Origin of the sequence: Citrobacter sp. wls710 (genome assembly GCF_005281115.1) — a bacterium.
Taxonomy (GTDB): Bacteria; Pseudomonadota; Gammaproteobacteria; order Enterobacterales; family Enterobacteriaceae; genus Citrobacter; species Citrobacter werkmanii.
Genome location: NZ_SZXD01000026.1, coordinates 1 through 57,442 on the forward strand (window position 1 = coordinate 1; position 57,442 = coordinate 57,442).

Below are 57,442 nucleotides of genomic sequence, written 5' to 3' on the forward strand. Positions count from 1 at the left end.
TACGGAAGGGTTCTGCCGGATAATTCATTTTATTTCTCCAGTAACAGTGGTTATGTACGTATTAATGTGAAGTAAAGCATATCTGGTTCATCAATAAAGTCTGATGAAATATAACTATTAGCCTCCTGGACTAGGGGGCGAAATAATGTGGAGGCACTATGCAAGATTTATTTGATTATGGAAATAGTCCGGTCAACATTAATCACTGGCAATAATTTAAAAAGCTGTAAATGTGAGTGATGCAAATCACACGTTGTTTTCTTACCCGTTCATATTCAACAAGTTTTTTTTTGCGTATTGATTTGCCGTTCGCGGTAGTGCGCCCGTGGAAGGGGAAAATACTGAAAACTTAACTTTCCAGGCTGTGCACATAATGTATTGCTGAATGAGTACACCCTATTTTGTTAGAGGTGGATCACTCCACGGCAATATATCAGTGATTCACATCACTAAAGGTGTAAAGAAAAGTGTACAAATCGGTGTTGTTTCAGGGGGAGCTATTTACTTCAGTGAGTTAAGTCACGATTTTTACCTGTTGTTGACAAATATTTTTTCTGGAAAATATTGGTTCTGACCAGCGTTGTTGCGCAAAGGTAATGGTGGATTCGCTGCGTGATGTCTCGTATGCGGCGGATTGGGTTCAAAAGGGCAATGATGCGTTGACCAGTTACCAGTCAGGGCTCCGTCTGGGAAACTCGTAAGTCCACTGGCACGGTAACTCTGGTTTTCCAGACCTCGTCCCTTATTTCGCCCGGACGATGCATGAATGCGACTCTGGCAAGGGCATTCAGGGCTTCTCATTTGTTCAGACCGGTCTGAACCCTACGGCGCAATGCAGGTTCATACTACCAGCAATGGTCAAAAAGCGTACGGTGCTGGCACTGCCAACAGTGGCTAGAAAGTATACGGTGAAAGTGATGGCAAAAAATGATGAGATTAGTCGCGCGTTGATTGCAGCAGCGGAGAAAAATATAGCGGATTTGGAAAATGTTTCTTAATTGCTATTCTTTATGGCTTTGTTGAATAAATCAGATTTGGGGTAAGCCTCCCCGCAGTTGGTTGTTGATGTCAGGCAATACGCACGCTTTCTGGCATTCCAGCCTTCGTCATCTTGTTCAGGGTACGCACCATGGCCAAAACCTCTGCTACCTGACTGTCGTAGTCACGTAGCGTCAGTGGGCCTCCGAACAGCTGTTTTACCCGGCACATGGCCGAGAGCGACGGTTATAATCTGTTGTCCATTTCCACCGTGCATTGCTCCCGCTCAGACGTTGATTCGCCACCGCACGATTGCGGTCTGCATACTCCCCGGGCCAGCAACCTGCACCTTTTCGGGGAGGGATGAGGGCACTGATTTTCTTATGCCGCAGTTCATCGTGACACAGACAGGGGTCGTAAGCGCCATCCGCTGCCGCTGACCTGATTTTTCGATGAGTCTGCCGGATTAGTCCCGGGAAGGCCTCTGAGTCCGTGACGTTGTTCAGCGACAGGTCCGCACAGATAACTTCATGCGTGTTCGCATCAACAGCCAGATACAGTTTTCGCCAGGTACGACGCCGTTCTTTGCGGTGTTTTTTGACTTTCCACTCACCGTCACCGAAGACTTTAAGACCGGTGGAATCAATGACCAGATGGGCGATTTCTCCCCGAGGGGCGTTTTAAAACTGACATTCACAGATAAGCGCCACATCAGCATGGGCGATGGGAGACGACGTTATTCGCTTTGGCGCGAGTTTTTTAAAGTACGAATGACGGTGTTGATGCCAATTTTCAGTGTTCTGGCGGTATCGCGAACGCCGAAACCGTTGAAAGCCTTTCGGTGATCTGCTCTTTAACTTCGGGTTTATGGGCTTCATAAGCGTAGGTGAGCTGAAACACGTCGTGGCAGTCACGGCAGCGAGCCTTTAGGGTTCTGACCATGGCGGTAAACCTGAGCAGACAGACAACGGGGGCAATGAACGCTAACGCTGGTCGTCCGCTGAATAAAAATAGTCTGATAAAAGGGCCGAATCACTATTTTCGGCCCTGGCGTGCATCATTTTTTATAATTCTTTGGTGCTGATAGCAGCATTTGTCGCATACGTTTCATGACGGTGTTTAAGTCCACCGCGCGTTTAATCATATTGCGTATTCTGTCTGAATCATTGATGCCCTTTTTGACATACCGGGCAATATATTGCAGAGCGTACTTATCCTCATCACTGTGGGTGCGTAATGACAGGTTCTCTACGGTCTGCAATATCTGACTCGCCAGCGACTGACGCTGCCTGGTTAACGTGTTGACGTAGCTGGCCTGTAAGCCATCGCGCCGGGCGTTAAAGATATTGTATTTTTCAATAGCATGATGTTTTTTGACGATATTCGTCCGGTTGGCTAACAGATACTGAGCCAGTATTTTGCTATAGCCTGTGAGCATTGCGGCATGAAATATTGTCAGCGGCATATCGCATATTCTGATTTCAATTGTGCCCAGAGCAGGCTGTGGCCTGACGTACCAGTAAATATCTTTGATACTTTTAATGATCCCGACATCGACCATCTCGTTATAAAATACGACGAACTCGTCCCAGTTATAGATGTTTTCAATCAGTTCACTGTTCAGAAAGGCGTTCTGCCCGGTAAAGCGGGAACTTGAAAAAGAGGTATCCACGCCATCCAGCCACGGCGAAGAGGCACTGAGTGCAACTAAATGGGGCAGGTAGGGAATAAGCGCATGACACAGATAAATGGCGTCATCGCCATCCTGAACGCCAATATGAATATGCTGCCCAAATACACAGGCCATTTTGGTGATGTAGCCATAGCGTACGGCCAGATTTTGATGACGTTGTAAATCGCTAATCACCTGTTCTCGCCAGTCGCCATCTAAATGGCGGCCGCCGCCGGTAACATCGCAGCCGTGTTTTCTGGCGACTTCCCTGACGTTACAGGCTAATAAAGATAATTCTTCATACAGTTTAAACACCGAAGAGTGTACAGAGCTGTTCAGTTCAATCATTGACTTGGTTAGCTCATGCTTTATTTGCTGAGTGTGCGCCATATCGGCCAGCACGATATCCGCTTTATCCACCAGCCTGGTATCGTTTCTGTCGATTAACTGGAGTTCCAGCTCGGTGCCCGTCGTAAACCGCAGTGAGCGGGTAAAAGGTAGAGATACCATAATGTCCTCTGCACTGAGTTGTTGTGGTTGGCCTGAAATTCTATTGTTAAAAAGTGTAGGTCAGACGGTCATGCCTGCCAGAGGTGAATCGCGGAACCCTGATTACGGTCATAAAACCATTTCATTAGTATGGTTAATTTTTTGCGATATGACGAGAGAGAGTATGCTGTAGCGTGAGGACTGCTCAGGTATTGCCGCAGCAGTGTGGCCTGTTTTTGTGGAACACTTTAACAGGAGTCATCTTATGAGCTTAGCTATCACTAAAGTTGATTATCCGGTCAGTCAGGTTCGCCGGTATTTAGAACCGGGCCCGGTTGTGTTGGTGTCATCCAAATGGAACGGGAAGACCAATATCATGACGCTGGGCTGGCATACCGTTCTGGAATTTTCTCCCTCGCTGGTCGGGCTGATGATTTCGGGCGGCAACCATAGTTTTGAGATGATCCGTCATAGCCGGGAATGCGTGATCAACGTTCCGCTGACGGATTTGGCCGAGACGGTCGTGCGAATCGGCAACACGTCCGGCGCTGACATCGATAAGTTTGCCGAATTTAATCTTACGGCACAGGAAGCTGATGAGGTTGATGCCCCGCTGATCCAGCAATGTTATGCGAATTTTGAGTGCTGTTTGTATGATGATGTGCTGGTGGAACGCTACAATTTTTTCATTTTCGAGGTCGTGAAGGCGCATGTGGCCACATCACCGGAACACCCTGAGACGATTCACTATACAGGGAAGGGGGAGTTCATAGTGTCGGGCAAGACAATGAATCTGAGCGCGCTGTTCAGGCCGGAAATGCTTATCTGAGCGTTTCCGGTGGCGCTCGTCACGGGTAAATGGCAGAAAGCCCGCTTTTTAGCGGGCTTTCTGCCAGGGATCGCCTTCGTCAGTATTTTATCGGGAAGTCCGTGAAATCAGGAACAGAAATACCGGAACCCCGAGCATCGCCGTCAGGATGCCGACGGGTAATTCACGGGGCGCAAACAGCGTTCGGGCAAGCGTATCAGCCAGAACGGTAAAAGTCGCGCCGCACAGCATGGATGCCGGCAGCAGCGAACGATGGCGATGACCAATGAATATGCGGGCGATATGAGGCACGGTCAGCCCAATAAAACCTATTGCTCCGCAACATGCCACAATGACCGCAGTCAATAAGGTCAATAAACAATACAGGGCGAGCCTGATTGCGCCAACGTCCACACCAAGCGACGCCGCCGTCACATTGCCGAACGTGAGCACATCCAGCTCTATTGCCCGCCACCAGCAGAGCAGAAATATCGGCAACAGCACCAGTGCGCAAAGCAGTACCTGACGCCAGGATGCCTGTGCAAAGCTTCCCAGTAGCCAGAACATCACCCCTCGCGTGGTGTCTGCATCCGTTTTCCAGAGCGTGGTTAATGATGTGGCTGCGGAGATAAGCTGTGTCACGGCGACGCCGGTCAGGATAAAACGGCTGGACTGGCCGGATAGCGATTTCCGCGCCATGAAAAGCACCAGTGCGAAAGCCAGCATCGCGCCACAGAACGCTCCGGCAGGTACAGCGGCCCAGCCCGCACTGAGACCAAGCGCAATGACCAGTACCGCGCCAAACCCTGCGCCGGATGAGATCCCCAACACCCAGGGGTCGGCAAGAGGATTACGTGTCAACGACTGGAGCACCGTTCCGGCCAGCGCTAATGCGGCACCCGCCAGCGCAGCAAGCAGGGTGCGCGGCATACGCAGAGACCATACGATCCGCTGATGAAGCGTTCCCGCTGTATCGCTATGCCAGTAGCCTGCCAGTATGGCATTTGCCACGTCCTTCATGGAAAAGGTCACCGGGCCATACATAATGGCAATGCAAAACGCCAGCATCAGGGCCGGAAACAGCATGGAAAGGCGAAAAACAGGAGAACGCAGCATGATTATTTCCAGCCAGCGATCACATAATCATCCAGGAATTGCCAGAGAGTACCCGTTTCGCTAAAACCCGCCTGGCGCAGAGCAGCGAGCTGGAATTCGACCGTGGTGGGCAGTGGTGTCGGGCGGTCTTTAAAGATAGCGGTGCGCGCGTCCATCAAATCAGCCAGCTCATGATGACGGGTGGCCGATGCAAACCAGCTATCCCAGTCCTGCACTCCCGCTGTCCAGGCTTTTTTCTGCGTATCTTCGTCATGAAGCTGGGCAATCCGTTTCTGGCATGGATTGCGATTATCAAATCGCTGATGATCGGCGTTCATGAATAAGCCATGTTCATCCAGCAGGTTAAAGATGTTGCGATAAAGCGCGACCTGCTGTTCCGGCAGCAGCCAGTGGATGGCCGTGCTGGAAACAACGGCCTGCGGTTTGTCGGTAATAGCGGCAAAGCAATCCGCTGTTGCAATATCGCCGCTGAAGAACTGAATACGGTCACTGTATTCAGATAAGGCTTCTTTGGCCAGCGTAAGCAGAAGCGGGTCGAGGTCAATAGCCGTTACTCTTATCGCCGGAAAGCGATTCAGAAGACGCATGCTGAATGAGCCTGGACCACAGGCCAGATCCACCACATGGAATTCTTCGCCATATAGCATTGCCAGAACATCCAGCGCGGCGTTATAGCGTTCTTCACGGTGAGCGATGTAGGCGCTTTGTTGTTCGTCCCAGTTTTTCAGTAATTCGCGGGCTGGAAAGGTCATGTTGTTCCTTAGCGTGTATTTGTGTGACTAGTCGGTGAAGGGCCAGAACTGAGCGCGCAGATGCGTCCATGTCATAGCCAGGTAAAATGATGTAACGTTTTTCTTTAACTGCCTTCATGCCTGCGGTGAGGGGATTACGTTCAAGAAAATCGATTTTGCTCCGGGCGCTATCGCCATCTCCCCCCCTTTGCAGATCGCCCAGGATCAGGTAGTCAGGGTCCCGTTCGGCAATGACCTCCCAGCTCATGGCAGGCCACAGTTCAGCACTGTCATCAAAGATATTTTTACTGCCGATGGTTTTGGTTAACAGCTCAGAAGCGCCATAACCACCCGCCACATAAGGTGTTGCCGTACCGGAATACCACCACATGAGCGTTCTGCGTGGCAGTTTTATGCGGCTGTCAGCAGCGACCTGTTGCTTCAGTTCATTGATAAGCGCCTCTGCACGCGGCTCCACGCCATATATGCGCGCAATATTACGCAACTCGTCATAGATGCTGTCGAAGGTTACAGGCGCAGGGGGCCCACTTTGTAGGCCATTGCACATCCCTTCAATGAGCCAGCTTCCAATACCCCATTCAGCCATCCTTTCACGACCGGCGGTCTCCGGGCTGTTAAACCAGTAATAGCTGCCGGAATAGATAAAATCTGGCCGGGAACTCAGCAAGGCCTCTCCCGACCAGGGCGAACTGTCGAGACGTGCTTTTAGCGGTTTATACCAGGGGGAGGGCGCGGTATCTTCATCTGGCCGATAACCGACAGCACTGATCACGGAATCTCCCAGACGTAATGCGAGCATGTTTTCCATTGCGGTCGGCATATAGACGATTGCCCGCTGTGGTACATGCTCAAACGTCCAGGATCTTCCGCAATTCTGCAACGTAACGGGATGCGCAAAGCTGGCGAAGGTTGCCAGCAATGCGAGGGAGGCCAGGCGTTTCATCAGAAGCGCATGTTGACATAGGCTTCGTAAGTTCGACCTGGCGCAATCATTTCTTGCCCTGTATAAGTACGCTGCCAGGTGTAGAAGCGATCCGTCAGGTTACGCACGCGGGTGCCTACGGTAACGTCCTTAATCACTTCATAATCGGCGTTCAGGTCGACAGTCGTGTAATCGCCCATTTTGTTTTTGTTGGCATCATCGTTATAGCTACTGCCAACATAGTGGAGCTGCGCGCCCAGCCCCAGTTTGCTAATCGGCATATAACGGCCAGAAAGGTTAGCCGTCCACTCCGGGATATAGCGCGGCTGATTACCGGAAAAGTCCTGCGTACCTTGTTTGAAATTGTCAAAGCGCGCATGGGTATAAGCCACATTACCCGCCAGTGCGACGTTATCCAGCGGTTTAATCAATCCGCTGAACTCGATGCCGCGCGAAGTCTGCTTGCCAACCGCATTCCATACACCGGCCTGGACAGCCGATTGCTGATAAAGATTTTTTTTCTGGAGATCGTAAACGGCCAGCTTCATTTCGCCGTGGTCGAATGTCCCTTTTACACCGGCTTCATATTGCTGAACTTCTGTAAGTGGCAGGGACGTTTGTTCAGGGCTGATAAAGAAGATATCGCTGCCGGGCTCTTTACCTGTGGAATAGTTGGCATATACCGTCCAGTTTTCGTTAATGGCCCAGCTCGGCCCAATACCAACGCTCATAAAGCTATAGCTATGATTGATGGTTTTATTGTCCTGCTGGTAATTCCAGTGCATGTCCAGGTTGGTATAGCGCAACTGGCTTAACAGGGCGACAGCATCAGTGATATTCAGATTGTCTTCCAGCAGCAAGGCATACTGGTTCTGAGTGATGTGACGAACAGGTGAGCGCATCTTGCCACCCGCACCGGTGCGAAAGTCATTGGAGGCGGGGTTGGTCAACAGAACATCTTCGCCCCCCGGGAAGCCGTTAGAATAGTACTGGAATTCGCGTTTTGAAAAATCGACACCCGCAGTCACGCGGTTGGCGAATGATGCAATCGGGTGATCCCAGGTGACCATTGTACGGTTGCCAGTCAGCTTGTCATCATGAGCAAGATCGCCATAAGAATCACGGGTAACATAGCCCGCTTTGTTTGACGGGTAATAGCGTTCAACGTTCTGCCATTCGCGGAATCCTTTGTAATAATAGAACTGGTTATCAAAGGTTACATCAGGCGTTGCATACCAGGACTGGGTTGACTGGAATGAGGTTGCCTGGCTGCGGATATGCGCATCCTGAATGTTGTTGTAGTTTACATGGCGCAAGTCGCGATCAACGTTGCCGTTGATGACAGGCGTCCCGAAATAGGGATTGCGCATATCCGTTAAGCTACGATCGATGTCAAAAGTGACCTGTGTGTTATCGGTCGGCGTCAGCAGGAGCTGTGCGCTGATGCGCTTCGGGCGACTGCGCTCTTTATCAACCTGAGTGCCGGTATTTGATGCGCTCACATCCACGCGGCCAGCAGCTATACCCTCAACAAGCGTACCGCCCGCGCCGATGTGGGCGCGATGGCTGTTATAGCTTGACCAGCTATAGTCAGCTTCCACTGGCTGTCGACCAAAGGTTGCTTTACGTGATATCAGGTTGACGCTGCCACCGGCAGAACTCAGACCATTTAAAACGGAGCCTGTGCCATACAGGATGTCCACGTTTTCATAATGAACCGGGTCGGCGATTTGAATGGTGCTACCGGGTACGGCCACGCCGTTTAGCAGCCAGGAAACGCCGGAGAAGCCGCGCAGTGAAACGCTGTTTGAGAGCGTAGGTGAGCTGGTGCCGGACATGCCTGGGGCGGTTTCAACGACTTCGGTGAGCGTGCGTTTGCCCTTAGCCGTAATGGTTCTGGCGCTGATGGTTTCAGTATGGCGTGGCGTTTGCTTATCGGTCAGACCGAGACGTGAGGCTGAACCGGATGAAAGACGTGCCGAGTCGGATTCGGCGGAATAGTCGGATACGTCACTGCCGGTGACGACGATGGTTTCATCTGCTGCACAGGCCAGAGGTGAAGTATTTACTGCAACTGCGAGAGCTATCAAAGAAGGCTTAAGTTTCATAGGTTGGCATTACATCATAATGAATATGTTATAACATAACATATTTTATAAAGAAAAAAAGCAGACAAATGAAAACAAGTAAGGTGGTTCACCAGTGTCAGCTAAGTGGCTTTGTTGAGCTTCTGCGAGTAGCTGCATATGTGAAGCCATCAGTAGCAGATGGAGTAACGGTGTTGTTGAAGGGCATGTAAACCGGCTGAAGATGCTGAAACACCAGATGTATGGTCGGGCCGGGGTCGGGCTACTGAGGCGACGGATTACGAGTCCTCTGGTATGAAAATTTCCCCCCCCCAGGTTGCGGAGGAACCACTTTTTACTCGTCGTTGACATGGGCACAATGATGCCAGAAATCTGTGAGGCGTCACACTAGTCCCTTGTTCCTCTCTGTGCTCTGCATTCAACAGGGGGATGCGTTCATCTCATTCTCTGTAGTGGAAATATTAGAGTGTAGCGCTAGCTCACCCATGTGGCACTGACCACGGTGCTAGCCCGCGGTAAATATCCCACGTAGGTCAGCGCTTCTCTTACGGGAAGTCATACTGTCTTATGGTACTGTTGATGGTGGTTCAAAAGTGACCACTGTTGGCACTGCCAACAGTGGTCAACAATTGAGCGAACTGGTACTGCCAGCTATGGTTAATATGTGTTCGATACCTACTGGTAAGGGATAAATCAAAATTTCATCGCCCGGCGATCTGGTTTTCAATTGTCCAGTCTCCTCTTGCTGCGGACTATCTCAATCCTGACTGAGATATCGCAACAGCAAGGGGCTATATATGGAAAAGGGTAAAAAGAACGCGGATGCGAAGGTCGGTAATGAAGCATCTTCACTGCGGGCAGGCGCACTACAGTCCGCGCTTTCGGTGGAACTTCATACTCACTATGCCATCAGATTATGGGAAGGGCGTAAGCAAAGCGACAGCGATTCCCGTAGTCATCATGAGAAAAAGCGGCCTGAAATTATCAGTATGCCTAAGGCCATTCAGCGTGCCGGGGTGGCTTCCCGGGATTCAGCCTCAGATAACCCTTATGCTGATATGGTACTGGTGAAGCTGGAAACCACGATTCACATGGCGTCCAATAAGATCAGTAAGATAGTGAATGAGCTGGATGTGATCCTGACAGCGGTTCCAAAAGGGATAACGCTTTCTGACATTGCGTCTGCGCATCCTCTGAATATCAGCGTTTACAGTCGTTCCCCCCTGGGGTACCGGTGCGTATGGCTGCTGGTCGGTTACGACCAACTGGCAATGAAAGCGTTTCAGGCTTTCCATTATGGGCTGATTTCACGCGCTCAGCGCGATCAGTATCTCAACAGAGGAGGACATGCTGTCAGACAGGTTTATGGGACTATTCAGCCTTATTACACCGTGGCGGTTAACCGAAGCGATATTATTAATCTGACCGGCCGTGGGAAAGAGGCCCTGGCGCGGTTGGGTGAACCCGATCCCGATATTTTCTCCGGTAAAAAGCGATCTTCTTTTTCATCGCCTCTGCGGGAACACTCTGTTCGCCAGAGCGAAAAGAGCTGAGAGGGGGTGAGACATGCAGCTTTATCTGTGTGAGAAACCGTCTCAGGCGAAAGATATTGCGCGGGTTCTCGGCATCAGTAAACGGGGACAGGGATTTATCAGCGGTGGCAATATCACCGTCACCTGGGCCATTGGCCATCTGCTGGAGCAGGCCAGCCCGGATGCTTATGGCGAACAGTTTGGTAAACCCTGGCGGGCCGATGTGCTCCCGGTTTTACCTGATAACTGGAAAATGGTGGTCAAACCCCAGACCCGGGATCAGTTTACGGTTATCAGTAAGTTGCTGAAGCAGGCCGGAGAGGTGATTATTGCCACCGATGCTGACCGGGAAGGTGAGGTTATTGCCCGTGAGCTGCTGGCGTATTGTGGATATCGTGGCAAAGTACGTCGGCTATGGTTATCCGCGCTGGACGAAGCCAGCGTCCGGGAGGCGCTGGCCGGTATTCTTCCCGGGGAAAATACGGCAAAACTGTATGATGCGGGGCTAGGGCGCAGCAGGGCGGACTGGCTTATCGGCATGAATCTGACCCGCCTTTATACTCTGATAGCTCGTGAATCCGGTGTTTCCGACGTGTTGTCTGTTGGGCGGGTTCAGACGCCGACGCTGGCCATTGTGGTTAACCGTGATAAAGAAATCGCTGATTTTGTCCCGGTCCCATGGTGGCAGGTGCAGGCTCTGCTTGAGAAAGATGGCGTGCGTTTCAGCGCGATCTGGCAGGCGGCGGCGCAGTACTGCGATGATGAAAAGCGCTGCGTGAATCAGCAGGCGGCGAAAGCCGTTGGACAACTCTGCCAGCAGCAGAAGGGCGCAACGGTACTTGAAGTGAGCCAGAAGCGCGATAAAACACCGGCCCCGCTTTGCTTCGATCTGGGAACGCTGCAGCAGGTCTGCTCCCGTAAATTCGGGATGGGGGCTAAAGAGACGCTGGCTGTCGCCCAGTCATTATATGAAACGCATAAAGCGACGACCTATCCGCGAACCGACTGTGGTTATCTTCCGACATCGATGCAGCAGGAAATTCCTGATGTACTGACCGCCGTCACCAAATCCGATCCGTCAGTTGCACCGGTGCTGACCCAACTGGACCGCGGGTTTGTCTCCCGGGTCTGGAATGATAAAAAAATCACGGCACACCATGCCATTATTCCCACACGCCAGGCATTTGATCTCTCGCGCCTCAGCGCGGATGAGCTGAAGGTTTATCAGCTTATTCGACAGCATTATTTTGCGCAGTTTTTGCCGTTGCAGGAGTCTGATGTGACCGACGCCTCTTTTAACATCGGCGGGCAGTTGTTCCGGGCCAGAGGGAAAGTCAATGTTGTCACGGGCTGGAAACTGTTATTTCAGAAGGACCATCAGAATGAGCAATCTGAAGATACCAGTGATAACGATGCCGACATGGCGCTGCCACCGTTAAACAAAGGTGACAACTGTATTGTCAATGGCGCAGCGGTGGAAGACAAAAAAACCAGTCCACCACCCCCGTTTACCGAGGGAACGTTGATTGCTGCGATGAAAAATGCTGCCAGTTTTGTCAGCGATCCGAAGCTGAAAAAAGTGCTGCGTGATAATGCGGGACTGGGAACCGAAGCGACCCGGGCCGGGGTACTGGAGACGCTTTTCTCCCGTCATTACCTGGAGAAAAAAGGCAAACATATCCACGCCACGTTGCTGGCCAGGGAACTGATAGCGGCGTTGCCCGAAACGCTGACCAGCCCCGGTATGACCGCGCTGTGGGAACAGGCGCTGGATGATATCGCTCAGGGGAAAATGCCGCTGGATACCTTTATGCAGAAACAGCTGCAGTGGACCCGCCATCTGGTTGACAAAGGGAGGAGTGATACAGTGAAGATTACCGCGCCTGTGACACCACCCTGCCCGGTTTGTAAGGGGCCGACCCGCAAGCGTAAGGGAAAGAATGGTGATTTCTGGGGATGTATTCGTTATCCGGAGTGTAGCGGTATTATTGCAGGGAAAAATGGCGGGAAGGGTCGGAAAACCGCGCGGGGCAAAAAACCGGCAGCAAAGACGAAAGCGGAATTCTCTGCACCGCAATAATGGTTTTGGGTACACCAGGGCAGTAAGTTCTGCTATTGTAAACTCGCTTTGATGCAAAGGTACCCCGCAGGCTACGGGGCTGTCACGGACTTTAACGGGGTCTGATGATAGCCTGGCCCGGCAGGCAGTGAATTGTACGTTCCGACTGGCCTGCAAGACGCATACACTCCGTGAAAACCGCGTCGGGATAATGTCCTTAATCCCCGGAGAATGATGAGACACCGCAGGTTCTGGTACTGGCCATAAGGGCGTCGGCAACGGCGCCTTTTTTTATTCTGCAACTCGCAGCAGCACCTCCTCTGGTTTCAGGTTGACATTCTCGCCGGGCAGTTTAATGATGGTCGTGCTTAATTGTCGTTTTTACGACCACCAATGTTTCAGCGGTCTGTGAGAAACGCCTTCGGGTGGCTGCAAAAGAATTCTCCCGTAGCCTGAAAGGGAGAGCATATTGAATGTGGTACATCTGCGCACCTTTGAAAGCAGATATCGCCAGTACATGCGCACTATGACGCGGCGATGAAGGTTTCTTAATGACTCACCAGACAGTCGGAATTTAGCTGATTCTGACTCCCCGACGGGAAAAACACTCCCGTCCGGGCAGATGTTTTCTCCGTCGTATCTTATTTTTACCTCCATGGAGAAAACATCATGTCTGCAAATAATCCTGCTTCCGGCAAAACGGAATATTTCAACCTGACCATTAAAGGTCTGGGATATCTCAGCAATATTCGCCAGGTCAATCTTCAGAACGGCTCTTTTCTCAGTTGTGTGATTAACGCGCTGAGTGGTCCGACGGATAACCCGGTATATGTTCGCTTTGATGTTTCCGTTGCCGGCAAAGAAGCGACCAGCCTGATTGGTCGCTGTCAGAAAGCCGTTGATGAGGATAAAAAAGTCCTTATCGGCTTCACCTTAAGTAATCCGTCCACGGATATCTTTACGCTTAACAAAGGCGATCATGCCGGCGAGCAGCGTGTCAGCCTGAAAGCCCGCTTAATAAAAGTGGACTGGATAAAAATAGGCCAGGATATGGTTTATAAGACTGAAAAACCGGACTCCATGCCGCCTCAGAACGGTACTGCTCAGCCCGAATACGCTGAAAATTCTTTCTGAGTTATTTTTACCCTCACCTCCCTGAATAACGGACCTTCCTTCAGGGAGGTCTGTTTTCTTTATTAAGGAAACACATCATGAATAATTCAACAGGAATTCTGGCAGCAGAGTTCGGTTTTACTTTACCTTTGCAGGTGCTCAAAAGCGGTCGCGGTTATTATATCGGTACGGCAAATCATGAGGGACCTGTTTCCCGTGAGTCTGAAGAATACTTCAGTACCCATAAAAAAGCGGTTCAGGCGTTCACCACTGGTGCCTGGACTCAACGTGAGTGGGCATAAGGAGAGAGCATCATGGCTTCACGTGGAATTAACAAAGTCATTCTGGTTGGAAATTTAGGCCAGGATCCTGAAGTGCGCTATATGCCCAACAGTAACGCAGTGACCACGCTGTCGATCGCGACTTCAGAGAGCTGGCGCGATAAGCAAACCGGCGAAATGAAAGAGCAGACCGAATGGCACCGTGTTGTGCTGTTCGGCAAACTGGCGGAAGTGGCCAGTGAATATCTGCGTAAAGGCTCACAAGTGTATATTGAAGGCCAGTTACGTACCCGTAAATGGCAGGATCAGCATGGCCAGGATCGTTATTCTACCGAAGTGGTGGTCAACGTGAACGGTAGCATGCAGATGCTGGGTAGTCGTCAGCACTCGGGCAGCTCCTCCTCTCAACACCAGGGCTCTCAACAGCAGGGATGGGGGCAACCTCAGCAGCTTGTATCAGGTGGTCAGCCGTCCCAGGTTGGGCCGTCGTCAACCGGAAGCTCTGCTGCCGGCATGCCGATGGATTTTGACGACGACATCCCCTTTATCGGGTGTGGCTATGGCGTTAATCGCGTGACCATACACGCAATCTGACAGGGAGAATATTGTGCCTACAGTATTAAGGATCGGCGCTTATCGATTCTACTTTTACAGCCATGAACCTAATGAACCGGCGCATGTCCATATTGATAAAGGCAATGCAACCGCTAAAATATGGTTACATGATATCAGTGTCGCGCGTAGTGTGGGATTTGCTTCGCACGAGCTTCGTGAATTACAACGTCTGGTTAAAGAATATCAGATAACACTCCGGGAGGCCTGGGATGCTTACTTTACAAAGTGAGAATGATATTCGCGTAATGAATGTCTGTATTGATGATGATCGCCTGACGGTTGATCTCATGGATGGACGCAGTATCTCTGTGCCCGTTGCCTGGTTCCCGCGTCTTGCTGCTGGTACAACTGAGCAGCGACAAAACTGGGAGCTGTGTGGTGCTGGTTATGGTATCCACTGGCCTGAACTGGATGAGGACCTGAGTACCGAAGGGCTGCTTCGTGGCGCTAAAGGTGCGATTCCACGACATTAACCGGTGTAATTTGACAAACAGAACGCTGACCTTACGGTCGGCGTTTTTTTTCATCTGTGGAAAATCAGTTGTTAATTGAGTGAATGCGGGGGGATTTCGCACAGTGAGGCCTGTTAATCACTGTAAAGGAAACCCCGGATGAAATTTCAACCCCGTTATAAGACCCTGTCTGTTGTTCTGCCGCTGCTGTTGCTGGCTGGCTGTTCCTCTTCACCTCAGAAACTACTGCTGCGTGATGCCGCTGTGCCCACGCCTTCCGTGGCTGTCACCCGCAATGTTCAGACCGTCGCGCCTGATGAATATGCCAGAACCCCGGAGGTGGTGCGTTATGACCGTTATCTGCTGGTCAGCACGGATCCGATGGCTGCCCAGCGCGATCCGCTGTCGCAGATTATTGATATACGTATCCCGTCATCCCTGCGCCCTATAGTGGCGGATGCCCTGCGCTATATCCTGAAGCAGTCCGGCTATTCGCTTTGCGCCACGGGACCGGCAAACGGCGTACTGTACCGCCAGCCACTGCCGGCCGTGCAGTATCAACTGGGGCCCATGCGCCTGCGCACCGCCCTGCAGGTGATGGCTGGCCCGGCCTGGCAACTGGAGGTTGATGATGTTCAGCGCGTGGTCTGTCACAGTCTGCGTGACGGGTATCAGTTACCGGCCAGCCAGTTACCACCTGTCCTGACTTCCCAGAAGGCACCCGCCCCGGTTAAGGGAGGGTTTCTGAAAAAATGAGCGAAAAGAATATCACTGAGTCTGTACCCGCCGGGAAAAAGAGGCGTCTGCGTTCATGGTGGTCTGCTGCCGGCGTCTGTCTTTGTCTGATGATGGCGGCAGCCGGTTTTGTGTTGTATGTACTGGTCAGCGGCGTGACTGACCTGGATATGCGCCTTTCACGTCTGGAAGCGCAGGACAATACCGCTACAACCAGCACGATGTTATCCACCCTTCAGTCGCAGATCTCAACGCTGCAGGCCGGGCTGGCCGATAACCAGCAGCGTGTGGCCACACTGCAGAAAGAGACCGAAGCCCGGACCGGGCCCTCGCAGGAACTGGCCACTCTGCAGGCATCTGCCGCACGGCTACAACAGGCGCAGCAGGAGATGGCGGCCAGGCTGAGCCGGCTGAGTGCGCTTACTGAGCAGCTGAATGTCCTGAAAAGGGTACCGGCTGCTGCGATCCCGGCTCAGGAAAAAACACCGACAGACGTCAAAAAACCTCTACCCGTAAAACCCCGTTCGACGGCTCTTGTTGCGCACTATGCACCGTTTGTGCTGACCGGCGTGGAAAGGCGAGGCGCGGAGTCGTGGGCGGCGGTAGCCCCCCGCGGTTACCACAGCCTGTCGCAGATAGCGCTTATCGGTGAAGGGGAAACCGTCTCCGGCTGGACGCTGGTGCGTGCCGGTTACAGCGAAGCGACTTTCCGTGTCAACGGGCACCTGACCGCCCTTAAGGTGGAGTAAACCATCATGCAACTGAAACTGACTTTTCTGGCGCTGGTCATGCTGAGTTCGCAGGCTCTGGCGGCCACGGATACCTCCGTAGTTGAAAACTCGCAAACTACTCAGAGCCAGACGCAGTCCCTGCAGCAAAAAGCCGGCGAATGGGGGCTAAGCCCGGAGGATTTCCAGCGGTATCAGCAACTGATGAATGGCCCCAGGGGGATTCAGTCCCCGGGGCTGGACCCACTCTCGGCGCTGGGGATTGAGGCCCGCACGCCGGCAGAGCGCCGTCAGTATGCGGAAAAATGGGTTAAAGAGGAATTTGCCCGTACGCAAAAAGAACTGGATTTCCAGCGGGAAATCAATACGGCATGGCAACGGCTTTATCCGGACAGACTGCCGGTGAATCTGGGGAATGCTGCCGGTGTTGCCCGGGATACCGGGGGGCGTCTGGCGTTGTTCGTTAAGTCGAAGAACTGTCCGACCTGCGATGCGCGGCTGTCTGCGGTGCTCAGTGACAATCGTCCGGTTGATATTTACCTGGTCGACAGCGAGGGAAGTGACGATAAGTTACGCCAGTGGGCCCGTGCTCACCGTATCCCGGCGGAAAAAGTCCGTTCTCGCCAGATTACGCTGAACCATGACGGTGGCCGCTGGCTGCGCTTTGGCGACGGAATGATGCCGGTGTTGCTGCAACAGGGAGAAAAAGGATGGCATATCGCCGCATTCTGATCGCCCTGATGCTGGCTGTAAGTGGCAGTGCAACGGCAGCAGGCGAGATTGTACCGGAAGGGTATATCCGGGTGGCCGTTGCGCATGGAGTACCGCCGGAAGCGCTCTATTCTGTCTCGCTAACGGAAACCGCTATGGCACCACGATCAATTGCTGCGGTGGTCAGGCAGAAGACAAATCTGCCTGCGGTGAGTCGTCCCTGGCCGTGGACGATTAATGTGGCGGGTAAGGGATACCGCTACGCCAGCCGTCTGGTGGCCTGGCGGGCACTGCAGGTTTTTATGTCACGCTATTCCCTTAAACGTATTGATGTCGGTCTGGCTCAGGTAAACCTGGGCTGGAACGGGCATCACTTTGTGTCGACCTGGGCAGCGTTTGACCCGTACACCAACCTCAATGCTGCAGCCAGCATTCTGCGCGAGTGCTGGGAGCGTAAACCGGGTAGCTGGCTGGATGCGGCCGGTTGTTATCACCATCCGGCGGGTGGGCAAGCTGCAGCACGATACAAAACTATCGTGAAACGTCATCTTGTCCGTCTCAGCGGCACGCCCCGCCAGTCCTCTTTGTTGCCGCCTTCTTTATTACCGCAGACAGTGGCAGCCATTGCCCCTGAACCTGGTTTTATCTGGACTGAGCCCGGGAGTGAACCCTGATGAAAAAACTGTTTTTAATGATGTGTCTTTTTCTGCCCCTGACGGGCCATGCCGGACTGAACGTCCTCGCTGACCTCGGCGGGGAGGATGCCACGCCTTATTTTGACGGCATTAATAAACAACCCGGCCTGCCGGAGGCGTCACCGGCAACCCCGCCAGTTTCTGCGATGGCAGCGATGTTTCCGATCAGCACGCCGGAGATGATGCCGGGGACGGTGGAGGATCGTCCGCTGCAGTTGCCGGGCATTGGTGCGCTTTTCCTTATCGGTGATGACGAACAGTCACGGTACTGGCTGGCGGAGAATGCGCAGGCGCTAATTGCCCGACATGCGGCAGGCATGATTGTCAGTGTTGACAGTGCTTCGGCTGTTGAGTCATTGCGGGATCTGGCTCCCGGTGTTCCGATGGCGCCGGCATCCGGCTCTGAGCTGGCCCGCCGTTTGCAGTTACGGCATTACCCAGTGCTGATCACCGATACCGGATTGTCCCGACAGGTACGGCCGTGATGAGCGCACTGCAACTGAGTGCTGCGCTATTGGTCAACCCATTGCCGGCCCTGCTTCTGGCGGCGCTGTTTATCGTGGTGATGCTGCGTCTGAGCTTTCGCCAGCGGGAGAAAGCCAGCGTTCGTCGCCACCGTCGCTATCAGGCTGCGGCGGCACGGGTGCTGGAAAAACTGGGCACTTTGCCGGGGGACGGCCAGCGTATGCGGTACCTGCGCAAAATTAACCCTTATGTATTTGAGGAATTGCTGTTGCTGGCGCTGGAACGACAGGGGCTGACGGTCGTTCGTAATGCGTCTTACAGCGGGGATGGCGGCACTGACGGACAGGTCATTATTGATGACGAATGCTGGTTGATCCAGGCCAAACGCTACAGCCGGGCGATTACACCTGCCCATATTCGCGACTTTGACCAGCTTCTTGAACAGCGTACCTGCTGCGGTTTTTTCATTCACACCGGGCGGACCGGACACATGAGTCGGGCGGTCTGCTCCACCTCTCCGCGTCTTTTTATCATCAGCGGCCAGCGCTTGCTGGATCTGCTTGCCGGCCGACATGGCTGGCTGTCAGGTTGTTCATATTTTCAGAGGACATCTGTATGACATTTTCTTTACAGCGTTTACTGCGGACCGGCTGTCTCAGCCTCGCCCGTTTACTTTTTTTGTGGCCGGCGTTACTGACCGGAGGTGTGATGCTGGTAATGGCCTTCTTGTCGCATCAGGGGGGCGTCGCATCGCGGCTGGATTATTACACGTATGAGGCTGCCCGCTGGCGCAACGCGCCGGAGGGGAGCCTTATGGTGCGGCGCTGTATCGATGCCGCTACGGACAATGCCGTATTCCCTGTTGCACCGCTGAGCGGGGATGAGTGGCATGTGATGGCAGCAAGGGAAACTGACTGCCCGACAGTGGCGGAACCGTTTGAACAGGCAGCAGAAAACGATATCCGTGCATTACACCTGCTGATGAAAATTGTTCTGGTGATCAGCGTTTGTCTGGAACTGTTTATGACGGTTCGTGCTCGTAGGGGAAGGGGGCACAGTGGCGCGGTGGCGCATGTTCGCATGGCAAAGGGCGGCGTCCGTATCGTCAGGGAGGAAGATAATGAGTAACCGCTACGTGATTGAAGCCCTGTTGCGTCCGGCGGTTGAGCTGAATACTGCTGTCGTGGCCGGTATGGCGGCATATGTTTGTGTACAGGCTCCCTGGGCTGTGGCGCTGGCACCTTCAGTCAGTTATGTGACCGCGTCTGGCTTTGCGGTGTTATCCGTTGTGCGTGCCCGGCAAGGGATGAAGATTCTTCGTTATCGCCGCAATCTGACCCGGCTCCCCCGCTACGTCATGAGCGCCGGACAGATACCGGTCAGCCGTCAGCGCCTGTTTCTCGGGCGCGGGTTTCGCTGGACGCAAAAACACACCCAGCGACTGCAGGATACGCTACGTCCGGAAGTGGCGAAGTACCTGCAGCCGGGCTGGTTGTATCAGATCGCTCGCTGGCTGGAAATGAGGACGGAGCACTCAGCTCCGGGGCTGGGAAAACTGCTGCGTACGGATTCGCCCCTGAACCCGGTTCGCCCATTGCCGCCGGTTGGTGGTAATCCGGTGTTGCATGGCATTGAGCCGAATGAGCAGGATGTCTGGCTGACGCTGCTGGAGCGTGTGGGGCACACCATCGTCTATGGCACCACCCGTGTGGGGAAAACACGCCTGGCAGAGCTGCTGGTTACCCAGGATATTCGTCGCGGTGAAGTTACCATTGTTTTTGACCCGAAGGGCGATGCCGATCTGATGAAGCGCGTCTGGGCTGAAGCACACCGTGCCGGCCGGGGCGACGCGCTGTATATTTTCCACCTGGGCTGGCCCGAAATCTCTGCCCGCTATAACGCAGTAGGACGTTTTGGTCGTGTTTCCGAAGTGGCGTCCCGCGTGGCGGGGCAGTTGTCCGGCGAAGGGAACAGTGCGGCGTTTCGCGAGTTTGCCTGGCGGTTCGTCAACATCATCGCCCGGGCTCTGGTGGCACTGGGGGAACGTCCGGATTACACGCTGATTATGCGCTATGTGAATAATATTGCCGATCTGTATATCCGTTACGCTGAGAAGGTTATCCGTGAGCAGCTTCCCTCGTTACAGGCACAAATTCAGAATAACGAGCAGGTTCTGGGGGATGATGATGTTCCACGGAATATGCAGGGGCAGCCGGATGCGGTACGTATCTGGTCCATTGAGGTGGCACTCAGTTCAGAAGAAGGAAAGCAGCTTTATGATCCCATTCTGGATGGCCTGCGTAGCGCAGTACGCTATGACCGTACCTATTTTGATAAAATTGTGGCTTCCCTGCTGCCTTTGCTGGAGAAACTGACTACCGGGAAAACAGCGGAGTTGCTGGCACCGGACTATCTGGATATGAGCGATTCACGACCGATTTTTGACTGGGAGCAGATAATCCGCAAAAAGGCTGTGGTGTATATCGGCCTCGATGCGCTCAGCGACAGTGAAGTGGCCAGCGCCGTGGGAAACTCCATGTTTGCCGATCTGGTGAGCGTGGCGGGTCATATCTACAAGCACGGTATTCATGCCGGGCTACCGGGAGAGGGGGAGAGCAAGGTCCCGATTAACCTGCACTGTGATGAGTTCAATGAGCTGATGGGTGATGAATTTATCCCGCTTATTAACAAAGGGGGCGGCGCCGGCATGCAGGTGACGGCCTACACCCAGACCTCATCGGATATTGAGGCCCGGATCGGCAATGCGGCCAAAACGGCTCAGGTCCAGGGCAACTTCAACAATCTGATTATGTTACGTGTCAGGGAGAACCGTACCGCCGAACTCCTGACCACGCAACTGCCGCAGGTGGAGATTTACACCAAGACGCTGGTCTCTGGTCATCAGGATACCGATATCAGTGCGGGCCAGGATTTTACCTCCAGTACGCAGGATCGTGTCGGGACGGTCAAGGTGCCGTTGCTGGAGCCGGCTGATGTGGTAACACTACCGAAAGGGCAGGCATTCGCCCTGCTGGAAGGTGGGCAATTGTGGAAAATCCGCATGCCGCTGCCTGCCGGTGATGTGGATGATAAACTGATGCCGCAGAGTATTGCGAAAATTGCCGAGGAAATGCGCCGCAATTATCACAGTGGTGAAGCGTGGTGGAATGATGCGCCGGCCATTGTGCCAGCAGGAGGTGAACGTGGCTGAACCTCAGCGTAATAGTCCTCCTCCGCCCCGGCCGGAGAAGCCACATGGTTTGCTTTATAATGTGTTCTGGGGCTGGCCCTGGGCACTGATCGGCATGCTGCTGGGTTCGCTGATGTTGAGCCTGCTGATTGAGTACACCGGCATAGCGTTCTTCTGGCCGGAAGCGGGGGCAGCCCACAGTGAGGCGGTGATGAATACCGAACTGGGCTGGCTGTCGACAGAATTCACCCGTAGCCTGTTGCTGTCTGAGCCTTCTGTGACTGTTGTTAAATGGGTAACAGTAGCGTATCAGTGGCTGTTTGTTGACAGTGGGTTTACTGGCTGGATAAAGCAGCAGAATGTGTTGCAGACTGGCAGCGATAACGAGCTGACCCGTAATCTGAACAACTGGAGTGGGTGGCTCGCGGGCTATCTACATGAATATCTGATGGCGACCGTATGGATATGCGTGATTACCCTGGTACGGGTAACCATACTGGTTCTGTCAGTCCCGCTGTTTCTGATGGTGGTGCTGGTTTCGCTGGTCGAAGGGCTGGGACGCAGGGATCTTCGGCGCTATGGGGCGGGTTATGAAAGTTCATTTGTTTATCACCATGCTAAAAAGATGGTGAAACCAGCGATCGTAGTACCCATGATGCTGTATCTTTCCTGGCCGACGGCGGTATACCCCAACCTACTGCTGTTGCCTGCTGCCATATTGCTGGGTGTTGCTATCACGGTCACCACGGCTTCATTCAAGAAATATCTTTAGTTATCGGCGCTGGACGAAGGCGTACAAAACTTGTTTTTGTGCGTCTTCGTCAGCAGGCAAGCCCCCGCAATAGCCATTCGCTGGCGCGTCAGCCTTATTTTGCTGTCGTTCCTGCCAGCATCGGTATTATCGGTGCCGTTTTGTCCGAAGTGCTGTTACGTCACAGAGGTAAACCTAATTTGACCGGCATCTCTATGAAGCGGACGTTCTGAACATCAAGGGGTAGGTCATTGCTTTTAGGGCCCGCGGCTTAGATCCCGTGGCAAGCCGCGGCTCGTTAAGCTTGGTGCCCCTGTATATCTCAGGAGCCGTTCAGTATGTTAACGATCCAACGAGGCTCATCAATCATAAGAGATTTATCTATCTCGATAGCATTGATGCGTGTGTTGTATGTCCGAATAAGCCTTGCGAGACCTTCACGGATTTTATCGCCATCATAGATAGCAATTTCTTCAATGTTGTTGCCGATGAAGGTTTCAGCTGCCTGGACAGCAATCTGCTCGGACATGCCAACGTTATCGGCCATCTGACGTGCAGCAATAACCTTGCTTTCAAGGGTCAGTATAACGGGCCTGTAACCTGCACGCTTGTTTTCAACACAACGTGTAATCAACTTTTCCATAGGGGCGGTGGTTACGTGGAATGCAGTTGTACCTACCTGAAAATCCCCCTCCCGGTCAGTGTGAAGATCTGCCGCATTGGCCCTGTCATTGCCGATTTTAACGTCGGGAAAGCGTAACTGAAGTTTGGCACCAATAAGATGCTGCAGTACCGCCCCGGTGGGTTTGTCGGAACGCTCCGCTGCTGCCTTAAGAATATCGCTTACTACAGAGGAAACTGGCTTACTGTAATCTAGGTCGACCGTTATCCTCTGTTTGTCAAAATAGTCTAGGCGCACACATTGTGTGAAAAACGCTTCAAGCTGATTTGAAACCAATGCAGCGTCGACGGGCTCATTTTCATTAACCTGAGTGTTGTTCAGCACATCCCGAAATGCTGCAGCAAGGAAGATAGTTCCTCTGGATGTGCGTCCCCCTTCACGAGTGAAAACACGGGTTTCGCCATGTTGTTCCAGAATCTTCGATATGGTAGAACCGCTGAGCCCTCGAACCTGGCTTTTACCCTCACTGTACAGGCGTTCGTCAGTAATGGGCATACCATCAGCCATCATGCGTGAGACAATCAGTCCTGCATTCATAACGTTGGTATTTATTGAACCACTCTTGGCTCGCTCTCCTTCGTACCAGGCTTTTGCCGCTGCAAGGTATGCTTCGGTGTAACTCAACTTATCCATTCACTTTTATTCCCTGTGATTTTTTTGCCGCCTCCAGATGCGGAAGGATCATATGCCTGGCCACCCAGCCAACAACAGGAACCGCGACGGCGTCCCCGAAACCATATTGAATCTGAGAGTCACGCATATTTTCCAGTGTGTACCACCCAGCCCCCATCAGACGTGCATACTCAAGCCCGGTCATCCATCTGATTTTTAGCGTCCCCTGACCCATGATCACAACTGCCTGTTTGGAGGAGCCACCTCGCGCTGTGCGTAAGCACCCGGAAATATCTTCTGCTCTCATTTCCCATACAGGAATGCCACTACGTGTGCGGCGATAGGCTGTGCGGGCAGTTGTACTGTCCAGAGCGACAAAGTGTTCTAACCTTTCACGCTGGACTGTTGTCATCGACTCTTTAAAAAGTGTAACTTTGTCAGCATTCCACCACCGCGGATCGCTGTCAGCCAGAGTCTCAATCTCTTGAGTGAAGCCATGGCTCAATAGATCAGGTGCTTTGGGTAAAGGCATCATGAAAGTACGTACTTCAGGGTCTTTATGTAGCCAGGAAAGCCAGTCCGGCCTCAGGCACGAATCCTGTTCACCGCCATCAATTGGATTTTTTGCGCCTATAATGAATAGCCGAGGCCGGGACTGTGGCACAAAACGTCGGGCATCCAGGGTGATAGCATCAACTGCATAACCTAATGCGTTAAACTCTTTAACCGCAGCTCTCAAATCTTCTCTGTTATGGGATGAGGCAAGACCGGTGACATTTTCAAGAACGATCACTTCAGGTCTGCGCTCATTCATGCCAGCAAGCAGATCAGTAAAACCGAAGAAAGCGGATGATTCCCGGCCTCCCCTTAGGCCTACTCGCTTACCAGCCAGACTGAGGTCCGTACAGGGTGAGGAGGCCCAGGCAACATCTGCGATCGGCAGGTCTTCGCTTTTCAGGGTATGAATGTCTGCCAGCAAAAGTTTGTGAGATTTCCAATGGCCTTCGTACATCGATTTTTTGTTCAGGTCATAGTCATTAGACCAAACAGTTTTAATTCCCACTTGTTCCATTCCGGCTCTCGCTAGGCCGATACCCGCAAAGAATTCCAACGCGGTCCATTCGTAATCGCTCCGAATCGGTATTATGTTCACTCAATGTCTCCCGTTTCTATGGGTGTATCATCCCATAAAGTGATCAGACAGGCACTTACTCTCTGTAGAACGCCATTTTTTGATTTTATAGCGTAGCCATTATCCCTTCATGGTGTGTCCATGTTGACTTAGATGTTCAGCTGGCAAATATGTATCGCAGTGAACAATACCGAACAACTTCAGTCTCCGTATGATTGACATCATCGTCCTTCTCACTGTTGCCAGCATTGTTTATTTTTCTGCATAAATTTTCAAAAACGCAAATAGAGTTTATCGCTGACCAGCCCTGCCGGGCTGCGCATTCTGTACGCACCTGTTAATCCTCAAGGAGGTGCGTATGAACCATCCCCGTCCGGCCTGGCGATATATTGCCTGCATACCGGGCATCACCGGTCTGTTGCTGTTGGCCACATTGTCTACGACTGTACAGGCGGCAGAAAAAGACGAGCTTGCCTCAGCCCAGCGCCAGCTGGATCAGGTGCAGGCCTCGCTTGAACGTGCCCGTGTAGCGGCGGCCCAGGCCGATCCTGCTGAGCAGGGGCGTTTCTTTTTTGACTACCGTCAGGCCACATCCGATTTAAACACCATTCGTGCCGGTATTGACCGCTATCTGGAGCCATCCCGGTCCCAGCCCCGGGCTTCATCTGTCAGCGGCAATTATCGTCGGGAGCGTCCCTGATGGGAATGACCTCCGCACAATCCACCGCCTTTAAAGCGGCTTCCGGCAATGTCGAGGTCAGCATTCTGCACCTGGTCTGCATCGGTGTGTTGCTGGCCTTTCTGTTTTTGTGGGCCGCATGGGCACTGTCCGATGTGTGGACCGGCTGGAGTAACGAGAAAGTTCGGAATGCTGCGCTGGGTCGCTTTGCTATCCGGGCCGTGCTCCTGCTGGTTGTGAGTATCTGGATGTTTGCCAGCTGAATTAATTAATCAATTTCTGGAGAAAAATTTATGTATCACTTTGCGTCTGTTGCCACCCGCGTGCGTCGTGGTATTGACCGCGTTATTAACCGTACGTTCACGCTGGTGCTTCTGATCTGGCTGATCTGTAAACCCGCATTTGCTGACCTGCCCACTGTAGAAGCTCCTGAATCAGGAGGCGGCAGTGGCCTGATGGGGCAGATCAAAGGTTATCTGCAGGATGGTGTTGTTATTGGTGGGCTGGTAGTAGCCGCCATTGCGTTCATTAATGTGGCGATTGCAGCAGTTCATACTTTTTCTGAGGTCCGGAATGAGAAGGCCACCTGGACGAAGTTTGGCTCCATCATCGTGGTGGGTGTGGTGTTACTGGTTGCCGTTATCTGGCTGCTGGGCAAGTCCGCCGAAATTATTCTCTGAGGCGGGCCCATGCAGACCATTCGCTTTTTACCTGACCGTCTGAACAGTGAACCGGTGGTGTTTCGCGGATTCACTACACCGGAGATGGGGCTTGCCGCCCTGGCCGGTCTGGGCGTGGGTCTGCTCCTGTCTCTGCCATTTATTCCTCTTGTCGGCTGGGTCATTATCCCAACCTGCATGTTACTGGCACCGTTACTGGTTATCGGTTTCGGTGGCCGGTGGCTGAGCCGCATTAAACGCGGCAAGCCGGAAAACTATATCTGGCAGCGGCTGGAGGCGTTCAAACGTCGTCACAGCCTGGGCAACCCGACACTGATCGTTGATGCCCGGGGATGGTCTCTGAAACGAACCGGGAGAGAAAAATGAGCCGTTTTCGTCATGCGGTCAAAGACCGGGATCAGCATATTCTGACACTGCGTATTGCCTGCGGTGTACTGGCCTTTTTCCTGTTAATCACCTGCGCCGGCTGGATGCTGGCCCCAAACAAACTGACTGTCCATAACCCACCTGATTTACGTACCGGCAGTACCCGACCCTGGTGGGAAGTACCGGCGTCATCGGTTTATTCCTTTGCCTTCTATATTTTCCAGCAGCTCAACGCCTGGCCGAAAAATGGTGAAGTGGATTATCCGGCAAAAATTCATGCGTTGTCAGCCTATCTGACCCCGGGTTGCCAGGACTATCTGAATACCGAGGCCCGGAAAAGAAGCAACGCTGGCGAACTGACTGACCGTGTTCGTGTGGTGTATGAAATTCCCGGTCGGGGTTATCAGTCGAAGAGCGTCAGCGTTATCAGCAGAGATAACTGGGTGGTTCGTCTCGACCTGGTGGCGGATGAGTATTTTCATGCTGAACCGGTAAAACGCGCCCTGGTCCGTTATCCACTGAAAGTGGTGCGCTGGGAAGGGGATGCTGAACGCAATCCGTTTGGTCTGGCGCTGGACTGCTATGACGGTGTACCGCAGCGTCTGGAGGCGGCATTGCCGACGGAAATCCCCGCGAAATCAGGAGCATTTCAGTAATGAAGATCCGTAATGATACCCGCGCCGGGTTGATGGCGCTGTCACTGTCATTGTTGCTGTTGCCGCTGGTCTCTCTGAACAGCGAGCCGGCCAGGGCTGATGAATTTATGAAATGGGAGCGTATCCCTTTGCAAATCCCGCTGCAGGTGGGGCTGGAACGGGTGGTATTTGTGGATAAAAACGTCCGGGTGGGTTTTCCTCCGGCACTCAACGGTAAGCTGCGTGTGCAGAGCACCGGTGGAGCTGTCTACCTGAAGGCCGACAGCGCTTTTCCTCAGACGCGGGTGCAGTTGCAGGATGTGGAAAGTGGCGAGGTTATTCTTCTCGATGTCACCGCCGGTGAAAAAGGCCCTTTCGAGCCCGTTCGTCTGGTCTACAGCGGCGAGGTGAACACGGTAAGCAGTACGGTCGATACCCGTCGGCAGGCGGAAAACAGCAGCGGCAGCGTCCAGCCGGGAAGTGATGACGGTACGCAGGCGAAGCGTAAAAAGGTACAGTACAGCGCTCCCATCCCGGTATTGCTGACCCGTTATGCTGCACAAAGTCTGTACGCGCCGCTGCGTACGGTAGAAGCCGTGCCGGGCATCCGCCCGGTGAATCCGCATCTGCCTAAACGCCTGACAACACTGTATCCGTCTGAAGCCATAACGGCCACGCCGCTGGCCGCGTGGGGCGTGGCAAATCGCGCCGTCGTGGCAGTCCGTCTGCAAAACACCGCCAGTCGCAGGATTGTACTGGATCCCCGGGCCCTTCAGGGGCAGTTTGTGGCGGCGACGTTCCAGCACCGCTGGCTGGGGCCGGTGGGCACGCCGGAAGATACCACCACAGCCTATATCGTGACGGGCACGCGGCCGGAGAGCGCATTCATCGCTGAACCTTCCGTGGCACGTAAGGCTGTTCGTACCGCGAAGAAGGAGGTCAGCCATGCAGATTAAGTCCAATGCCATGGTGAAATTTATTGTTCCCGCAGTAGTGGTGGCGGGCCTGGCTGTGGGCCTGAAAAGCTGTAAAGGAGAGCGACCACCAGAGAATTCATCGGGTGATGTGACGACAGTACTGAAAAATCTCTCACAGGATGAGCTTAAGGCGCTCGGAGTGGAAGGTGATACGCCGGAAGACACTCTGCGCACACTGATAGGTCGGCTGAACGACGTTCGCGATCGCCAGAAAACACTGGATAAACAGAATGCCGATTTGCTGAAAGAGAATGAGCAACTGCGTAAGCGCGGCACTAATGTATCCGGGCAGGTTGACGAGGCTGTGCAGGGGTTGCGTAAAGAGTATGACAAACGCCAGCAGCAACTGCAGAACGAACAGACCAGCCTGCTGGCAAAAGTGCAGGCTCTGTCTGAACAGCTGAAAACTACCGGCAGTGGTTCCGCAGGCGTAAAACCGGCTTCTGACAGCGATATTCCACTGGGCCTCGGTCTGGATGGTCTGGGTGGCAGCACCTCTGGTACCGCCACCCGGGGTGATGATGGACTGATGTGGGTGACGCCTGGCGATCAAAAAGCTGTCGATCCACGCGATGCTGCCAGTGGTAAGGCTTCACCGCAGTTTCCCACCTCCTTTCTGGACAACAACCCTCTGACCCGGCAGAAAGCGGCCTATGAGCAGCAGGTTAAGGGCCACACGAACGAGAAGGGGGGGCAGGACAGCGCTGAACCCGTCTATACCCTGCCGGAAAACTCTACCCTGGTGGGGAGTCGGGCAATGACGGCGTTGTTAGGGCGCATTCCGATTAATGGCACTGTGACCGATCCGTACCCCTTCAAGGTGCTGATTGGTAAGGATAACCTCACGGCCAATGGTATTGAACTGCCGGATGTGGAGGGGGCGATTGTCTCCGGCAGCGCCAGTGGCGACTGGACACTCTCCTGCGTTCGTGGGCAGGTGAACAGCATCACCTTTGTTTTTGCTGACGGTACGGTCCGTACTGTGCCCCAGCCAGATGCCAGTGGGAAAAACACCGGTAATGGCAATACGCAGAATAAAACCGGTACAGACGGCGGTATCGGCTGGATTTCGGATAATGACGGTATTCCGTGTATCAGCGGTACCCGCAAGTCTAACGCGTCAACGTATCTGCCGACTCTTTTTGCGCTCTCCGCTGCCGGCACCGCCGGGGAAGCACTTAGTGAGGGGCAGTACACCACGCAGAACAATGTTAACGGGATTTCATCCACGCTGACCGGCAATGCTGGCGAAGCGGCGCTGGGGAAAGCCCTCTCAGGTGGCATGAGTGAGACCACTGACTGGGTTAAGCAGCGCTACGGGCAGACGTTTGATGCGATTTATGTACCACCGGGTGCGAAGCTGGCCGTACATATTACCCGCCAGCTTGCCATTGACTATGAAGATAACGGTCGCAGGGTTCGCTACGATTTCACCCTCCCAGGTGGGGTCAGTGACAACGGCGGTCTGGACTGATGGGGAAGAAGATGAATCAGAATGTCACACAGGGTTTTACCCTGACCTGGCTGTTTCGCGGACAGGGTGAATGGGGGATCCAGTTCACCAGCGGTCATTTTGACACCATGGAGGAAGCAAAACAGGTGATGAGTCTGGCACCGTTCGCTCAGTTGCTCTGGGTGGATGCGAGTCTGATGCTGGATCTGAGTGCCGGATACAAGATGATTCCGGTTGAGAACGACACGTTTATTGCCGGTCCACTGGTGAAAGAGTCTGATGGTATCCGGGAGTCACTGTTTCAGACAACAGACATTCTTTTCTGCCGCCCTGAATATGCCTCCTTTGAGCTGATTTCATGTAAGACGACCCGGCTGGGCCTGCAGGGCGATGTGGTCGTGTCCACCGTTGTGCCGGAGGAAAAGAACGCGGGCTTTTCTTTGATAAAGCCTCCGTACCGCGTTTTTCTGGTTTGCCTTTTTATTCTGACGGTTATTTTACTAACCGGCTGTTCAACGACAAAAGAGGAGATGCTGCCAACTGGCGAGCATACCATGCTTGAACTGTGGAACGGGGCGGACGGAGAGGGGGGAACAGCACGACAGTCTACTGCTGCAAGGGATGCACTGCGCCGCCCGTTAACCGACGATGAACACCGGAAAGGTACACAGGACGATCGCAGCTACAGCCGCACGCAGGAGAGTGAAATTTCACAACAATTCTCCCGTTTGCCCAACCCGGATATGGTGATGTACCTGTATCCCCATCTGGCTGGCGGCAACACGCCAGTGCCTGGCTACAGCACCGTATTTCCTTTCTACAGCCAGACACAGTATGCGATGCCTGGTGAACGTACGGAGGCGCTATAATGTTTTCTCTTTTCGGCCGTAAAAATGAAGTGAAACCCGATGATACGGCAGGGCAGCCAGAGGGGGAGGTTTCTCCTCTGGTTATTCATGGCCGGGAGCCACTGACGCGACCGGGCCGGATGACCCGGCAGGAAGAGTCAAAAGTGTATCACGCCAACCCGTCCATCATTGATTATCTGCCGTGGGTGGAATTCCTGGATGAAGAGCAGTGTCTTCTGCTTGAGGACGGTATCTCCGTCGGTGCGGTTTATGATGTGACGCCAGTGGCCACGGAAGGACGTACGGATGACAGGCTGGAGCAGATCCGCGATACGGTGGAAGATGCCCTGCAGGACAGCTTTGATGAATATGACGAGAACCCCTGGGTGGTGCAGTTCTTCTGCCAGGATGAAGATGATGCCGAAGCGTATCTGGACCACTTACGCGGTTACGTGAAACCGCATGCGCAGCGCACGGCATTTACGGAAGCCTGGCTGGGTGAAATGGCACGTCATATCCGCAGTATCTCGCGCCCGGAAGGGCTGTTTACCGATGCGTTGATCACCGGTCAGCCGTGGCGCGGCCAGCAGCGTCGCACCCGTATGGTGATTTATCGCTGGATCGGGACGTCCGCGTCCCGGGACCCGATGCCGCCGGTGGCGATGCTCAACCAGGCGTGTGAACGTGTGGTCAGTGCGCTTGGCGGGGCCGGTATTCGTTGTACCCGCCAGAACGGCCTGCAGGTTCACAGTTGGCTGCTGCGCCTGTTTAATCCGTCTCCGGACTGGGTGGAGAAATCCACACTGTATCATCAGGCGGCGTATGCCGATCCGCGCAACTTCCCGGCGGGCGTGGCACCGGTCAGCAATGATTTTGCTGAAACGCTGTGGTTTACGCCACCCGTTTCGGATCCGGAGAACGGCGTATGGTGGATAGATAATAAACCCCATTGTGCGCTGCCGGTTGAGAGACTGCGTACTCCACCAGAGCCGGGTACCATTACCGGTGAGCAGGCCCGCGGTGAGAAAAAAATCAACGCGCTGATGGACATGTTTCCGGAAGGGACACTGCTGTGCATGACGATTGTTGTGCAGCCGCAGGACCGACTGGAGGAACAATTTAACCGTCTGTCGAAAAATGCCGTCGGGGAGAATACCGAATCCGGCCGTGTCCGCCAGGATGTGAAAACGGTGAAAGAGTATCTGGGAAACCGGCATAAGCTGTATCGTGCCGGGATCACCTTCCTGCTGCGCGGCGATGATATGGATAATCTTAAGCGTAAACGTCTTGATCTGACCACCGTATTGCTTGGGGCCGGTCTGCAGCCGGTTCGACCGGAATTTGAGGTGGGGCCGCTGAATACCTGGCTGCGGGCGCTGCCAATGTGCTTTAACCCGGACAGCGATAAAAAACACTGGTACACCCGTCTGACCTGGGTACAACACTTGGCGGGGTTGCTGCCGGTTACCGGGCGGGAAACCGGTACCGGCAATCCGGGTTTTAGCTTTTTTAACCGTGGCGGAGATATTCTGACGTTTGATCCACTGAACAAGTATGATCGTACCCAGAATGCTCATCTGTTGTTGTTCGGACCGACGGGGGCAGGTAAGTCGGCCACGCTGTGTTATGCCTTTTCTCAACTGATGGCGGTTCACCGGCCACGTTTGTTTATCGCTGAAGCCGGTAACAGTTTTGGCCTGCAGGCTGATTATTTTGAAAGCCTTGGGCTTTCTGTCAACAAGATAAGCGTTAAACCGGGTAGTGGTGTCAGCCTGCCACCGTTTGCCGACGCGCACAAACTTGTCGAAGAAGGGCTGGCAGCACATGCCGTTGATGAAAGCGACCTCCCCGATATTGATGCTGACAGCGATGGAGAGGGTGAAGACGAGGATAAGCGGGATATTCTCGGTGAGATGGAGATTTCAGCCCGGATGATGATAACGGGCGGCGATCCGAAAGAAGAAGCCGAAATGAAGCGTGCCGACCGGGCAATGATCCGTGAAGCACTGCTGATGGCCGCGCATGCAACCTATAAAGAAGGGAGGCAGATGCTACCTTCTGACCTGCAGAAAGCATTATACAGCATTGCCGGTGATGACAGCGATGAGGGGCAGAATGTCCGTAATGCCCAGCGTAAGGCGAAAGCTGCAGAGATGGCGGAGGCGCTGGGGATGTTCACGCAGGAAGGCAGCTTTGAGGCAGAGCTGTTTAACCGCGAGGGTGAGCTGTGGCCGGAAGCGGATGTGACCCTGGTGGATCTCGGTCATCTGGCGCGTGAGGGTTATGAAGCGCAGATGGCACTGACCATGGTGTCAATGACCAACATGATTAACAATATTGCGGAGCGGGACCAGTATCTCGGCCGCGATATTGTCTTCGCGGTGGATGAGGCGCATATCGTGACGGTTAATCCACTGCTGTCGCCGTATATGACCAAAGTGGTCAAAATGTGGCGAAAGTTGGGGGCCTGGCTGTGGCTGGCCACGCAGAACCTGAAGGACTTTCCGGATATTGCGGAGAAAATGCTGAACATGGCGGAATGGTGGATTTGCCTCACCATGCCACCGGAAGAGGTGAAAGATATCAGCCGGTTCCGCGCACTCACACCTGAACAGGAAGCCGTGCTACTTTCCGCCCGCAAGCTGTCAGGTTGCTATACCGAAGGGGTAGTGCTGGCCAAACGTATTGAGGCGCTGTTCCGTGCTGTTCCCCCCAGTCTGTATCTCGCGCTGGGCATGACGGAGAAAGAGGAAAAGGCAGAACGCCGGGCGCTTATGCGTGAGCATCACTGTAGCGAACTGGACGCGGCGAAGCTGATTGCCCGTAAACTGGACCGGTTGCGCGGACTGACTGATGCACACGACGAGGAGAGCACAGCACCATGATGACGCTGAAGTATCCGATTCCCTGTGTCTGCGGTAACGACAATCCGGATAACACTGTTTTCACCCTGCCCCCGCAAGGGGAACCCAGGATGTCAGTGGTGACGCAGGCTAATCTGCAACGTCTGAGCGAACACATCCGAAATCGACTGAATGGCCCGGTGACCGTTACCTGTCACCCTCATCGGGTGGGCCTGAGCAGCTGTGTGGCGATTACGGTGGAGGGCCGACTCCGCAGAGCGGTTAATATTCTTATCACCGTTAGTGGGCAGGGAAGCTGGCCAGCAGAGGAGGAGTATGAACATCCCCGCTGGTATATTACCGTGACGGACGCGGCCGATATGCTCTATCTGGTGCTTTGGTTAGGTGATATATTAGACTAAATTTTAAATAACTTGATGGTTTGGCCATTCTCCACTGGCCTACTATCAGGCGACAATGGCGGCGGACTGGCGGAGAAATACCGGGTAGGTGATTAGGAACCAAGTCAGTCAATGGTAAGGAATTGGTATGGCTCTATTGGATGTAATAAAAGGCTGTTGGTCAGCAAAAAAAACTGGTGCTTCGATTAATGAACAACAGGGAGTCTATGATACCTTAACGCCGAAAATAATTACTGATAGCAGTGTTGAACCTTATTTTGATGCGCTGGATTTTGCTTTTTCCAAATCAGATGTGAAAAATATTGCTATTACTGGACCTTATGGTGCAGGTAAAAGCACAGTTATTCTTTCTTATCTTAAATCTCGCCTTAAAAAAGATTTTATCAATGTGTCACTTGCTGATTTTTCCTTATCAGGAAAGAGTGAAAAATCGGAATCAGAGAACGTAGAGATTGAATTAAGCATACTCCAGCAGATCCTGTACAAGGAAAATAAAGATAATCTTCCTGATTCACGTATTGATCGGATTCAGAATAGAAATAAAAAACACATTTTTTCTCTGTTCGCTACTGTATTAACAGTGGTTGGGCCGATATTATTGTTAGCTGTGGCACTGTTTCCTAAAAAAATCCTGTCATTATTTAGCGTAGATGAAGTTACGCTAAATACGATCATTGATGCTTATCCAGCACGGTTGGTATTTAGCGCTTTTATGGGAACAGTTGGTTTGTTTTTTATCGTTCGGGCTGCTTCCAAAGCTGGTATTTTTGATAAGAAAATCAAGCTTAGCAAGATAGCATTTCTTCAGGGTAGTGCCGATATGGCATCCCAGGATGCTTCTTCACTGCTTAATAACTGCCTGGATGAGATTGTCTATTTCTTTTCCCGTTCACAACATAAAATTGTGGTATTTGAGGATTTAGACAGGTTAGGTAACACCGAAGTATTTGTTAAGCTAAGAGAGATTAACCAGATAGTTAATAATAATATCCAGGGTGAGCCGGTTAGATTTGTCTATGCCTGCCGGGATGATATTTTCCTTGGTGCAGATATCCGGACTAAATTTTTTGATTTTATTTTACCTGTGATCCCGGTGATGGATTCCCGGAATGCCTACACTCATTTAAAAAACAAACTAAATGATTTTCCGGCCAATGAGCAGGCGCTTCTTAAGCAGATGTCATTGTATATAAGTGATATGCGCTCTTTGCAAAATATTGTCAATGAGTTCAATCTGTTCAAGAAGGTGGTTGATGACAATAGGAATCAGGCGAAGATTTTTTCACTTATCTTTTATAAGAACATCTACGCACAAGATTATAATTTAATAGATAAAAAATCGGGTGTTCTATATTCATTCATCCACGATTATCGGTTGCGTAAACTGCATGAAAGCTATTTCATTAGTTTGGATAAAAAATTAGAACAACTTAATAATAAGTTGGTGGAGATAAAAAAAGAATCTGCAAATACTGATAAGGAATTACGGAAGCAGCTTGTCAGTCGATTTATTGCTCCTGAATTATGGCCTATTGTGCATTTTAGCTCCGAACAATATTACAGTAATGGTCATTATATGACTCATGCTGAAAGTTTATGTGACAATGAAACAAATTTTATTGAGTTCTTTAGTAGGAAATCACAACTTTATGTGGGTTATGGTAATTATAATTCTAATAATTACCAACCTATTACCCATTCATCCATAATAGAAGAATATAACCTAAGAGCTAAGGTTATTGCCAAAGATAAAGCAGCAGAATATCAAAAGACCGTCAGTGAAATTGAGGAGGTTAGGGAAAGTATTCGTACTCGGAATTCCATCTCACTGGCCGAATTATTAAAATTGATTGGTTGGGAAAGATTTAAGGAGATTGCTGAAGTCTATATTGAAAAATGTGATGATCGCACAATTATTGACCTGGAACAGCTGGAAACTATCCGCAATGGATTCCGCTTTGGCGGTTTAGAGGCTCTTTATTACCTGTTGACCAATGGTCATATCATGCAAGATTTTATGATGTTCCGGTCTGTCTTTCATAAGGGAACCATCTCTGTTAATGATAATGACTATATCAAAGCCGTTGGTCGTCATATGGGTTGTGAAGAAGTAAACCAGAATTTTTTACTGGACAACCCCAAAGATGTGTTGGCGGAATTGATTGGCCAGCGTTATCAATATCGAGCTGGTGCTATCCACCATCAAATCGTAGCACTATTGCTTGATAGTCGTCATAGCGTTGACACAAAAAATTTGTCTGAGATGGTTGCGATGATATTCCAGAAAACCTCTACGGATATTCTGGCTATCTTTAATGTATTAGAATCCTGTTTTGTTGATGCCGATTATTTTACCCGGTTAGTGGTCTTTTCCTTGGGAGATAGCCGCTATCTGGATAAGATGATCGCGGTGATTGAGGAACAGGAACGCAGCAGTATCGTCACGTCAATTGTTACGAAGATGGTAGCTTTAATCTCACCTGAGGTATCAGCCAATCAGGAAAATTATCGACAATTTATTGTCGAGCAAGGGTTTAGTTTGATTTCTTTTGTAGAAGGTAGCAATCTTGAACCATTTCTTAATAATATCAAACTGCTGGGTGTTATTTATCAGGATATTTCTTTGCCGTTCACTCCCTCTGAAACTCAGGCATTAACCTTTATCGCCGAAAATCAGATGTATACTCTGGATAAGAAAAATTACAGAGTTATCGTTGCTGGATTATTACAACATGAAAATATACCTTGCGATCGGGTAGATGAGTTGCCATGGTCATTACTGGAGAAGTACCAATTATCCAGTGTAAAAGAGTACGTGAATGACAATATCGATATTTTTGTTCGGGAAATATTTATAGACTCTAAGGAAAGTAGTGAGACTATTGTATCGGTGCTTACTCACCCAAATTTAAGTGATGATCTTAAAATTGGTATGCTGAAAAAGATGCAATTCACTGTGGTGGATTTACATGATTTTCCAGAGCATATTGATGCTGATATGGATGAATTATCATACCATGATCTGTTCTACCGCTACGATCGCGTAGCGCCGGGATGGGATGCTTTATTAAATTATATTTGCGAAGGGTGCAACCTTGAGGTATTAACCCAGTATATTGAAGAGCATGCTCAGGTTTTGAGCCAAAAGGAAGTGAGCCTGGTTGATGGGGAACGCTATGATCTCCTTTATATGAAGGTTATTTGCAATGATAAACTTAGTGATAGTGCATATTTCTCAGTGTTAAAACCAGTTTATATTAATGTTCATCATTGGGATGAACGGTTGAGCCTGGACAACTTTCTGCGTCTGATAAAAAATAGCAAAGTAGAGTTGGATACAGAATCCTTTAAACAGGCAGTGCAATGTTTCATTTCGGATACTGCTAAGGGAAGTATTGAACCATTTGTACTGTGGTTTTCTCAATTTAAAGAAACCTTTTTCTCCGATACAGATTATTATCTTCGGGATGAGCATGACGATACTTTTCTTGAGGAAATGTTGGTTGCTATTCATAACTCCCAGAGCTTCACTTTTTCGGAAAAAGCCACGCTGCTGTTCAAATACCGTGAGCGTTACCATGAGTCCTTCCTTGATGAGCTAACTATCTCTAACGAAGGTTTACTCGCTATAATTGCGCTTTCTACTGATGATAATTTTTCCATGAATCTGATAGTCAGGCTGTTAAAAAATGGCTATCGCAGTCGAGTGGAGATCGCACGTCTGGTGGGCAGGCTTGAAGAAAAAGAATTCTCTAAGATATTTAATCAAAAAAGCGCAACACTGAATCTCAGTAATGGTCAACAAGCGGAGCTATTCCTGTCTGCTTTACAGCAAGCTGGTCTTATTAAGAAATGGTCACTTCGGGAAGCAGGCAAATATCACGTACACTGCTGTTATGAAGAGGATGAGAACTACATTGATTGAGAATAAGGGCAACTGCCTTCTCCCGTTTCTATGCGGACGGGAGAAAAGGAGCTGTTCTGCATCTGAATAGCGCTACAAAAATGTTGTCCTACGGCAGCTACATGCTCATGAATGGCAAGTATAGAGGTATCAGGAACGGCTATATTAGCAGATGTAATTAGCAGGACATGGCATTTACTGGTAAAAGGCAAGCTCAGCGTAACACCAGTAATTAATTTTTATTTTTGGGTTTTTAGTTTTTCGATGTTTTATTGAGCGTTGGGGAGCACGCTGTCAGACGATTCAGTCTGATGGAGTCTCCCTAATGAAATTACGCAATTTTCTCCTTCTGCCGTCATTGTTGCCGGTGTCCGTTCTGGCCAGCACGGTGGTATATACCGACAGCCAGCACTTGCCTGAAAATCTTTCCCCGGATGTCGTGGTTGTGTTGCTGGATGAACCTGAACGCCTGCAGGCGAAAGTGTTTGGCCAGCTTCCGGCTGACCCTGAGCTGGCAGCAATGCAGGCAAGGCAGGTGATGTCCTCCCCTCAGTGGCAACAAAAGCAGCAGCAACTGGTCACGGCATATCGCCAGGTAGTGCATGCCCGGGAACTTGGTATCCGCAAGTTGCCCGCTGTCGTTTTTGACGACCGGGAAGTGGTTTATGGCACAACTGATGTAGCGCGGGCTCAGGCACTACGGCTGCAGGCAGGAGGTGGTCAGTGAATCAGCCTCCTTCCCGACTCAGAAAAACGTTCTGCTCTGCCGCTGTCGCCACCGTTCTGGCCACAGCGTCAATACCTGCAGCGTTTGCTGCGCTGAATACGGCACAGATAGTGGCCAGTGCAGTGACGCAGGACTGCATTAGTTGGCGGGTAAGCGGTATCTGCTACTGGCTGTTCTGTACTGCATTCGGCTGCACCGTAAAAACCTCTGTAAAGGTCACCCATTTTATTCCGGAAGCGGTGGTTTCAACTTACGTTGCGCCCGGTGGAAATCCCTGGACAGAGATGGCTTTTGTCAGCCAGACGGCGGGCGGGCTGGAAAATGCCGTTACTGGTGCTTTGTCAGGGGTAACTGCCGGCGGTGCTAATCCGGCAGATATGAAGAACCCGGGGCAGCGTAAATCCAGTATTCGCTTCAAATACGCCGATGCCATTGGGCATCCGGCCACGTCTCTTATCGGTGGCAGTATCGCCGGGTATTCCTGCGACAGCGCCGCCACTCCCCTGATGCCGTATTTCCTCAGCACGCTGGACTCGATTGCCTGGCGAACGGGTGTACCGGAATCGCTTTATCCCGAGGCACTGATCCCCGGTCGACGGGAAATCGGTAGCCAGGCATCCGGCAACATGTGGGGTAACGTCTACCCGCGCTCCGGGTTTGTCAGCCAGACCGATGATGACAAAGCGTCGGCGGTGGTGGCACAGCGTGTGGCAGACATTATCACCCGGACAGGCCAGCCGCACGTTTATCAGGAGTTGAAGGGGACCCGCCGCGACGGGTACTGGCCACCGGGAGAAGTCACGGAAAACACCGGTACTAAGAACCATAAGTGGCAGCGTCTGGCGCCTCAGATGACTCAAAGCTGCGCGGTATTTCCGGACGGGAGCCACCGCGCGGCTACTGATAATAACGAGGCCTTTGCGCTGTGGCAGCCCTACAGCTGCTGCAAGCGTATGGGGCAGAGATTCCTGAGCAGCACTGATTTTTGACGAGGTAAAACATGAACATCGAAGCATTGAAATTGGCGACTGGCGCAGTGTTACTGCTTGCCGGAACTGTGGGTACCCTATTGCCTGCCTGGGCTGAAATTTCGCTACCACAGGTTAATGACAGCGCTTTTGGCTATGGCAAATCTGTGGACGGCGCGGTATCCGACAAGCTGTTTTATACCCTGGGCGGTGGATCGGTGATATCGCAGCCGGCGACGCGCAGCAATATGAAGAAAATGGGTCTGGATGTGGGGTGGAGCAGTGACCTGATGTGCGGCAACTTTGACCTCAAAACCACAATTGGCAACCAGTTAAACGGCGTAACCGATGGTTTTAAAAACCTGATGGGTGACGTTATTCAGGGGGCAACCGGCGCGGTGGCCAGCCTGCCGGCAATGCTTATTCAGCGGGCCAATCCGGGACTGTATGACATGCTGACCAACGGTGTACTGCAGGCGAATGTCTCGTTCGACAAAGCACAACTGAACTGCCAGAACATGGCGAAGAAAATGATGGATTTCAGTGATACCAGCAAGTGGAGCCAGGCAGCTATAGCTGAAGAATATAAATCGCTAGTCAATAGTGGGGAAACGGACGCAATACGTGCAGACCAAAAATATCAGGATGCAGATGGAACCGCTGGCAAAAAATGGATTGGTGGTCAGATAAGAGGAGGAAAAGGGCAGAAGGCGATCCGGCCGACCTATGATTTGGCATCTGCTGGTTACAACATGATGAACAGCCTCAACGTACTAAGTTCAGAAACCGTGAGTAGCACCAGTTGTAACGGTGGTGCCTGCAGTAAGTTCAGTAATGCTGAAGAAGCTGCACAAGCCGTGGTGAGAGTTCTTGGTGATCGCTCAATGCGCACCTGCAGCAATGCGTCGCAATGCACCAGTGGAGATACCGATGATCAGCCCGGTCTATCCGTTGCTGGTACAGGATTTGCCCCGATGCTGGAAGAAGCCACAAAGAACAATACAGAGCAACTGGTGAAACTGGTTAATGGTGCCGTAAAACCCACGGCTAATGAACTGGCGAAGCTGAAAACGGGTGGTTTGCCGGTAACGGCCAATGTCATTAAGGCACTGCAACGTGACCCGGATAATACTGCACTGACAGTTCGTCTCGCCAGTGAGCTTGCCATGTCTGATACGGTCGAAACCGCTCTGTTGATGCGCCGGATGCTGACAACAGGTATGAGTGAGCCAAATGCTCAGGATCAACCTATCGCGCTGGAAGATGGTGTTCGCCGGATTGATGCACTCGATCGCGAAATCATGGCGTTGAAGAATGAAATGGACCTTAAGCGAGAGCTGGCGAGGAACTCGGTACTGACCATCATCGAGCGGGACAACGAACGTGTCGGCACAAACCCGATGATTCAGAAGACGGACAATGCCGACAGTAGGTTCCAGAAGCTCGATACCCCGGATGCAGAATAAGGACGCTGTGAATATGAACATCAGTCATCGCGACCTGCTGCGTAAAACAGGAAAAGGGTTAAAAGTTGGGCTGCTATATCTGCTGCTCCTGGCGCTGATGATGACCGTGGGACTCTGGCTGGCCGATATCGGGATGCGTCATCCGGAGAGCGTGGCGTCTCTGAAACGATGGATGCATGCAACGCGCTACGGCTGGCTGGCATGGCGGCTGGTTCTTTACTGTGCAGTCGGGTGGGGGCTGTGGAAAATCTGGCATGCGCCGGGCTTTCGGCCGGAATATCGTCGGCCACTGCTGCGCATCGCCAGCGCCAGCACATTATTCTTCTTGGTCTGCGAGTACTCCGTTTTTTCCGGTATGGGAGGCTGATTCACTATGACAACGAACAGCTATCTGGAGTATTTCCTGACCCTGCTGGGCTGGCTGGTCAATAATGGCCTCTGGGACGTCCTTGTCAGTACCGGATTGTTTGCGCTGCCTTTGGCCTTTAAGGTAGTGGGGATCTGGCTGAAGGTTCGCGAAGAAGGAGAAGATGAAGGTAACAAGGGCATGCTGTCGTTACCTCGTATAGAGAATGCGCTTTATGGTGCGTTCTTCGTGATGATTGCCTGTTGCGTGCCGCTGATTCAGGTGAGCCTGACCACGCTGGAATTTGATAAAACCCGGGCGAAAACGTGTGGAACCTGGACGCCAAAAGCGCCTGATGAAAGTGGTTACAACAACATTATCTCCAGTATGGACGGTGAAAGTGCAGCTGCGCCGGTCTGGTGGGTGCTGGTCCATAAGTTATCCAAAGGTGTGACTCAGGCAGCTGTGGCCAGCATTCCCTGCCGGCCGGATCTGCGGCAACTGCGGTTTGAGGTGCAGCGGACGTTCATTGAGAACCGCGCGCTGGCTGATGAGTTGCAGGATTTTACCAACGACTGCTACTCACTTGCGCTTTACCAGTGGAAACGGCGTGACCAGGGGCAGACAACGGATAAAGCCGTTTTGTCAGATCTCAGTTGGATAGGCAGCAGTACCTTTCTGAAAGGGGACTACACCACCCTGCAGTCGAAATTGCCGCGCGGGATGTTCTCCTGGAGTGACGCCCGTGACAGCGGCCGGCCGAATACCGGTAATGGGGGATACCCCTACTGTTCTGAGTGGTGGTCGGCAGCAGACATTGGCCTTAAGGCCAGGGTGATGACGCAGGTTGATGACAGCTACTGGCTGCGGTTATCTGCGGCGATGAAAATGATTGGCAGCAGTCAGACTGATTATCAGGAGGAGGTTATACGTCGGCTCGTCAGCCCGGCGAACCTGACGGTATCGCATGGCGGTGAAGTGTATAACGGCTATGGTGGTAATGCGGATATGACGGCAATGAACGCTGTTTCCCGTATCACCGGTACGGCAGGCGCTTCGGTTGCCTCACTGGGTGCGTTCCCGGCTCTGGACGCGATGCGCCAGGCACTGCCGATGGTGCAGGCCGTTATGCTGATGGCCATTTATATTATGGTGCCGTTGATCCTGGCCTTTGCGGCCTATGAATTCAAAACGGTGATCACCCTGACGTTTGTTATTTTTGCCGTTAACTTCCTGACGTTCTGGTGGGAACTGGCGCGCTGGCTCGACAGTTGGTTGTTGACGGCGCTATACAGTTCTGATACCCACTCACGCTTTAATATGATGGGATTCCAGAATACGTCAGATGATCTGATTATGAATCTGGTTATGGGGACGATGTTTATCGTGTTGCCAACCGTATGGATTGGTGCATTGTCTTGGGCGGGTATAAATATTGGTGTGGCTATCAGTAATGCATCCAAAGAAGGGACTGGAAGTTCACATCAGGCTGCTCAGAATGGTGGAAACCTTGTGAAAGGAGGAATTAGCAGTTTCCAGGCGGGAATGAGTAAGGGCATGAACAAGTAACTACTGAAACACAGCGCTGGTATGATCGGCGCTGTTAGTTGTTATCGTTATGCCATTGCTCAAAATCTAAGTAAGGGCGTGTATCGAACAATGTCGGCGTTTCTTCCGCTTCATCGTTGAAATTCGTCAGTAAAGATCTGTTGTCAGCGTGATTGTCTGGCTTAGGGTCAGGCAGCACCGCGTTTAACAGCTTTTTCACGAAAATATTCATATCCCAGTTTTCTCCAGTTTGACCAAGCGCTGTTTTTTTGTTCGAATCATCATTGTATCATAAGGATTGTTGAAGAAATGTGCAACTTCAGCTGCGTTGGTAATAGGGGGGATTTTCTCGGTTTAATTGGGTTGTAAAAAATTATTATGGAGGAAAAGATGTTCAGGAAGAAAGTATTAGTTGTTTGTATTGTATCTATGTTGGTAACAGCTTGTTCTATGGATGAGTTATCTTCCGTCAATAAGAAAATTAGTGATTTTGGGGTATCAATAGCAGGAAAACAGTCATCACAGAATGAATCAGGTATGCCTAAGTTAGCACCTAAAGTTGAAGCCGATCAGGATTCCACGTCAAAAGATTTATCTGTTCCAGTTGATGTCGATACTGCTGCTGCTCGTTTGCGTCGTTATTATAAATTTATGACGACAGATGAGTTAAATAGTATTAAAAATAGAGAAAGTACTTCTGCCCGTTTGACTGCTGCTGCGATTGAGGAACAGAGGCCAGAATGGTCGGCATCGGCAGGGAGCTATTATAAAATGGGGCGAAACTGGGGAGAGGGAAAGAATCATATTACATTGGAGGTTGAAAAGAATGGTGCCGGAAGCCATGTTTATATTCAGTTCTTTTCTTCAAACCCTCAGCATTTAACAGAAGCCTATTTAGGTAATTTATTTGCACAGGTGAAAGGCGTTGCAGAGGGCAAGGTTCGATAATATATGTAAAATAAGAAGGATAGAATCCTTCTTATTTTATTTTCGAGCTTATAACTGGAGGTTGACATCATGAATAATAATAGAGTGGCTGCTTATATTTATTTTTAAAAGGGGAAGAAAATGAAATCTTTTCATGATAGGTTTTATTCATCATGTTATAACTCATTTAAAGTTAAAAGCAAGAGGCAAGTTATCTTAGTAGTAGAAAGTTGGCATAAATGTTCTGAGGGGGTGGTGGATAGAATAAAAAACGAAAAAAGTTTAAAATCGGTATGCCAAAAAGGATGCTCGCGTTGCTGTTCATTACATGTGTCATTACTCACACCTGACGTATTTTTTATAGCTGAAAATTTAACAAAGGATTTTAGTGACTCAAAGTTGTTTTTTATTAAAAAAAGATTGAAAATTCGAGCTGATAAGGTTGAGGAATACATCGATGATAGCTATAGAATGGAGTGTGTTTTTCTCGGAAAAACTTCTGGGCAGTGTATTATCTATAAATATCGTCCGGAGGCGTGCAGGCGTTTCTTTACTAATGATGAAAAAGATTGCATTGAAAGTAATGGTTCACCACTTCAGGATGGTGCTGTGTTTTATTCAACTGGGATTCTTTCTGCTTATATGGCTCTTGCAGCACATAACAATGACCTATTTATCGATAGTCATGAGATGAGTAAGTCTTTATATATGGCTCTGGATAGGCCTTTGCTTTTTAAAAAATGGCTGAGGGGCGAGCCTAATGTTTTTCCGGATGTTAAGTGGGAAGGGTATCATCAGGAAATTAAAAAAATGAATGCTGATATGAAGATCAAAATAAAGTAAAACATCCTGACATGAAAATATTGACGAAAGCCCGCCTCTATTGCTAGGCTTTAAGTGTTGTAAATGTCGTCAATGACGACCACCAATGCTCCTGTAGCCTGTGAGGAGCGCCTTCGGGTGGCTACTGTCGCGAAAGCGACCACCAATGTTCCGTGCAGTCTGTGAGGAACGCCTTCGGGTGACTGCAAAAGAATTCTCCCGCAGCCTGAAAGGGAGAGCATATTGAATGTGGTACATCTGCACACCTTTGGAAGCAGATATCGTCAATACAAGCGCACTATGACGCGGCGATGAGGGTTTCTTTCTCTTTGCTCAGTTGCACACCGGTTCGGGTGTTGCACAACGGGCTGGCAGCTTCCAGTCAGACGAACGTCGTCTGTGGAAGTCGCATCAACATTTCGTTTCTTCAGTGATACGTCCTGAGTTTCGTACGATTTTTGCATCGACCGGATAAGGCCATTTGGTACATTTGGCCGCTTACGGCGTTGCATTATGAGCACGAAACTGCGCGGCGTCACTTGTGTGTAAGCAAAGCGAACACCAAGTGACGCGCGCAGCGCATACCATTCAAACACACGCACAGCGTGGTTTTCATCGTTTTCGTACCATCTGACACACACGTAGTCCGTGTTATTCGGAGAGAAAACGTCTTCACATCAACGTTTGCACGACGGAATACCCGTCTGAACGTCTCAAACTTAATAAGGAGAAAATCGGCTCGATATCGATGGCGACACTACGCAGGTAGTGTTGGAGGCAGCTTGACGAACGTCAGCTCTGCATTAGCAGCAAACAGGTCAGAGACCTGCGGTGCCTCGCAAGAACTCAACATTTCGCCGCCCCGATGCACAGATATCAGCTGAGACGCAGGAAGCGCAAAAGTAACCGTGTCGTCGGGGATGAAATCATGGGGTACAGATCCGTCTGTTTTGTAGAAAGCAGAAGGTTGTGTATGCCACAGGGAGATATAAGAATGTCCAGATTCAGTAAGCAACTTGATAAACAGCTCGTCACGCTTGCGCGTCAGGGGCAGGGTAGTTTTAAAACTGTCGCAGACCGTTCAAGAATTGCCGAACGATTCTCTGAACGGCTGGCGAAGTTAAATATTCAGATCAGGGATGCAAAGCATATAAAGACTATCCATATTCAGAGATACATCCAGAGTCGACAGGCAGAAAAAATATCAAATCGGACATTGCAAAACGAAATGGCGGCTGTACGTTCTATCATGTCTGTTGCCGGAAGAAATAAACTGGCAAATCCTCAGCATGAATTATTGAGCAACAAAGCGTTGGGGATTTCTGGTGCAAGCCGGGATGGTACTAAAAAGGCAATATCTGACGACACGCTTCGTGAGGTTATTAATTATGCAATGAAAAAAGACGAAGGTGTGGCCCTCGCGGTTCAACTGGCTCGTTATATTGGACTTAGAACTGAAGAAACTGTTCAGTCAGCTAAATCATTAAAAACGTGGCAGCAGTCGCTTTTAAGTGGAAATGAACGTGTCCGGGTTGTATTCGGAACCAAAGGGGGGCGTCCGAGAGAGACAACAGTTTTTGACAGGGAAAAAGTTCTGACGCTTTTAAATAAAGCTATTACGTATTGTGACAATAATAACGGGAAGCTTATCAACAAGCCAACCTTGCATACTGCAATAGAACGCTATCGTAATATTCTTCGCGATGCCGGAATGACAGGGGAGAATGCGCCGCATTCTTTGCGCTATGCCTATGCAAAAGATGCTGTGAATTTTCATGTCAATAATGGCATGAGCCGGAATGAATCGGAGGCTTTAGTATCGATGGATTTAGGTCATGGAGATGGACGAGGACGTTATATAAAGCAAGTGTATTTTAAAGAGGGTTTGGATGAATGAATGTTTATAAGTTAGAGCATGAATATTCCCGCTCGCATAAGTTTTATGGTGTGCGTACAATGTTGACATTTCACGAACTGAATGTCCTGTGCGCATATCTGCAATTGTTACATTTTGAACTTCCCCGTATTGATGGCGCAGAAGATACCATCGCAGAGGATAATGGAGAGAAATTACTTAAAACCATCTTTAATGCTGAGCCTGTTTATGAAGAGGAAAAATATTCACAAACACTGGATTTTCATGATAACTGGAATGAATACTGTGGCGGCCGTTTGGGTGAATATATGCATGAGATTATTCAGGTTGCCAGACCAGATGCGTACAAAAAATTGCTGCAAAATATGATAGCTGAATGTCGGGATGCGATCAGTCGATATCACGAAGGAAAGTTCTGGCTGGAAAACCCTGACAAATGGAGCAGCGATGTTGAAAGTAATATTCATCGGCTCCATCACCTTGTTGAAGGGGACGCAGTAAAGCCTGAGTGGGTCTGGCAGACGATGGGTGGTGCTTCGTGTACAGGACGTGTTGATGTGCGTAATGATAATCAACCCGACGTACCGTCTCCGTATGATGACTGAAGACGTTTGTCACCGTCGCTCACGATAGGCGACGGTGACTTGAAATCACCTTACGGATGCGCTTATTATTTAAACGCTAACCTGTCGCTTAAGCGACCACCAATGTTTCAGCAGTCTGTGAGAAACGCCTTCGGGTGACTGCAAGAAAATCTCCCTCAGCCTGAAAGGGAGAGCATATCGAATGTGGTACATCTGCGCACCTTTGGAAGCAGATATCGTCAATACAAGCGCACTATGACGCGACGATGAAGGTTTCTTAAACTTACCAGACAGTCAGAATAATGCCGTTTCTGACTCCCCGACGGGAAATATCTTCCCGATCGGGCAGGTGTTTCCCGTTTTTTTTACAGGAGAAACACGATGTCCGAATCATCCGGTTTAGCACTTCCCCTCATTGTTCACTGGCCTTATCGCTTAAAAACGGTCATTCAGCGAATAATCCGGGGCAGACGGTCACCCCATGACAGTAAGTGGTTTACCAATGTGTCAGGTAATTTTGCCGTTCGCGCTCATGTCGCGTCGACAGAGAAGGGGCTGCGGGTATGGCTCACACTACGCAGAGGCTGGCACAGCGGTGAATATGTTTATTCTCGTTTAGCTGTCCCGGTTCCTGAAAATGCCAGATGGCGTAAAGCTTACCGGCTTGCGTGCCGGCAGGCCAAGCATCTTGCTCACTTTCGTTATCGCTTCCAGCCATAACAGCCATCCATTACCTCATATATCTGAGCAGTTGATGTCAGCTTAATAGTTGTAGTCTGTGACCCACCCTGACGGGGATTTATTTCCCATCCGGGGGATAAATCCCCTTTTTGTTAACTATTAAAGAGGATTTATCCATGACTGAACGTTTCTTACCAGCAGGCCACCCTGTTGTTTACACTATCGAGCAGCGGAGTACCGTTCCGGTCGAGACCTGGAACAAATTTACCTCAGCGATTATCGATATATACCACTGCCTGCCATGCTGCATGCGGCCGGTGAATCCGCGCCGGAACAATGAGCAAACCGGTGCTTTCTCACTTTTCCATCCCGACAGTAGTCCAAAAGCTGACGAGCTGGTCTTCAGCGGTAAAACGGGCGAAGGTTACAGGCATCGTATCATTACCATATCGCGTGAGCGTACCCGGGATGTCCTGAGCGTGGATGAGATTGAAACAGAGCATCAGATGTCGGCAGATTTGTTTACCCGCATGGTGATGCTGGCGCTTCATAATATCTGTGCTGCACATTTTATTGTTCATTCCACAGCAGGAGCCTGTTCATGGGCGCTGCCTCTGGCCATCCTGAACCGGGCCCGTGACGACCAGTTCTCAGCCTGGGAACTCCCTGATGCGGTGCAGTATGCCACATCGTTTTCGCAGGAAAATGCCCGGCTGACTGAACAGGCTATTGCCGGCAGTCTGACGCTGAGCCCGGGAATAAATCTCTCCCGCGAGCAGTGGGAGGATATTGCCGCTCTGGAGTTCAGATTGTATGAACCCCAGGCGTGTCTTTCAGCCGATCCGGAAGCCCCTTCGCTGGAACTCGTTTTAGGCTCCAGTACCGCTGATCTGGTGACGTTGAGTGGTTTAGACGCTCTGCTTTACTGGGCCAGCGTCAATATGCCGGACTATGCGGAACGCGTTCCGGATCAGGAACCGATATTTCTGTCCCGCAATCATCTCGCATTACTGCGCGATGACATCCGCAACGGCTGGTTCTCGTCGTACAACAACGATCCGACCTATGGAGAGATGTTCTGTACCGAGTTGCAGCTGATTGCCGTGTGGGCGGAATACTGCATCCGTACGCTGGATATGGAGCGGGAAAGCGTTTTCCTGTTTGCGATCTGGTAAGTGATGATTCGTCTTAACTCTTCAGCGGTGTTGTAACGCCGCCTGAATAACACCAACCCGGCAGGGAGACCTCCTGCCGGAGGGCCCTGTCTTTCAGGAGTGCGAATATGTTGCGTTTTCACGGAAAAGACCTGAAAGCTGTTCTGACCGAGTCCTTAAGTAACGACAGGCCAGTGGTACTCACCTGTGACGTAACCGTGTCTTTGTCCGTTCAGGATGGCGAACGTTTCCGTTCGGCCTCCGGGCGTGAAGACCAGTTACGTCACCAGACATTTGCAGATGGCTGTCATCCCGACAGGGATCAGGGATGGGCTACGCTGGCCCCTGTGCTGGTCGACAATGCTGTTTTCACTAAACCTCTCGTCCTGACGGAAGGGCGTATATGGGACATGCTGACGAAAAATCATCAGCTGACACTGAGGCTTTCAGAGAACGATATTGCGGTATACAGCGGTGAACGGCGTTATGTGCCGGTGGCCGGTTACCGGGATCTGACGGACCGGCTGCATGTGACGGCCACCGGGTATTTTGCTGCCTGCAGCAGTCGCAGCGAGCTGAAATACTGGCGTATGACTGCATTACGGTTGCTTGAGGATGTTCATTCCGTTGCGTGCCGTCATGCCAGACCTGCGGACCATAGCCGATTTCTGATGGCCGCGCATAATCTGCAACGCCGGACAGAATGTGTTTCACCTGACGGGGCGCTGTTGCTTCTGAGCGCCTGATTTTACTACCACCCGCCTGCGGCGTGTCTCACGCCTGCAGGGGAGGGGCACGCCAGTTTTAAGGAGTGCTCTATGGAAACTGATAACTGTAAAACCACAACCGCGGTCTGTAAAAAGCCGGCGGCACGCAAAACTTCCTCCGGTAAACGTCGCCGGGCAGGAACGGCCGCGACGCTCACCGGCTGCGGTGATATTTACCGTCTGGTCACTGACCGGATAATTGTTGCGCTGGAAAACGGTATCCCCCCCCTGGCGAGGTCCATGGCGAAATGCGCAGCAGGGGATAAACACCCTGATGCCGGTCAACGCGCTTACCGGCCGGGACTACAGCGGCGTGAATGTTCTGCTGCTGTGGCTGGCGGCTGAAGAGCGCGGTTTTACCAGTGACCGCTGGCTGACATACAACCAGGCGCAGGAGGCCGGAGGCCAGGTCCGCAAAGGCGAAACCGCCACGCTTGCGGTGATATACCGCGACTGGACAAAGCAGGCTGAAGACAGCAACGGCAATAAGTTGGTTGATGCTGACGGTAAGCCGCAGATGGAAACGGTGCCGATGTTGCGCCAGTTTCCTTTGTTCAATGTTGAACAGTGCGATGATCTTCCCGACCAGGTATGTGGCACTGCCACCGTCACCCGGCCGCAGGAGGATTTCGCTGGTGTCAGTCCGGCACAACTGCAGCAGGTCCTGTCGGTGGTGAATGCCACCGGCGTGCAGTTTTCACCCCGGCCGCAGAACCGGGCGTTTTACCGTGCCGCCACAGACCAGATAGTGCTGCCCCTGACATCGCAGTTTGATGCTGAGGGTGGCTACTGGTCAACGGTGCTTCACGAGCTGGTGCATGCCAGTGGCCATGCGAAGCGACTGAACCGTGAAGGGATAACGCGGGCGTCAAAGAAATTTGGCGACCCGGTGTATGCCTTCGAGGAGTTGATAGCCGAAATTGGCAGTGCCTTTCTGTGCGCACATCTCGGGATAACCGGTGATTTGCAGCATGAAAGTTATGTTGACGGATGGCTGTCAAAACTGAAATCCGACAAAAAGGCGCTGTTCAGTGCCTGCCGGCAGGCCCGGGAAGCGTCGGAATATTTGCTCGCGCCACTCAACCGTCAGGCTGAAACGGCGTAATTAATCTACCGGGTGACGGCAGTAATATAACCGTCACTCTCCCGTGAGGGCATTGTTCCTCACGGGACGATGCCCTCTTTTTTTATTGAAAAAAGGAGTATCAACTTATGTCTGAATGGTGCCAGAACCGTTTTGAAATTACCGGTAAATCTGTCTGTATCGATGTGTTGTTGCAGTGGATAAACGGTGCAGACACGCCGCGTTATCGCCACGCAATACTGCAGAGTATACAGCTGTTCCTGGCAGGGTGCGCGGGGATACTGAAACCAGTGCGAACCGTCTCGTATATCCCCTTTCAGGGGCTGGTTCGTCACGGTGTCGGGCAGTCGACGGCCGCTAACCTTGCGTTTGAGCAGTGGCTGGAAATGCTGCAGAAAGACGTGGCGCTGGATACGGAGACCATACGCCGGATTGACCGGCTGTATCACCAGTCCGGCCTGGGGGCGCTGAAGTGGGAAAATATCCCCCAGACGTCACAGAACATCATGGCGACGCTGATGAAAAGGCAGTATGCGGACTGGTTCGGTCTGGCCGGCCTGAACGATGAGCCTGATGCTGCGGTTTGCTGGGAATGTCTGCGGGAATACCCGGAACGGTCGCAGCCCTGCGATATGCTGATGGTTATTCCGACGCGGCTGGCCACAGAGCTTAATGGCTCCGGTGGGCTGCTGACGGGAATATCCACAACGTTGAGCTTCTACAGCCGCATTTACGGGATGGAGTGGCCGGCCGGGCATAATGTAAACCTGCACCGCCATGCCGCTAACGGGTTAACGTTGCGGCTGGATTCTCCATGGTATCCGCCGTCAGGTGAGGTGGTGGCCGGTATTTCCGCTCTCTTTGAGTGTGAAGTGCGACATACGTACAGCGAACCGCTCAGCGGCCTCAGTGGTTATGACTGTTATGATCTCGGGGCGCATGTGGATGGCCACCAGGGGTTGCCGGTGGACACTCTACAGTCCGCGCCGGCTCTGTATCTGGTCAGTAGTGAACAGCCGCATCCTGAACCGGAGACGGCTGGTTACAGCGAAGCCCGTGGATAACCGGTTTCTGACCATTTAACCGCGCTGCAGCCTTCACCGGCTGCGGCTTTTTTACCCTCAGGGGAACACTGTTCTCCTGCCGGGGATACGTGTTCCTCTTTTTTATGGAGAATGCGTATGGCCGGTTTTATTGACCATGAAAAAGCGTTTATCTCACTTTTTAATCAGACCGCACGATATCATCACCGCCATAAGGTATTCGAAGATTTTGTCAGCTGCAGCGTTATTGCACTGGAGAACCGTCTCTGTTTCAGCGAAAAGCGAGAAGCTAAATATCTTCGAATAATCGGTGGTTATGAAAAGCCGGATGTTGTCCGTATGGCGCAACTGCTGGCTCATGTGGTTAACGGGCTGCAGAATGGGTTCTGTGATTTTCTGGGTAACGTATTTATGCAGCTGGAACTGGGCGATAAGTATCGCGGCCAGTTCTTCACCCCCTGGGATGTGGCCAGAATGATGGCGCAGCTGCAACTGGGGGATGTGAAGGCTATGTTTGATGAAAAGCCTTTCATCACTCTCAGCGAGCCTGCCTGCGGTGCCGGTTGCATGGTACTGGCTTTTGCCGATGCTCTTAACCAGGCAGGCTATGCGTCACACCGCTATCTGTGGGTTTCCGCGACGGATATCGATCCGCTGGCCGCTGGCATGGCCTACATCCAGTTATCACTCTGCGGCGTGGCCGGCGAGGTCGTCATTGGCAACGCATTGTGTGATGAACGGCGGCGGGTACTGCTGACGCCGGGCCATTATCTCGGTAACTGGTCGCTCCGTCTGCATTCACTGCGAAAAAAAGTCGCATAATTACACCATAGCGCTCCCGCCCGGGAGCGTTTTTTATTTCTGAAAGTAGGTATCTGGTTTTTTGTCGCCGCAAGCTTCTCCGAGTGACAGTGTGGGGGCTTTAACTGTCTCTCCCGGAGAACCCAATGACCAGGAAAACCACACCAGAACAAAACGCCATCATCGAATGGCGGGGCAATCATCTTGTGGTCAACGCATTTGCCGGCACCGGTAAAACCACTACGCTGGTGCAATTCGCTCAGGCGAACCCGGACAGCAAAATGCTGTACCTTGCCTACAACAGAGCCATCCGCGACGAAGCCGAACAAAAGTTTCCCTTCAACGTTGAATGCAAAACCTCCCACCAACTGGCCTGGTCGCATTTCGGCCGACATTTCAGGCACCGGCTGACGGCAAATCTGCGTATTACCGATGTGGCCCGGAAACTGAATACCCGGCACTGGCCGCTGGCGCGTCTGGCGCTGACGGGGCTAAATACATTTCTCTGTAGTGCAGAGCCGGAACCCGGCATTATCCATCTGCCAGCAGAGGACGAACGTCATGGCCTCTCTGCAGATAAAATTCTGGGGACCGTACAGGTTCTCTGGTATGAGGTGAGTCGTACCGAATCTGATTTCCCGATCACGCATGATGTTTATCTGAAGCTTTTTCAGCTGTCCGGCCCCGGTCTCGCCAGTAAGTGGGACACCATTCTTTTTGACGAAGCCCAGGATGCCAATCCGGTCACCAGTGCCTTTGTCCTGAGTCAGCCCTGTCGGATTGTGCTGGTTGGCGATCGCTACCAGCAGATTTATCGCTTTCGTGGCGCAGATAATGCGCTCAGTTCTCCCCGGTTAGAACAGGCCGACCGGCTGTGGCTGACAACCAGTTTCCGGTTTGGCCCTGCGGTCGCAGAAATGGCGAACGTGCTGCTGGCCATGTCCGGAGAGGAGATGATAGTCACCGGCAGTGGTGAAGACGATGAAGTGGTTATGCATCTACCTGCTGAGATTCCTCATTACTCCGTTCTCAGCCGGACGGTATCCGGTGTCATTGGTGCCGCGCTCTCTGCCAGTCTACAGGAGAAAAAAGTCTTCTGGGTGGGGGGCATTGAAGGTTACAAGACGGAGGAACTGGAAGATCTTTACTGGTTCTCTGCCGATATGCCTGAACGGATGCAGTCCCCCCGTCTCCGTCAGGATTACCGGGACTTTGAGGAATATTGCTCCATTGCGAAGGCGACACAGGATGTGGAGATGAATCAGGCCATCCGGTTGCTTGATGAGTATTTTCCGCTGCCGCAAAAGTTGGCCATTATGCGCCGGCAGGTTGTGACGTATGAAAAAGATGCGCATGTCACCGTTTCCACAGCGCACCGCAGTAAGGGACTGGAGTGGGACGTTGTCGTACTGAATGAGGATTTTTGTGATATCACCGATCCGCTGCTCTCTGCCGAAGAGCGACAGGGCGAAACAAATCTGCTGTATGTGGCCGTGACCCGCGCCCGTAAGACCCTGGTGTTGAATGAGTTGATGCAGTGTCTGAAGGCTGGTGAAGGGCAGAAAGATGGCGTACAACCTGCAACGGATGATGTTGAGAACGATGGGGAGACGCGGTTATCCCATGCTGAATAAAATCAAAACGTTATTATCGCGTACGCCAGCTGTCACAGAGCCCTCCGGCAAACACCCTGTTTCGGCGCCGATGGGGTATTTCTCTCCGGTTAAGGCTGAAGAACTGACCATCAGCGCATTACGCCAGGATGCCCTGCAGAAAATCCGGGAAAATAACGCGCTATCGGGCGAAGTATATCAGCGACTTTATCTGGCTCCTGTGCACCTCCTGCTTGAACGGACCCAGAACGTGCCGGCGGTACATGATGGCCGGTGGGCATATGCAGGGGGATTCGGTGATTTAAGCCTGCGTTTTACCGCTTATGCCGTCAGGCTTGCCCGGGGGTATATGTTTCCGCCAGGCGCGGCACCGGAAGAACAGGCCGCGCAGGGTGTTATCTGGCAGGCCGTTATTTTCTGGGCTGCGTTGTGTTATCACCTGCCGTTACTGGCCAGTATTGAAGGCGAAACCACCGGCGGCGTTAACTGGCAACCTGGCATATCTGTGCCTGATACACCTTATCGCTTCCGGTTTCGTCATTCTTCTCCGAACGCGCATGATGCTTCTGCTCTGGCGGCGCTGGCCGCCGGTCAACTGATGCCCGCAGAAGCGATAAACTGGCTTTCAGGTAACCCCGGGGCGCTGCTAAGTCTTGCCTGTGCATTCCGCAATGGTTCTCCAGATATGCCTCTTATCAGGGCGTTGCTCGACCAGGCCGCAGAGAAGGTTGACTCACCGGTGCTCCGGAAGGAGACAGGTGGATCTTCTGTGGTAATTGCGCCGCCAGATTCGGTAACGTCACAGAAGGGGACGTTAGTCGTTCAGACGGACGATAACTTATCCTCTTCCGCAGTAGAGTTGGTAGCTTCGGAGCTGATGACGTCACTCAACGATACCGGTGGCGGGGACTGTCAGCCACAGCTGAACGGAGTGAGTAGAGTTGATCCGCCGGAAGAGCAGGCTAACGGCAACCCGGGCCAGGGGGATGCTGACATGCTGCTCAGTCTTTTTTCCGCAGTATCGGATGCTGAGGTCACGGATGACGCCGATGTTAATACGCCAGCCACTATAGTGCCGGATGAAACCGTGGTGCCCGTAGGGAATGACGTTCCTGATGAGTCTGCTGAGACGGAAGAAGTCTCCCGGCGTAACGATATCGATGCCGATTGTTTGTTACCTGGCACACAGGAAGAGCAGGGCCTTCCGGTTAATGTCGGTGTCGATGCCCGACGGTCGGGTGAGGTGTTTCTCGCCTGGCTGTCTGACGGCGTGGCATCCGGCAGGATCACCGTCAACCAGCATGATTCACGGGTGCATTCCGTTGCCGGCTTTATTTACATTCTGGTGCCGGATATTTTCTTTCTTTTTCTGAAAGATACCGGAAGTGACAGCCACAGGGAGGAGATTCAGACCTCGTTTGAGAAACTCCAGCTCCACCGTGTTCGCAGAGGGGAACGTTTTATCCGGGCGAAACTGTACTGCTCAGAAAATAAACAGGGGCGGTTCAGCAGGGTTAATGGTTATCTTATCAAGGCTGTCCGCCTGAAAGGGGTGAGACCTCCGGAGGACAGCAAACTCCTTTTCTTTCCATAGGGATGATACACACAGGGATCTCTACAGGGATCTGTTTTGGTTTTTTGGGAGAAGAATAAGATGCGTAATGAAATAACCTGGGATGGACTGCTTGAAGAATACTTTTTTGCTCACCGGCTGAGACCCGCTACCGAATGGAGCTACAACAAGGTTGTCAGAGGGTTCAGGCGTTATTCTGGTGATACCCTGCCAGCGCAAATTACGCACCGCCAGGTGCTGGAGTGGCGGCGTTATCTGCTTCAGGAGAAACAACAATCGGCTCAGACATGGAACAACAAAATTGCACATCTGCGGGCGCTGTATAATTACGGGATGGAACATGAAATCCTTCCCCCGGGGAAAAATCCGTTCAATAAAAGCAATGTTCAGCGGGATACCAGGAAGAAAAAAACGCTGACACGATCGCAGCTGATTCGTGTTTATCTTGTCATGCAGCAATTTGAAGAGGCTGAACGGGCAGGGCGCGGTATCAGGGGCGGACGTAATGCGCTCTGGCCGGCGTGGTACTGGCTAACTGTTCTGGATGCATTCAGATATACGGGAATGCGGTTAAATCAGCTGCTGCATATCCGCTTGGGTGACATAAATCTCAGCGAGGGATATCTGGATCTCTGTCTGGAGGGCAGTAAGACACACCGCGAATGGCGGGTTCCCATTGTCAGTGCGCTGAAGCCCCGGCTGCATCACCTGATAGAAAAATCAACGGAACTGGGGGCGGGAAATGGAGATTATGTATTTGATGTGAACAGAATTTACCTTAACCGTCATGTGGCATGGGATGCCGCTAAGGTTCATCAGAAGATCAGATCATTTTTCCGGCGCCTGTCGAAAGAGTGTGGTTTTACCGTGTCGCCACATCGTTTTCGCCATACGCTGGCAACGGAACTGATGAAATCACCGGAACGAAATCTTCAGCTGGTAAAGGACCTTTTGGGGCACCGGAGCGTCAGTACAACCATGGAATATGTGGAGCTGAAGATGGATATTGTCGGGAAAACACTCGAAGCTGAGCTGTCACTTCACACAGATGTTACAGGCGAAAGAAATTTACACCTGTTGACACAAGCGTAGTTGACTGGGATGATTAACGGTGATCGAGAAAGGGGAACCTGCGCCACAGGTTCCCCATCTTGAGGGACAAGTTCTGGATATATCAACCAGTGCAAACGCTCTTGAAAACACCGGAGGACATTCCGTATGACCGGACCCTGCATTTTCCGCACGTTAAGGATCTCATCTCTTAACCAGCGTGCTTTGATGCAAATAAGTGGTGCCCGGACTCGGAATCGAACCAAGGACACGGGGATTTTCAATCCCCTGCTCTACCGACTGAGCTATCCGGGCAACGAGGCGCATTAAACCTGATTCGCTTCGCTTCGTCAACGAAATTTCTTCAAATCAATGCAGACTGCACAATCTATCATCACATTGCTGCTATTGCACGCATTCTCAGGCAAAAAACGCCGTCCACGCGGCGGAAAGCGGCATTGCCAGCAGAAGGGCAGGAAGCATATTCACAACCGCAAACATTTTGATTCCACAAATACGTAAACCGGTTGCCAACAACAGCAGTCCACCTACGGCGCTGAAATCGGCCATCATAGCTGGCGTCGTCAGGGGTAAAATCAGTGCCGCACAGGTGGCAAGCGTTAACTGAATTGCCAGCATCGGCACGCAAATGGCAGATACCGCAATCCCCAGCGAACAGGCGAAGATGATGGCCGTGAAGAAATCAAGAAACGACTTCGCGATTAAAATATTTGGATCGCCGGTCATGCCTTCATGTATCGCCCCGAAGATCCCAGTACCACTGGCGCAAAATAGCACGATGATGGCCACATAGCTCTGGATGAAGGATTCGTGCGTGGTGTTGGCATCCGACCGGGTGAAAAGCTGCTGCGCTTTGGCAACCGCGGTATTGATCCCTTTTTCCAGATAACAGAACTCGCCAATTAATGCACCAACCAGCGTTGCCAGAACCATTACCGGCAGGTTGGCGCATTTGATAACCAGCAAGATACCAATTCCCAAAGAGCACAGCCCGAATATGGAGGTCA

The 57,442-nt window shown here is 51.6% G+C and carries 54 protein-coding genes, 1 tRNA gene and 3 pseudogenes (1 of these 58 cut by a window edge); 46 read left to right on the forward strand and 12 right to left on the reverse strand.

Going from position 1 to position 57,442, the window contains the following annotated elements; translation table 11 throughout:
- The first annotated feature begins 758 nt into the window (after positions 1-758).
- Positions 759-998 carry a hypothetical protein gene (locus FDX14_RS09080; RefSeq protein WP_137349373.1) on the forward strand — a complete coding sequence of 80 codons (240 nt, stop codon included), beginning with the start codon at positions 759-761 and terminating at the stop codon, positions 996-998.
- A 70-nt stretch (positions 999-1,068) separates the two neighbouring features.
- On the opposite strand, the pseudogene FDX14_RS09085 reads toward FDX14_RS09080, so the two are convergent.
- From FDX14_RS09085 to FDX14_RS09095, 3 genes and pseudogenes are all read right to left on the reverse strand, one after another.
- Positions 1,069-1,678: pseudogene (locus tag FDX14_RS09085) on the reverse strand (IS5 family transposase); the annotation flags it as partial.
- A pseudogene (locus tag FDX14_RS09090) lies at positions 1,671-1,984 on the reverse strand (IS1-like element transposase); the annotation flags it as partial. The pseudogenes FDX14_RS09085 and FDX14_RS09090, both read right to left, overlap by 8 nt.
- A gap of 51 nt (positions 1,985-2,035) precedes the next feature.
- The gene (locus tag FDX14_RS09095) at positions 2,036-3,160 is read right to left on the reverse strand and encodes a YbdK family carboxylate-amine ligase (RefSeq protein ID WP_137349374.1); all 1,125 of its coding nucleotides are present in this window, start codon (positions 3,158-3,160) and stop codon (positions 2,036-2,038) included.
- A gap of 244 nt (positions 3,161-3,404) precedes the next feature.
- Here FDX14_RS09095 and FDX14_RS09100 point away from each other — a divergent pair, with 244 nt between their 5' ends.
- Complete coding sequence (locus tag FDX14_RS09100; RefSeq protein ID WP_071258844.1) at positions 3,405-3,968, forward strand: flavin reductase family protein; 564 nt, start codon at positions 3,405-3,407, stop codon at positions 3,966-3,968.
- Positions 3,969-4,055: 87 nt separating this feature from the next.
- Here FDX14_RS09100 and FDX14_RS09105 read toward each other — a convergent pair whose 3' ends face one another.
- Genes FDX14_RS09105 through FDX14_RS09120 form a run of 4 tightly spaced genes read right to left on the reverse strand, consistent with a single transcriptional unit; the run spans position 4,056 to position 8,845 of the window.
- On the reverse strand, positions 4,056-5,033 hold the full coding sequence (locus FDX14_RS09105; RefSeq protein WP_170973583.1) for a FecCD family ABC transporter permease: 978 nt from the start codon (positions 5,031-5,033) through the stop codon (positions 4,056-4,058).
- A gap of 32 nt (positions 5,034-5,065) precedes the next feature.
- Positions 5,066-5,815 carry a class I SAM-dependent methyltransferase gene (locus FDX14_RS09110; RefSeq protein WP_047462788.1) on the reverse strand — a complete coding sequence of 250 codons (750 nt, stop codon included), beginning with the start codon at positions 5,813-5,815 and terminating at the stop codon, positions 5,066-5,068.
- Positions 5,745-6,758 carry an ABC transporter substrate-binding protein gene (locus FDX14_RS09115; RefSeq protein WP_137349376.1) on the reverse strand — a complete coding sequence of 338 codons (1,014 nt, stop codon included), beginning with the start codon at positions 6,756-6,758 and terminating at the stop codon, positions 5,745-5,747. Before FDX14_RS09115 ends, FDX14_RS09110 begins: the two co-directional genes overlap by 71 nt.
- Complete coding sequence (locus tag FDX14_RS09120) at positions 6,758-8,845, reverse strand: TonB-dependent siderophore receptor (RefSeq protein ID WP_137349377.1); 2,088 nt, start codon at positions 8,843-8,845, stop codon at positions 6,758-6,760. Before FDX14_RS09120 ends, FDX14_RS09115 begins: the two co-directional genes overlap by 1 nt.
- A 776-nt stretch (positions 8,846-9,621) precedes the next feature.
- Here FDX14_RS09120 and FDX14_RS09130 point away from each other — a divergent pair.
- The 16 genes from FDX14_RS09130 to FDX14_RS09205 all read left to right on the forward strand — a co-directional run bounded on the left by FDX14_RS09130 (position 9,622) and on the right by FDX14_RS09205 (position 22,172).
- Complete coding sequence (locus tag FDX14_RS09130) at positions 9,622-10,377, forward strand: PFL_4669 family integrating conjugative element protein (RefSeq protein ID WP_137349378.1); 756 nt, start codon at positions 9,622-9,624, stop codon at positions 10,375-10,377.
- Positions 10,378-10,390: 13 nt separating this feature from the next.
- Positions 10,391-12,436, forward strand: a complete 2,046-nt coding sequence (locus FDX14_RS09135; RefSeq protein ID WP_137349379.1) for a DNA topoisomerase III — start codon at positions 10,391-10,393, stop codon at positions 12,434-12,436.
- Positions 12,437-13,084: 648 nt separating this feature from the next.
- A complete protein-coding gene (locus tag FDX14_RS09140) occupies positions 13,085-13,549 on the forward strand; it encodes an STY4534 family ICE replication protein (RefSeq protein ID WP_032191372.1) in 465 nt (154 codons plus the stop codon).
- 77 nt (positions 13,550-13,626) lie between these two features.
- Entirely contained in the window at positions 13,627-13,830 is a 204-nt protein-coding gene (locus tag FDX14_RS09145; RefSeq protein WP_137349380.1) for a hypothetical protein, read from the forward strand.
- 12 nt (positions 13,831-13,842) lie between these two features.
- The gene (locus tag FDX14_RS09150; RefSeq protein WP_137349381.1) at positions 13,843-14,403 is read left to right on the forward strand and encodes a single-stranded DNA-binding protein; all 561 of its coding nucleotides are present in this window, start codon (positions 13,843-13,845) and stop codon (positions 14,401-14,403) included.
- A gap of 13 nt (positions 14,404-14,416) precedes the next feature.
- Positions 14,417-14,653, forward strand: coding sequence for a DUF4160 domain-containing protein (locus FDX14_RS09155; RefSeq protein ID WP_016190698.1), 237 nt, complete (start codon positions 14,417-14,419; stop codon positions 14,651-14,653).
- Complete coding sequence (locus FDX14_RS09160; RefSeq protein WP_032191376.1) at positions 14,634-14,897, forward strand: DUF2442 domain-containing protein; 264 nt, start codon at positions 14,634-14,636, stop codon at positions 14,895-14,897. The genes FDX14_RS09155 and FDX14_RS09160 overlap by 20 nt, the downstream gene beginning before the upstream one ends.
- 138 nt (positions 14,898-15,035) lie before the next feature.
- On the forward strand, positions 15,036-15,632 hold the full coding sequence (pilL2, locus tag FDX14_RS09165; RefSeq protein WP_137349382.1) for a PFGI-1 class ICE element type IV pilus protein PilL2: 597 nt from the start codon (positions 15,036-15,038) through the stop codon (positions 15,630-15,632).
- Complete coding sequence (locus FDX14_RS09170; protein ID WP_137349383.1) at positions 15,629-16,360, forward strand: hypothetical protein; 732 nt, start codon at positions 15,629-15,631, stop codon at positions 16,358-16,360. The genes pilL2 and FDX14_RS09170 overlap by 4 nt, the downstream gene beginning before the upstream one ends.
- A gap of 6 nt (positions 16,361-16,366) precedes the next feature.
- A complete protein-coding gene (locus tag FDX14_RS09175) occupies positions 16,367-17,071 on the forward strand; it encodes a TIGR03759 family integrating conjugative element protein (RefSeq protein ID WP_137349384.1) in 705 nt (234 codons plus the stop codon).
- Entirely contained in the window at positions 17,050-17,724 is a 675-nt protein-coding gene (locus FDX14_RS09180; RefSeq protein WP_137349385.1) for a lysozyme family protein, read from the forward strand. The genes FDX14_RS09175 and FDX14_RS09180 overlap by 22 nt, the downstream gene beginning before the upstream one ends.
- Positions 17,724-18,230, forward strand: coding sequence for an integrating conjugative element protein (locus FDX14_RS09185; protein WP_137349386.1), 507 nt, complete (start codon positions 17,724-17,726; stop codon positions 18,228-18,230). Before FDX14_RS09180 ends, FDX14_RS09185 begins: the two co-directional genes overlap by 1 nt.
- Positions 18,230-18,829 carry a restriction endonuclease gene (locus FDX14_RS09190; RefSeq protein WP_137349387.1) on the forward strand — a complete coding sequence of 200 codons (600 nt, stop codon included), beginning with the start codon at positions 18,230-18,232 and terminating at the stop codon, positions 18,827-18,829. The genes FDX14_RS09185 and FDX14_RS09190 overlap by 1 nt, the downstream gene beginning before the upstream one ends.
- Positions 18,826-19,338: a hypothetical protein gene (locus tag FDX14_RS09195; protein ID WP_137349388.1), complete on the forward strand. Its 513-nt coding sequence runs from the start codon at positions 18,826-18,828 to the stop codon at positions 19,336-19,338. The genes FDX14_RS09190 and FDX14_RS09195 overlap by 4 nt, the downstream gene beginning before the upstream one ends.
- Positions 19,331-21,421, forward strand: coding sequence for a type IV conjugative transfer system coupling protein TraD (gene traD, locus FDX14_RS09200; RefSeq protein ID WP_032191385.1), 2,091 nt, complete (start codon positions 19,331-19,333; stop codon positions 21,419-21,421). The genes FDX14_RS09195 and traD overlap by 8 nt, the downstream gene beginning before the upstream one ends.
- The gene (locus FDX14_RS09205; RefSeq protein ID WP_016190708.1) at positions 21,414-22,172 is read left to right on the forward strand and encodes a TIGR03747 family integrating conjugative element membrane protein; all 759 of its coding nucleotides are present in this window, start codon (positions 21,414-21,416) and stop codon (positions 22,170-22,172) included. Before traD ends, FDX14_RS09205 begins: the two co-directional genes overlap by 8 nt.
- A 301-nt stretch (positions 22,173-22,473) precedes the next feature.
- On the opposite strand, the gene FDX14_RS09210 is transcribed toward FDX14_RS09205, so the two are convergent.
- The gene (locus FDX14_RS09210) at positions 22,474-23,466 is read right to left on the reverse strand and encodes a DUF4928 family protein (RefSeq protein WP_137349389.1); all 993 of its coding nucleotides are present in this window, start codon (positions 23,464-23,466) and stop codon (positions 22,474-22,476) included.
- Positions 23,459-24,598 carry a DNA cytosine methyltransferase gene (locus FDX14_RS09215; protein WP_137349390.1) on the reverse strand — a complete coding sequence of 380 codons (1,140 nt, stop codon included), beginning with the start codon at positions 24,596-24,598 and terminating at the stop codon, positions 23,459-23,461. The genes FDX14_RS09210 and FDX14_RS09215 overlap by 8 nt, the downstream gene beginning before the upstream one ends.
- 337 nt (positions 24,599-24,935) lie before the next feature.
- Here FDX14_RS09215 and FDX14_RS09220 point away from each other — a divergent pair, with 337 nt between their 5' ends.
- The 16 genes from FDX14_RS09220 (at position 24,936) to FDX14_RS09295 (ending at position 42,460) form a co-directional block, all read left to right on the forward strand.
- On the forward strand, positions 24,936-25,277 hold the full coding sequence (locus FDX14_RS09220; protein ID WP_101862488.1) for an integrative conjugative element protein, RAQPRD family: 342 nt from the start codon (positions 24,936-24,938) through the stop codon (positions 25,275-25,277).
- Complete coding sequence (locus tag FDX14_RS09225) at positions 25,277-25,519, forward strand: TIGR03758 family integrating conjugative element protein (protein WP_016190712.1); 243 nt, start codon at positions 25,277-25,279, stop codon at positions 25,517-25,519. Before FDX14_RS09220 ends, FDX14_RS09225 begins: the two co-directional genes overlap by 1 nt.
- Before the next feature lie 30 nt (positions 25,520-25,549).
- Positions 25,550-25,936 carry a TIGR03745 family integrating conjugative element membrane protein gene (locus FDX14_RS09230; RefSeq protein WP_137349391.1) on the forward strand — a complete coding sequence of 129 codons (387 nt, stop codon included), beginning with the start codon at positions 25,550-25,552 and terminating at the stop codon, positions 25,934-25,936.
- A 9-nt stretch (positions 25,937-25,945) separates the two neighbouring features.
- The gene (locus tag FDX14_RS09235) at positions 25,946-26,302 is read left to right on the forward strand and encodes a TIGR03750 family conjugal transfer protein (protein WP_137349392.1); all 357 of its coding nucleotides are present in this window, start codon (positions 25,946-25,948) and stop codon (positions 26,300-26,302) included.
- Entirely contained in the window at positions 26,299-26,958 is a 660-nt protein-coding gene (locus FDX14_RS09240) for a PFL_4703 family integrating conjugative element protein (RefSeq protein ID WP_033567116.1), read from the forward strand. Before FDX14_RS09235 ends, FDX14_RS09240 begins: the two co-directional genes overlap by 4 nt.
- Positions 26,958-27,893 carry a TIGR03749 family integrating conjugative element protein gene (locus FDX14_RS09245; RefSeq protein ID WP_137349393.1) on the forward strand — a complete coding sequence of 312 codons (936 nt, stop codon included), beginning with the start codon at positions 26,958-26,960 and terminating at the stop codon, positions 27,891-27,893. Before FDX14_RS09240 ends, FDX14_RS09245 begins: the two co-directional genes overlap by 1 nt.
- Positions 27,883-29,388, forward strand: coding sequence for a TIGR03752 family integrating conjugative element protein (locus tag FDX14_RS09250; RefSeq protein ID WP_137349394.1), 1,506 nt, complete (start codon positions 27,883-27,885; stop codon positions 29,386-29,388). The genes FDX14_RS09245 and FDX14_RS09250 overlap by 11 nt, the downstream gene beginning before the upstream one ends.
- 446 nt (positions 29,389-29,834) lie before the next feature.
- Positions 29,835-30,236 (forward strand): TIGR03751 family conjugal transfer lipoprotein, encoded by a 402-nt coding sequence (locus FDX14_RS09255; RefSeq protein WP_033567154.1) that lies wholly within the window; start codon positions 29,835-29,837, stop codon positions 30,234-30,236.
- On the forward strand, positions 30,236-33,100 hold the full coding sequence (locus FDX14_RS09260) for a conjugative transfer ATPase (protein ID WP_137349395.1): 2,865 nt from the start codon (positions 30,236-30,238) through the stop codon (positions 33,098-33,100). Before FDX14_RS09255 ends, FDX14_RS09260 begins: the two co-directional genes overlap by 1 nt.
- The gene (locus tag FDX14_RS09265; protein ID WP_137349396.1) at positions 33,097-33,480 is read left to right on the forward strand and encodes an acetyltransferase; all 384 of its coding nucleotides are present in this window, start codon (positions 33,097-33,099) and stop codon (positions 33,478-33,480) included. The genes FDX14_RS09260 and FDX14_RS09265 overlap by 4 nt, the downstream gene beginning before the upstream one ends.
- Positions 33,481-33,607: 127 nt before the next feature.
- Complete coding sequence (locus FDX14_RS09270; protein WP_137349397.1) at positions 33,608-37,405, forward strand: YobI family P-loop NTPase; 3,798 nt, start codon at positions 33,608-33,610, stop codon at positions 37,403-37,405.
- Between the two features lie 304 nt (positions 37,406-37,709).
- Positions 37,710-38,111 carry a TIGR03757 family integrating conjugative element protein gene (locus FDX14_RS09275; protein ID WP_032191401.1) on the forward strand — a complete coding sequence of 134 codons (402 nt, stop codon included), beginning with the start codon at positions 37,710-37,712 and terminating at the stop codon, positions 38,109-38,111.
- Positions 38,108-39,100 (forward strand): TIGR03756 family integrating conjugative element protein, encoded by a 993-nt coding sequence (locus FDX14_RS09280; RefSeq protein ID WP_137349398.1) that lies wholly within the window; start codon positions 38,108-38,110, stop codon positions 39,098-39,100. Before FDX14_RS09275 ends, FDX14_RS09280 begins: the two co-directional genes overlap by 4 nt.
- Positions 39,101-39,111: 11 nt before the next feature.
- Positions 39,112-40,545: an integrating conjugative element protein gene (locus tag FDX14_RS09285; protein WP_137349399.1), complete on the forward strand. Its 1,434-nt coding sequence runs from the start codon at positions 39,112-39,114 to the stop codon at positions 40,543-40,545.
- A gap of 13 nt (positions 40,546-40,558) precedes the next feature.
- Positions 40,559-40,912 carry a hypothetical protein gene (locus tag FDX14_RS09290; protein ID WP_137349400.1) on the forward strand — a complete coding sequence of 118 codons (354 nt, stop codon included), beginning with the start codon at positions 40,559-40,561 and terminating at the stop codon, positions 40,910-40,912.
- 6 nt (positions 40,913-40,918) lie between these two features.
- Positions 40,919-42,460: a conjugal transfer protein TraG N-terminal domain-containing protein gene (locus FDX14_RS09295; RefSeq protein WP_137349401.1), complete on the forward strand. Its 1,542-nt coding sequence runs from the start codon at positions 40,919-40,921 to the stop codon at positions 42,458-42,460.
- 34 nt (positions 42,461-42,494) lie between these two features.
- Here FDX14_RS09295 and FDX14_RS25150 read toward each other — a convergent pair whose 3' ends face one another.
- Positions 42,495-42,671 carry a hypothetical protein gene (locus FDX14_RS25150; RefSeq protein ID WP_162557607.1) on the reverse strand — a complete coding sequence of 59 codons (177 nt, stop codon included), beginning with the start codon at positions 42,669-42,671 and terminating at the stop codon, positions 42,495-42,497.
- Positions 42,672-42,829: 158 nt separating this feature from the next.
- Between FDX14_RS25150 and FDX14_RS09300 the strand changes: the two genes are divergently transcribed.
- The 12 genes and pseudogenes from FDX14_RS09300 to FDX14_RS09360 all read left to right on the forward strand — a co-directional run bounded on the left by FDX14_RS09300 (position 42,830) and on the right by FDX14_RS09360 (position 56,456).
- Complete coding sequence (locus tag FDX14_RS09300) at positions 42,830-43,387, forward strand: hypothetical protein (protein WP_252182522.1); 558 nt, start codon at positions 42,830-42,832, stop codon at positions 43,385-43,387.
- Between the two features lie 120 nt (positions 43,388-43,507).
- A complete protein-coding gene (locus FDX14_RS09305) occupies positions 43,508-44,209 on the forward strand; it encodes a YkgJ family cysteine cluster protein (RefSeq protein WP_137349402.1) in 702 nt (233 codons plus the stop codon).
- A 973-nt stretch (positions 44,210-45,182) separates the two neighbouring features.
- The gene (locus tag FDX14_RS09310) at positions 45,183-46,085 is read left to right on the forward strand and encodes an integrase domain-containing protein (RefSeq protein ID WP_170973582.1); all 903 of its coding nucleotides are present in this window, start codon (positions 45,183-45,185) and stop codon (positions 46,083-46,085) included.
- On the forward strand, positions 46,082-46,669 hold the full coding sequence (locus FDX14_RS09315) for a hypothetical protein (RefSeq protein WP_137349404.1): 588 nt from the start codon (positions 46,082-46,084) through the stop codon (positions 46,667-46,669). The genes FDX14_RS09310 and FDX14_RS09315 overlap by 4 nt, the downstream gene beginning before the upstream one ends.
- Before the next feature lie 836 nt (positions 46,670-47,505).
- Entirely contained in the window at positions 47,506-48,504 is a 999-nt protein-coding gene (locus tag FDX14_RS09325; protein WP_137349406.1) for a hypothetical protein, read from the forward strand.
- A gap of 107 nt (positions 48,505-48,611) precedes the next feature.
- The gene (locus FDX14_RS09330) at positions 48,612-49,229 is read left to right on the forward strand and encodes a hypothetical protein (RefSeq protein WP_137349407.1); all 618 of its coding nucleotides are present in this window, start codon (positions 48,612-48,614) and stop codon (positions 49,227-49,229) included.
- A gap of 72 nt (positions 49,230-49,301) precedes the next feature.
- Positions 49,302-50,355 (forward strand): annotated as a pseudogene (locus FDX14_RS09335) (ArdC family protein).
- 107 nt (positions 50,356-50,462) lie between these two features.
- Positions 50,463-51,398, forward strand: coding sequence for a DUF1281 domain-containing protein (locus FDX14_RS09340; protein ID WP_137349408.1), 936 nt, complete (start codon positions 50,463-50,465; stop codon positions 51,396-51,398).
- A gap of 117 nt (positions 51,399-51,515) precedes the next feature.
- Positions 51,516-52,199, forward strand: a complete 684-nt coding sequence (locus FDX14_RS09345; RefSeq protein ID WP_137349409.1) for an N-6 DNA methylase — start codon at positions 51,516-51,518, stop codon at positions 52,197-52,199.
- Positions 52,200-52,324: 125 nt separating this feature from the next.
- Positions 52,325-53,812, forward strand: a complete 1,488-nt coding sequence (locus FDX14_RS09350) for a UvrD-helicase domain-containing protein (RefSeq protein WP_212734834.1) — start codon at positions 52,325-52,327, stop codon at positions 53,810-53,812.
- Positions 53,745-55,385: a TraI domain-containing protein gene (locus FDX14_RS09355; protein WP_252182523.1), complete on the forward strand. Its 1,641-nt coding sequence runs from the start codon at positions 53,745-53,747 to the stop codon at positions 55,383-55,385. Before FDX14_RS09350 ends, FDX14_RS09355 begins: the two co-directional genes overlap by 68 nt.
- 60 nt (positions 55,386-55,445) lie before the next feature.
- The gene (locus FDX14_RS09360; RefSeq protein ID WP_137349411.1) at positions 55,446-56,456 is read left to right on the forward strand and encodes a tyrosine-type recombinase/integrase; all 1,011 of its coding nucleotides are present in this window, start codon (positions 55,446-55,448) and stop codon (positions 56,454-56,456) included.
- A 197-nt stretch (positions 56,457-56,653) separates the two neighbouring features.
- Here the strand turns inward: FDX14_RS09360 and FDX14_RS09365 are convergent.
- Both FDX14_RS09365 and FDX14_RS09370 read right to left on the reverse strand, forming a co-directional pair.
- Positions 56,654-56,729 (reverse strand) — tRNA-Phe (locus FDX14_RS09365).
- 105 nt (positions 56,730-56,834) lie between these two features.
- Positions 56,835-57,442, reverse strand: partial view of a DUF554 domain-containing protein gene (locus FDX14_RS09370; protein WP_042310961.1) — the 3' portion only. It continues 100 nt past the right edge of the window; only the last 608 of its 708 coding nucleotides appear in the window; its start codon lies beyond the right edge, outside the window; the stop codon is at positions 56,835-56,837.

Bases quoted from the DNA above. Each gene is read 5' to 3' on its own strand.
- FDX14_RS09185 (WP_137349386.1), top strand. From the start codon at position 17,724: ATGAAAAAACTGTTTTTAATGATGTGTCTTTTTCTGCCCCTGACGGGC.
- FDX14_RS09135 (WP_137349379.1), top strand. From the start codon at position 10,391: ATGCAGCTTTATCTGTGTGAGAAACCGTCTCAGGCGAAAGATATTGCG.
- FDX14_RS09110 (WP_047462788.1), bottom strand. From the start codon at position 5,815: ATGACCTTTCCAGCCCGCGAATTACTGAAAAACTGGGACGAACAACAA.
- FDX14_RS09330 (WP_137349407.1), top strand. From the start codon at position 48,612: ATGTTGCGTTTTCACGGAAAAGACCTGAAAGCTGTTCTGACCGAGTCC.
- FDX14_RS09260 (WP_137349395.1), top strand. From the start codon at position 30,236: ATGTTTTCTCTTTTCGGCCGTAAAAATGAAGTGAAACCCGATGATACG.
- FDX14_RS09095 (WP_137349374.1), bottom strand. From the start codon at position 3,160: ATGGTATCTCTACCTTTTACCCGCTCACTGCGGTTTACGACGGGCACC.
- FDX14_RS09275 (WP_032191401.1), top strand. From the start codon at position 37,710: ATGAAATTACGCAATTTTCTCCTTCTGCCGTCATTGTTGCCGGTGTCC.
- FDX14_RS09345 (WP_137349409.1), top strand. From the start codon at position 51,516: ATGGCCGGTTTTATTGACCATGAAAAAGCGTTTATCTCACTTTTTAAT.
- pilL2 (WP_137349382.1), top strand. From the start codon at position 15,036: ATGAAATTTCAACCCCGTTATAAGACCCTGTCTGTTGTTCTGCCGCTG.
- FDX14_RS09245 (WP_137349393.1), top strand. From the start codon at position 26,958: ATGAAGATCCGTAATGATACCCGCGCCGGGTTGATGGCGCTGTCACTG.
- FDX14_RS09120 (WP_137349377.1), bottom strand. From the start codon at position 8,845: ATGAAACTTAAGCCTTCTTTGATAGCTCTCGCAGTTGCAGTAAATACT.
- FDX14_RS09130 (WP_137349378.1), top strand. From the start codon at position 9,622: ATGGAAAAGGGTAAAAAGAACGCGGATGCGAAGGTCGGTAATGAAGCA.
- FDX14_RS09290 (WP_137349400.1), top strand. From the start codon at position 40,559: ATGAACATCAGTCATCGCGACCTGCTGCGTAAAACAGGAAAAGGGTTA.
- FDX14_RS09150 (WP_137349381.1), top strand. From the start codon at position 13,843: ATGGCTTCACGTGGAATTAACAAAGTCATTCTGGTTGGAAATTTAGGC.
- FDX14_RS09080 (WP_137349373.1), top strand. From the start codon at position 759: ATGCATGAATGCGACTCTGGCAAGGGCATTCAGGGCTTCTCATTTGTT.
- FDX14_RS09210 (WP_137349389.1), bottom strand. From the start codon at position 23,466: ATGGATAAGTTGAGTTACACCGAAGCATACCTTGCAGCGGCAAAAGCC.
- FDX14_RS09140 (WP_032191372.1), top strand. From the start codon at position 13,085: ATGTCTGCAAATAATCCTGCTTCCGGCAAAACGGAATATTTCAACCTG.
- FDX14_RS09230 (WP_137349391.1), top strand. From the start codon at position 25,550: ATGTATCACTTTGCGTCTGTTGCCACCCGCGTGCGTCGTGGTATTGAC.
- FDX14_RS09295 (WP_137349401.1), top strand. From the start codon at position 40,919: ATGACAACGAACAGCTATCTGGAGTATTTCCTGACCCTGCTGGGCTGG.
- FDX14_RS09105 (WP_170973583.1), bottom strand. From the start codon at position 5,033: ATGCTGTTTCCGGCCCTGATGCTGGCGTTTTGCATTGCCATTATGTAT.
- traD (WP_032191385.1), top strand. From the start codon at position 19,331: ATGAGTAACCGCTACGTGATTGAAGCCCTGTTGCGTCCGGCGGTTGAG.
- FDX14_RS09195 (WP_137349388.1), top strand. From the start codon at position 18,826: ATGACATTTTCTTTACAGCGTTTACTGCGGACCGGCTGTCTCAGCCTC.
- FDX14_RS09175 (WP_137349384.1), top strand. From the start codon at position 16,367: ATGCAACTGAAACTGACTTTTCTGGCGCTGGTCATGCTGAGTTCGCAG.
- FDX14_RS09220 (WP_101862488.1), top strand. From the start codon at position 24,936: ATGAACCATCCCCGTCCGGCCTGGCGATATATTGCCTGCATACCGGGC.
- FDX14_RS09310 (WP_170973582.1), top strand. From the start codon at position 45,183: ATGTCCAGATTCAGTAAGCAACTTGATAAACAGCTCGTCACGCTTGCG.
- FDX14_RS09305 (WP_137349402.1), top strand. From the start codon at position 43,508: ATGAAATCTTTTCATGATAGGTTTTATTCATCATGTTATAACTCATTT.
- FDX14_RS09250 (WP_137349394.1), top strand. From the start codon at position 27,883: ATGCAGATTAAGTCCAATGCCATGGTGAAATTTATTGTTCCCGCAGTA.
- FDX14_RS09340 (WP_137349408.1), top strand. From the start codon at position 50,463: ATGTCTGAATGGTGCCAGAACCGTTTTGAAATTACCGGTAAATCTGTC.
- FDX14_RS09325 (WP_137349406.1), top strand. From the start codon at position 47,506: ATGACTGAACGTTTCTTACCAGCAGGCCACCCTGTTGTTTACACTATC.
- FDX14_RS09360 (WP_137349411.1), top strand. From the start codon at position 55,446: ATGCGTAATGAAATAACCTGGGATGGACTGCTTGAAGAATACTTTTTT.
- FDX14_RS09100 (WP_071258844.1), top strand. From the start codon at position 3,405: ATGAGCTTAGCTATCACTAAAGTTGATTATCCGGTCAGTCAGGTTCGC.
- FDX14_RS09160 (WP_032191376.1), top strand. From the start codon at position 14,634: ATGCTTACTTTACAAAGTGAGAATGATATTCGCGTAATGAATGTCTGT.
- FDX14_RS09190 (WP_137349387.1), top strand. From the start codon at position 18,230: ATGAGCGCACTGCAACTGAGTGCTGCGCTATTGGTCAACCCATTGCCG.
- FDX14_RS09355 (WP_252182523.1), top strand. From the start codon at position 53,745: ATGGCGTACAACCTGCAACGGATGATGTTGAGAACGATGGGGAGACGC.
- FDX14_RS09300 (WP_252182522.1), top strand. From the start codon at position 42,830: ATGTTCAGGAAGAAAGTATTAGTTGTTTGTATTGTATCTATGTTGGTA.
- FDX14_RS09115 (WP_137349376.1), bottom strand. From the start codon at position 6,758: ATGAAACGCCTGGCCTCCCTCGCATTGCTGGCAACCTTCGCCAGCTTT.
- FDX14_RS09240 (WP_033567116.1), top strand. From the start codon at position 26,299: ATGAGCCGTTTTCGTCATGCGGTCAAAGACCGGGATCAGCATATTCTG.
- FDX14_RS09180 (WP_137349385.1), top strand. From the start codon at position 17,050: ATGGCATATCGCCGCATTCTGATCGCCCTGATGCTGGCTGTAAGTGGC.
- FDX14_RS09265 (WP_137349396.1), top strand. From the start codon at position 33,097: ATGATGACGCTGAAGTATCCGATTCCCTGTGTCTGCGGTAACGACAAT.
- FDX14_RS09235 (WP_137349392.1), top strand. From the start codon at position 25,946: ATGCAGACCATTCGCTTTTTACCTGACCGTCTGAACAGTGAACCGGTG.
- FDX14_RS25150 (WP_162557607.1), bottom strand. From the start codon at position 42,671: ATGAATATTTTCGTGAAAAAGCTGTTAAACGCGGTGCTGCCTGACCCT.
- FDX14_RS09170 (WP_137349383.1), top strand. From the start codon at position 15,629: ATGAGCGAAAAGAATATCACTGAGTCTGTACCCGCCGGGAAAAAGAGG.
- FDX14_RS09270 (WP_137349397.1), top strand. From the start codon at position 33,608: ATGGCTCTATTGGATGTAATAAAAGGCTGTTGGTCAGCAAAAAAAACT.
- FDX14_RS09225 (WP_016190712.1), top strand. From the start codon at position 25,277: ATGGGAATGACCTCCGCACAATCCACCGCCTTTAAAGCGGCTTCCGGC.
- FDX14_RS09315 (WP_137349404.1), top strand. From the start codon at position 46,082: ATGAATGTTTATAAGTTAGAGCATGAATATTCCCGCTCGCATAAGTTT.
- FDX14_RS09145 (WP_137349380.1), top strand. From the start codon at position 13,627: ATGAATAATTCAACAGGAATTCTGGCAGCAGAGTTCGGTTTTACTTTA.
- FDX14_RS09285 (WP_137349399.1), top strand. From the start codon at position 39,112: ATGAACATCGAAGCATTGAAATTGGCGACTGGCGCAGTGTTACTGCTT.
- FDX14_RS09350 (WP_212734834.1), top strand. From the start codon at position 52,325: ATGACCAGGAAAACCACACCAGAACAAAACGCCATCATCGAATGGCGG.